A 57671-nucleotide genomic window follows, 5' to 3' on the forward strand; every position below is an offset into this window, starting at 1 on the left:
AGGTGTAAACAATGTCATGACCTTAAGCGTGCACACTGTCATGACTTTAAGCGTGCAAAAGGTAGTGACACATAACACCGGATACTCACTACGCCGCTACCATTTCAGTCTTCTAAACATACTCTGCCCGTTTCTTGTCGAACAGACACCCTGGCCAACCAACTGATGGTTCCACGCCATGATTGTCGGATAGCACAGCACGCGTGGAGTTTCTTTGAAGACTTGCACCTAGCAGATGCACTCGTTTGACGACTTCTCAACGACGCCGATTGATACTGCCACAGCACACCAACTGCTCAATATTCTTGCTGAGCGTGAACACCGGAGATCAACGATTGTCACCTCCCAATTCACGCCCTATGAGTGATACGAGTCCATCCCGTATGCTGTCGTCGCTGAGTCGGTACTGAATCGGCTTGTCGTGGGGCTGGGATCGTCACGCTGGAAGGCTCGAACATGCGCCTCGAAGCCAATACGAAGTAGCAGCTCATAGTTGACGTCTAAGTGTTACTCGATACTCACCACAGTGTTGCTAAGTCCATGGGCCTAACAAAGCTTAGATTATATACCCAGAAAGAACCCCTGCAAGTTTAAGGAAAAAGAGAAACTGGTCCATCGGGGCATAGAGACGGTCCGGTTGGAATCTTGCCCACTGCAACGGCGCTACGAGAAGATCGGCGAGTTCCTACTCGTGTCACGACAGCGCCAAAGTATGGGAGCGAGGCCACAGCGTGACTAGATGCCGAAACATAAAAATAAGAGCTCAAGCTTCTGTACACCGAAGACCACGGACCGCAACGAGCAAACGAGATACTCAAGACCACTTCGGCTTTTCGCAGCAAAACTCCACCACTCTTAAGACCAAATAGTCTCCAATATCGACGTGCAAAGATCGGTATAGTATCGATACCATCTGCTACGTCCTTCAACAAGCAGATCGTGGATTCATCGCCTCACGCGGCCGCCGCAAAAGCCGCTACGCGCCTCCCCGATTACGGGGGAATACGAGTGGTGGACGGCTTATGCCTGCCGCCCACCACCTCGAGGCTCCGCTTATATTTACTTTCACTTGGGTTTTAATTCCGGTCTGCATTAAAAACCAAGTCGTACACCTCTTTAGCTGTGCTCTCAGAGTCATTTGGCGCAAACTTTGCTCTATAACTGTGATATGCAGTTGCGTATCGAGCCTTCACATCGTCGAGATTGCTTAAAGCATCGATGAGTTGAGACGTGGATTCACATAACGGTCCAGGAGCTGAGTCTACAAAATTAAAATAAAAACCTCGCGTTTTGCTGCTGTATTGTTCCAAGTCGGGAACCAGGAACAATATAGGTTTACCAGTGTTGACATAATCGAACATAACAGACGAGTAATCGCCGACCATCAAGTCTGATGCGTTAATCAAGTCATTGAGATCCGGATACTTCGTCACGTCAATAACATTAGAGCCAGCCAACACCTTATTGGATTTGCTCGTGTTGACGTGGCCTCTCGCCAAGACGACCACGTCGGAGCCAAACCTTTTTTGTAATGCACCAAAATCCAAATATGACACCTTTTCGTAATGGCCAGACGAGGTTTTTTTGTTATCTCGCCATGTCGGAGCATATAAGATGACAGTTTGGTTTTCCTCTATCTCAAAAAACTCACGAGTAATCTGTCGAGATTCTTTGGCAACCTTGCCGAACAACGAGGAATTCCGAGGATATCCGATATCAATCACGTCACCCTCGTAACCGAACGCCTTACTCATCGTACGCCCGGCCCAAGGGGATTGAGCCAGGAAATAGTCCCAATACGCCGCCTCTCGTACCATTAACTGCCTATACACAAGACTAAGGTTTTGTGACGGCACGTCATTTCCGATGCGTTTCAGCGGCGTACCATGCCAGGTTTGCAGATAAACCTGGTTCGAAGCCTTACGGAATGCAGAAGGGAAATTATTATTATTTACCAGGTACTTTGCAGTCGAAAGTATTTCCCACCACTTACTGCTATATTGGACCAAAGGAACTGCTCCCTTTGGCACCGCAATGGATTGATCCTTTACCGTCCAGTATCGAACGAGATCAGGGCGATTTCGTCCTATCTCACGGTCTAAAGCTAAGCACGAGTCTGTGACGGCCGACCCTCCAAAGCTCTCGAATAAGACAGCCTCAACAAGGTTTCGGCTCCCCTCAGTCATGTACTTACTTTGCAAGCGATATTGCTTGATCCTGCCTTGACTATCAGGAAGTAACAGTGGTGCGATACGCACGTTCATGCCATGCGCAGAAGGCGTAGGAGATACGATGACGCGACTTAATTCGCCATAAATGGTTACCTCTCGAAGGATTTCTTCCTTAACAATTCGGGGCCAAACACTCGCAGGCAATTTCTTGCCAGTCGGTTGGAGGATTTGGAAAACATACGATCCAGACGGGACGGCTACGCGGGCCCCACGTGCATCCGTGCGGTCGAGCCGAAAACTTACAGTGAACGCGCCAGTCTCGCCGTTAAACGTGAAATTGCTCGGGTAGATGTTACCTGCAGCAGAATTTACCAAGGCGAAAGACGGCGATGACTGCCGGACTAACCCCAAATCGAAAAATGCCCTCCCCTCAACAGTCAGGGAGTTTCTTCCTTCATCAAACGAATACCCCTCCACAATGCCGAACTGCGAGTATTTTTCGAGTGAAGCATATCCCCAGAGCGACGCGGTCAATCCGAAGAATGGCTTAGCGTATTGATTCTTTAGACGGTTAGGCAGCGACAGGTGGGATACATACATGTCGTGGCTGACTATTTTGAGGTCGAAAGCGGTGATGTTTTTAGCTTTGTCTCCCCCTTTCCACGGAAGTGGAAGGTTTGTAACCCATTTTTCGCCTTCCATGTCCAGTTCAGCCTGGGTTAAGACAGTCCCACCCCGAGACGCTTCAATGCGAAGGCCATATTCCTCAATGGATCGTCTCCAATGCTTATCGTCTTGCTTCAGATTGTCAATCTCCAGCTTCAACCGCCCATCAACGAATTTTGCGTCAGCGACCATAAATCGGGCTTCCTCGACTTTGACGCTGATTCCGTTCGAGTTCGAACCAAAGACCACTCGGTCTCCACTCCCAGTGAGCTCACCTGGTTGCAGGGCGGTCAACCCCATCCATCGCGAAAACTTCGTTCTCTCACTTTCCACATAAAAGGCGTCAGTATTAACACGACATTTCAGCATCATCTCCTGTCCGACCTGATGTCCAATTTTTGACTTTAAATAGTCCGGATCGAGATTGATGCGGATTACTGACGCGGACTGGTCCACAAACCAATTTGGGAGAAAAGGAATTAACTCTTCGCGAGTAATCTGCTCTGGGTCAAGTGAAATCAATTCGTCCCCGTCGCTCGATGCAAGGTACGGTTCCAACACCAGGGAGGCACCCCAGACTGTCGGCAGACAATTCAGTGCACACCAAACGTCCAGCGATACCGTTCCATCTTCATTCATTTTCTGGTCGAAGACCCGAAAATCTAGTTTCAACAGCGACGGACTGATGATCCGTTCCTCGTTGGTTAATTCAAACGATAAGCCGTCCTCAATCTTGGAGTAAGCAACTACATTGCCATTTTCGTCGATTTCATCTTCCCAGTAGGGTCCAAATTCTTGAAAATGAAGTAGCACTGCACGAAAGTCATCAATGGTCCCCTTTGCCAGTGCTAGCGCCATCAAACGACGGTCGTAAGGCATTGCCTGGACCGCACCGAGGTCTGCCTTTGGGTAAAAGTATTGCACGGCGGCTTGAAGAGAGCGACCAAATTGCGAATCGGTACGTGGCTCTTCTCGGTAGTAATAATACAAGTCCTCTGAAAGGAGCTTTGTGAACCAGTAGTTCTTAAGCGATTCATCCGGGCTCACCTCAACTATTTTTTCCACCGACTTTGCGACATGCACCCTCTGCTCAAGGTCGTAGAGATTCGCTTTATTTTGGGTAATAGAGCTATTGTCATCCCGCTGTCGCCACCTATAGACGACCTCGGCCAAGAGATCGAACTTGATACCACCAGCGTAAAGCTTCGCTGTCGCCTCTTGGTCCTCGTATAGGACCCCTTCAGGAAACTTGCCTACAAGTTCGTCCCACTGATCAGCCCTAAACAACTTGTTACAGGCGAATACGTCATACAGAGCTGGAGGAAGTTCCGATGCTGTAACGCCCTGCTGGTCTTTGAAATGAACTTCTTCCACCCATGCTGGTGTCCATGAGCGAGTCGAGTTAAACCGTTCAATCGAACCTGCTACAAAAAACGAACCCGATCTCTCCAATGACTTAACCATCATAGAGATGCCGCTTGGAGTAACGATGTCATCTGAATCAACAAATGTGAGATACTTGCCGTTTGCCCTCTCGATACCAGTATTTCTGGCGGCTCCCAAACCCGCATTCTCTTTATGAATAACCGTTATTCGGTCATCCATATCTTTGAGCTGCTCACAGATCATCGGCGAGTCATCATCCGATCCGTCATTCACCAGAATCACTTCAACGTTCGAATAGTCCTGGTTCAAGACGCTCAAAACCGCTTCTTCCAAATATTCCTGAACGTTATAGACCGGAATAATGACAGATACCAATGGTCCCGTTCTCAGCGGGCTCTTTGTTGAACGCTTTTCGGCAATCGCTGGCTTCTTCTCACCGGTACCACCAGCAGACGGTGCGCCGGAACGATGCTTGGCATAGAGCTCCGCCCCCAATATCTGACGAAGGCGCGGATTGTCTACCACGCGATCCAGTCCTGCGGAACGAGCGATTTGTGCGACTTTGGTACTATGTTTCATACAAGGTCCTCAAATATTCAACAGTTTTGCCACTGCATACCAAAACGTTAAGCGAACACGCTAATAGGCAACATTAAGCAAGACGTCAAGCCTCTTTTGCGTTCTCAATATCCGATTCGGATGCTTTCGTCTTTCATTACCTTAGCACTTTCGTCCTCATTTGAACTGTCGGGCTCCTGATTATTCCCAGTCCTTTCATCAAAACGACCTATCAGACGGTCAACAGCAAAACACAGACCATCACTGACACGCCAGTCACTTTCCATCCCTAACGACCAGTGTCAAATGGATGTCCGCCCGCTCAGAATCATGGTCGCCGAAGCGTCCTGGGAAACTTACCACCCCTGTTAACCGCTCAATCTGCTTAGCATCCGGCTGGATATGTAGTGCCTACGCATGGTTGTCTGCGTAATAATGACAACAGAGTCCCGATTAGTCGGAGTGAAGGGACACGAGCCCGTATACTGAGGACTGCGGAATCCACTCCACCAAGCTCTGAAGAGAACTGCAAATAGATACGCGGATGTTGATCGCGTACAACAGGTTTCGCCTAGTCGAACTGTTAGCCAGTAACTATGCAATTACATGTTTTTCGTGTAATCCAAATGTACGCACTTGCCCTTGTGCAATGAAATCTTCATCTGAAATTCGCCACGTATGGCCTGAGCTTCTGACCTGGATAAAATTAAATCGGTCACTGCAGTATATACTGCCACCTCGCCTCTTTACCGTGTTGATGAATGCTGTGTCTTCACCTGTATTTCTTGGTTGGAATGGCGTCTGCTTAAAGGTAGCTATTGGCCCAAATAGAGTAGGACCGGCTACAAAGTTGCCCCAGAGATGCTCACATTCTGGGTTGCGGAGAACCAAAGCATCATACTGTTGTATGTAGGCATAACAGGCTTGCTTTCCGATAAGATCTGCACCGCTGAATGCTGCTGTGTTCCTCATGTCTTCTAAATAATGAGGCAAGTAGATATCATCATCATCGAATTTAGCAATGTATTGGCCGCGTGCGTAGCTAACTGCTTTGTTGAGGCATGCACCCAATGTCTCATCCTTCGGAGATGAATCTATGATTACCTCCTTTGCAGAAATCCCATACGCTTCGAACAGTCGCTCGCGTTCTGAATCATCAAGTTCGTAGCCATGCGTGATTAAGACGAGTTCACGGTCAACGTTGATCTGACGCGAGTACTGCGAAAGTAGATGCTCAATGTTGTTTGGCCGATTTGAGGAGCAGATCACTGAAATTGTAGGTGAAAAAGTTGCCGAATCGTCTTGGAGTTTTATAGCGTCAAAGAGCAATTGCGCTCGGTGGTGGTAGCAGTGCCGATTCCAAATTGTGCGTTGTGCCTTGTGAACCATCCGGTCTCGAACTTCTGGAGAATTAACTAGAGTCTTTATTTTCGCAGCCGCATCCTCAGCCGATCGTGCTATAGAAATTTCATCTTCCGCAAAAAAGTTTGAAACTGCAGGGGAATACGCAGACACGACAGCTGCACCGCAGGCGGGAAGCTCGAACAGTTTCCTCGCACACATTGTTGCGCTATCGGTCACGGAATTTACATTTAAAAAAACTTTATGTTCCTTATTGGCACTAAGCATTCTGTCAGGACTTAGGGAACCTACGACATAACTTCTGAAGTGAGACGGAAATCTATAGCGTTTATCCAGCTCATTTTGCCTGGAAAATATCGTTAATGAAGCTCGATTGTCCTGCGCTACCTTTATGGCACCTTTTAGTAAGACGTCAAGTTGCCGACGTCGTTCAGCGTATTTTTCTGTGAAATAGGTCCCTGCAAAAGCGATATCACCCCGACGAATGCGAGGGTCTCGGATCCCTGGCATTGTCGGAGAATTGTTAGCGGGGTTGTGGATTTTAGGTTGAGCTGCAAAGGGCATAACCGCAACGGTGGCATTGTTGACGAAAGATTCATATTTCGGAATCATGTTCGCGTCGGTGGTGAAGATGACATCGAACAGTAGGGCTGTCTGGAGAAACTCGTCGAAATGGACGGGATCTTCTTTGTTCCAGAAGACCGTGGGGATACCTCGGTTCTTACACCAGTCTACGACACTCGCAAGCTCGGCGTCTGGTGATCCGGTACTTTTAATTTTTCCACGCCATTCTCCGTGGTTTCCAGAATGGGCTGACTCTACGAACAGAAAATCAACATTCGTTTGTTCTAGCTGATGTCTCCAATTATCGACGGTTATTACAATAGTATTAAACTCTTGTTGCCAGCAGTGTAGCGAGAAATCGTCCAGGATTACCGCCGCCCGAATTCTTGGAAAACTTAGTTTTGAAGTATTAAACATGTAGGCAGGTGCAGCCATGGGGTCGAAATTTTGCTGTACGCGCGAGCGTGGGTGGAGGTTAAAAGGTAATGTTAACCACGGGTGGTGGAAATACTTATTAAGATGTGTGACTGCTCTGGCGACTACATAATTGACATTACCTCGCTTCAGCTGGGTTAGCGCCGTATATACCTTCCGTCCGATAGCCTTTAGTGAATTCATAAGTCAATTTGGTCCGTTTGGTTTGTAATGTTCACCGAGCCGGAATGGTCAGCCTCGCGACTCGGTTATTGTTATTGGTAACTTATGATAGTCCGATCTCCTTGAGCAGGTGAATACCTGCCCTTGCTGGCATGCTGAGTGCAACCAGAAGCCACAAGGAGATTCACGTCGATGCCGCATACAGTATCCCCCGCTGATACGACCCCCACAACGAACGGAATGGGTGTACTACAACTGGCCCCGCAGCACACGCAAGCGTCGGCATGTAATCCTCCTATCTGTTCGCGCCGCGCTAAAGCACCCTGGGTTGAGTCGCTGCCTTAGGTAAGGAAGGATTTGGCACTATGCCCAGAAGTATTCCGTCGAGTTTAAAGTGAAGGCGGTCTATCAGATCATCGTAGTGGTCCGTTTGGAGTCCTACTCAATGCAGCGGGCCTACGAGCAGGTCGGCGAGCTCCTCGGTGTATCTCGCCACACATTGCGGGCGTGGTACCGCGACAGCGCCTCCACCCAAGATGGCCGCATAGGGCCGGATGGCGAAACAATGGAAGAAGAACTTAAACGTTTGCAGCGAGAGAACCGTGAACTGGATCGAGCAAACTGGGGTTGCCCGCGAATCGTGGACGCGCAATGTAACTATCTGGTGGTCAGGCAGCTGTTTCTTTCTTAGCCACCCTCTGAGCGCCGCGACCCTCCTGCTCACTTTTGACCCACTTACCTAACAGGCTTGCGCCGACGCCGATTTCTTTAGCCCCATGTAAGATCGGTCGGCCCGACTCGATGACGAGGTTGGCTGCTTCACATCGCTACTCCGGCGTGAATTGTCTACGTTGTTGACTCACAACGAGCATCCTCTTTTACGGACACATCATCCGTACTACTTGGATTTCCCTTAAAGCGTGGTAGCCTCAACCCTCCTTGGGCGCACTCCTTCCTGTCTATGCCAGCGCTCGGCTGGTGTGGATACCGGCAGTAGGGCTTGGGAAGGTTGCGGAGTGTTGCCAGAAGCCCACTTCGTTGTCGCATTGTCCACACAACGCCTTTACTAATCCATCAGTCGCAGTAAGCAGCAAGCAAGCTTGTGGCGCGCTTAACAGGCACAGTATCCGGTAGGCCATTATGCGCCTCAGGGTTGCTTGCTGAGATGTCGTGTCGACCAAAACATAAAGCGATGCGTCACTCTGCACATCAGATTAAATCGATAATTTTGACGTTGGGGTAATGTGTCTTCAACGTCGCTTCGTAAACTCCTAAAGATTCTCCATGATTCCCGATATAAAACCGTACATCCTTTCCCATCATCGCACCAGCAATTGCAATGTGCATGCGGTCTGTATAGATACATGAATACCGGCTTAAAATCTCGAAAAATGGTGTAATGGAATCCATATGATTACCAAATTTTGAGAGATCCAATGTATCTCTGTACAAGTCACCCAAAGCTGAGCTTCGCTCTTTATCTCCCCTGAAAAAGAAGCCCTCGCCCAAAGCTCCGTCAACCCTAGTTAGGCTTGGCAGTTGCAAAAAGAACGCCATATCGTGACAAAATGACGCTGACGGTACGTGTTCTAGGCTGCCGCTCCTATCGCGGGCAAAATAATCGATTTCACACCCTGACTGGTCGATCATCGAAGTAGCGTAGCTATGAGGGAGTTCGATTATGTTGCCAAACACCCCAGCCATCGCTTGAGCTCTGGACCTGTTCCCTGACGTGGAGGCTCTCCACGACCCGCCACCGCCATTTAAAACAGCCTTTTCTCCCACTCTTAAGCCTAGGCGTTCCGACTCTCTCAGGTAAGGTTGCAACTCTTTCCACTGAATCGTCTTAAAGTCAATACCAAAGTGCTTTAGGAACTGCTCTGTACCCTTGTGAATCAGAGCATCTTCCCAGTTCCCCATGTTTGGCACGTAGAGCACCCAATCCCCATTGGATCGTGTTTTAATTTTGTCAGCCAACTCCTTATACTCTGGCGCAGACCGCAAATTCTTCAAGGGGTAACGAGTACGTGGCCACTTGTTGAGCTTCCGCTGTAATGAAACAACGCCAGCCTGCAAAGGCTCCATTTCCATGACTTGCATGATAATTCTTTCGGCTAACGCGAGTGCGTCATCCCATCTCTCGCTACATCCTAGCTCTAAGACTTCATAACCTAACTGGGAGGGTTTTGGAGCGCCTAATTCAGCGCCAAATGTAGACTGTAAACTTTCCTTAAATCTGACGGCTTCCGCTTTATTCCTGACACCGTAGCTCATGACCAGCGTCGATTCCCGCTGTACGATATCAAATGCAATGTCACTTGATTCTCCTGGGTACTCAAGCACAAAAACCTTAGAGCGCCACAACCAGCATTTGTGCCATACGTTGTGGAGTTCGGAAGAAGTTCTTAAAGCGTTAAACAACCAACTAACCATAGGCGCATCCGAAGCGTCATACTTGATTCCAACCGTCGATAGCGAGCGTGTCAATGCAAGGTCCGATGCCTCTTGCACACCTACGTCCTCAAACGCGTAGCGGACAGCTTTTAATAGATGTGATTCGTCCCTTGTCAGCGGACTGCGTCTAACTTCCCGCGACACTTCCCTACGCGTCGGAATCTTCCACCCCGAATTCAAAGGCTTAAAATGCGCAAGCATGAAATCACTGCTCTTGCATTCTCCGACGCCGCGAACGTAATGAGCTGTGGGATGGGCTGACGGTTTCACGCGGTCACTGGCCATTACCCACTTAGCGTTGCATTCTTGCGCAGTAAAGTATGGAAAGTTCCAGTATCTCGGCAACTGGCCCTCTTGGAGGTCCACAGCAATGTTTGATATCCACCGCCCTCCAACACCGACAACTCCAGATGAGGAGTGTTCAAGTTCGTCAAAAATTGTTCGTTTCTTCAGCGGCACTATCAATTCGTCCACATCACAATTGATCCAACCTACCGCTTTCGTTGTCCATTTGTATCGACAGTTTTGAAAAGCGCCTATCTGACAGAAGTCGGAATCCCAAGCCACGCCCGGCCCTACCCAAGGACTACCTTGCGGACCGTATTTAAAACCCCAATCAACAACAACGACATGTCCAATTCCATCAATACTCGCAACGGCTTTCGCAATATCTTGAGGGGAATACCTATCGGACCCGTTGTCGTAAATTATAACTGCATTAACGCCGTGATTTTTAACATAGAACTGGGCCCAATCTCGTATCCACGCCAGCTCTTCATTCTTTTGCAGCGTCATGAGAACTTTCGAATCTTTAAGAATCTCATAGCTCGAGATGTCTATTTCTGATTCTACGAAGAGCCCTAAAGATTCAATACGAAGCGTAAAACTAACTGTGGAGTTTTCGGGCGGCGAAGGAAGCGAAAAGATTGTAATCTGTGACCGCTCGAGGGCTTCGGTCTTTTCGAAGATTGCAACCTCTCCGTCAATAGTAACAGTTGCTGATCGTACATGCTCTTCCAAATTTAAAAGCGGTGGCCCTGACAACACAACGTCTTCTCCCACTAAAACTATGTCATAGAAGAGGGTGCTATCGTCGTATTTTTCCGCATAAGTAGGGTCTTGGAGGTGCTGAGGGCGGGCGGCGGCTCGCCTAATCGCTCCTTCAGGAAGACTGACTGAATTTGGAGTAGCTAGAGTGATTTTAGGCACACTTTCACCCTTCAAGTTGCCTAAAGCCGTCGCATCTATGCTCGATCCTTGATTCATGAGTTACCTTTTTCATTAGTTATTAAATTAAAACCTGGTCCCCACCATCAGTTTTAAACCTTAAGTCTTCGTGAAGGTCGTTTGCACCGCGGACACATAATGAACGCCTAGACTTCGATTATCTTTACTTCCACAAGTATTCCCAGTACTGTCCTCTTCAATAGAGTGCCTAACCCAGCACGTTGGACTATAGCGACTAAGTTAACTTACTAGTCGATAGCACCCCTTCGATTATCCCCATCCACTCTTACGTTGCAAATAGCTTGCTTGTACGGAAGGGGCATCGCCCCTCTGCACACCAAATTTTTAACCACTAGCAATTAGCTACTGCAGTGGCATGCACCGCGGCGCCAGGGGTTTCAAACTACTACCTCAATTTATCCATCGCGGTTCAATTCTCTCTTAATCTGAGTAGTTGAAATATCAGGAGTACGAGGCAGGTAAATTACCTCGCACTTCCCCTCAAGCTCAGCATCAAATTTGCCTGACCAGTCATCTCCCATAACGAAAACGTCAACTTTAAGGTTCTCTACATCACGAGCTTTTTGCCCCCATGTTTGTTCTGGTACAACTAGGTCAACATACCGTATAGCTTCCAGCATTCGGCGTCGCCTTTCGTAGGAAAAGTACGAGTGCTTACCTTTAAGTTTATTGAACTCATCAGTAGATAACGCAACTATCAAATAGTCACCAAGTGCTTTCGCACGGTGCAGCAGCTCAACGTGGCCATAATGCAATAGATCAAACGTTCCGTAGGTTATAACACGCCGCATGGGTATCCGAGCATTCTTCCTTCAACGATTAAGTCGATCACTAAATCATCTCGCATGATATCACGCCAGAAGGTTCTTCGTTACAATGCAGCCGCTTCACTCCTAAGTTCCTAAGTTGTTTTCTCTGGCGCTCCGAAAGGGATAGTTGCTCATCGCGATCTTCTTATATGTAGAAGTGAGTGCCGAATCCGCAACCACGTCCTAACTACCGGCTTGTTTCAAGGCAGATACTAGGAGATTGATAGTCGGTCTCTATTTGCTTTATTAAATTCTCAGCATCCTTTCGCTTATTGGCCCCTTTCAGGTTTGCCCACTGCCGGTAATTTGTCGCAATTTTACCCACTTCCCCATCCGCGATGATCCTACCTTCATGAATCCAAACTCCCCGGTCACACATTGTCTCCAATTGTTTTGGCGAATGCGAGACAAGCAACACAGTGCCAGCACTATTGATAAGCGATTTCATCTTGGCTTCCGCTCGCTGAGCAAATGCTGCGTCACCGGTAGAAAGCGTCTCATCCACGATTAGGATTTCCGGATTCGTTGCTAGCCCAATCGAGAATCCCAATCGTGCTCCCTGCCCTGAAGAATATGTGTTCATTGGGCGATCAATGGCGTCACCGATATCGGCGAGTTCAACAATCCCGGGGAACGCAGCCTTAGATTCTTCAGGCGTCATTCCCATAGCGAGGCAACCTATACGGATGTTTTTTGCACCAGAAAGACGTGGCTGCAACGCGGCATGCACTCCCATCAGCGTCGGCTGGGATTTTACTAGCACATCACCAGTTGTCGGCCTCTCGGCACCGGCAATGATCCGCATCATCGTTGACTTCCCCGACCCATTTTGTCCGAAGAAACCAACTGACTGGCCTTCATACAGCACAAGGTTGATGTCATCGAGCGCACGGACTGTGTCCCAGCCGAAACGCTTTTCCTCAGACTTCACCGGGTAGTCCATAGTGATGTTCCGAAGCACGATCGAAGGAACCATCTCGCTGTCATTGCTATTTGACTGTGGCATAGCGCTCTTCCGCCCTCCAGAAGAAAAGGAATCCGACCGCAAAGGTAGCAAAAGACCAAATGATGATCGGTCCCCAGAGGTCCATTGCTGGTACTTGACCGTACATGACGCAGTTACGGGCTGCCATAAGGAACTGGTACCCCGGGTTGTTTTCCATAACCTCTTTCAGCACTGGTTGGTGGACAAAGCGTTCAACGGAGAAGAACACGCCCGAGCAGTAGAACCAAAAACGCTGCCCCAAGCGGAAAATGATCTCTGCGTCTGGGTAAAAGGCTGTGACGCGCGCAACGATGAACATGATGCCTGTGCCGAAAATATGCGCCAGGAAGAAAAGCGGAACGAGAAAGATAATCGTCCAATGCAGCGGCTCATTGAGTTGTGTTAACAACGTGAAAACCGTCGCGACCCCGACAGGTAGCATCGTCGAATAGAACAGACGCAAGCTCTGCGAAAGCACCAGCGCTGCACGCGGGAACATGAACGACTTGATCAAGTTCTGCTGCTTCTTCACCAAGTCATTACCGTCGGTGATGTACTTCTGAAAGATCTGAAATACCGTTACCCCAAGCACCACGTATCCGGGGAAGTTCTGAATACCGTTACTCGTACGGATAATGAAGCCGAAAATTACGGCGTACATCATCGCGTCAATCAACGGTGAAATGACAAGCCAGACTTTGCCCATCCAGACGTCACGCGGCGTGCGAAACGCCTTCGCGGTTGCATCTGCGTGCAGGAAGTAGCGGCGCTGCCAGATCTCGGTGATGTACTGGCTGATAGGCGGCCGTGCAGATACTCTCTTTAGCGACGACGTGTCAACTACGATTGTACTCGAATCCTGGCACTCCAGCTCCTGGCTGTCTGCATCTCGACTCATCAACAATCCTTCCACTGGCGGTGCGACAACTCTCCGTCATTCAAAGCCTAACTGTTACAGCTTAGTAAGCACGCAGTAGCAACGCTATTTTGCTCACTGCCTGTATAGCGCGGCGTATTCCTGCGCTACAGCGGACCACGCCCTCGTTCGCGCCCATAATGTACGCCTTTCGTCATGCTCGAGGCTTGCCGCGACGCAGATTCCCTCCGCCAACGACAAAGCATTTCCCGGTTCCACGTACGTTTCTATACCACCGGTCACTTCGCGAAGCGCCGGCAGATCAGAAGCAACAACAGGGATGTCGAGTGCCTGTGCCATCACCGACTTAATAGGAGTCACGTTCCTACACACGACAGTGTCCTTGCGCGGCACTACGAAGACGTCGAGCGCCCCGTACCATTTGTGGATGCTGCTCGCAGGCTGTCGGCCGACGAAACGTACTCGCTGTTCAATGCCTAGCGATTGAGCCTGTTCCTTCAGCCCCTCCAGCGCTACCCCATCTCCCACTACGACACCCAAGAAAGACTCATCGAGCTTTGTGAGTGCCTCGAGGAAGTACTCCAGACCTTCGTAGTCGACAACTGCGGTGATGGCTCCCACAAGCGTCTTGCCCTCGGGAAGGCGTAGCTCCCGGCGTAGTTCAAGCTTCGAATCGCGGCGCTGGAACACGTCATCGGGCACGCCGTTCGGCGCAACCACAATCTTTTCAGCACTAATTCCGCGTTCAATCAGAGACCGTTTTGTAATCTCGCTCAGCACCACCACTGCAGCTGCCTGACGAGCCGCCTCGAGTTCCTGGCGGTGTGCCGCTTGATAGTACTCAGATTGCTTTGCAGTCTCGCGTTTGTCCGTTGGTTGCTTTGAAAGCCATGTTTGTTCCGGTGCGCCCCGCATCTCGTACACCCACGGGATGCCGAGCCGTTTTGCTGCTCGGCTAACGATCAAGGCATTTTCGAACCCTGTAGTCGTATGTAGTGCTTCAGCACCGAACTTCGCAGCGTAACGCACCAGCTGTTTTACAACTTGGTCCTGCTGCTCTGAAAAGGAGCCCGATGGCCACAAAGGCAGGATTCGAAAATAATCAATGCCATCAACGCACTCACGTTCATCTGTAGCAAGCTTGCCGACAACATTTGGATAGCCATACCGCGTCGCAGCTGCTACCTGAAGTCCAACGGACTGCATGCATTGAAGTACTGCATGGCTTCGCAGCGAGTATCCCGCGCTTGTGTGTGGCAACGAGTTGGTCAGGTAGTGAAACACGCGTTCCGCACCGCGCAGCGGCAAGGACGACTCAATGCCTTGATGCAGTTTCGCCCGCTCAAACTCATAACGTTGGTGTGTCAGCCGGTGACGCCGACTGCCTGCGAGCAAGTCAATGGCTTCCGAAAAATTACCAGATTCGAAAGCATGACGAGCAGCCTTCGCGATGTCCTGTCGATCGGCGTCTTTATCCGAAAGCACACGACGCTGCAGTACCGGCCCCACGATCTGAACGTACTTGAGCCGCTGCGCTACGTTGCGTGCAAACGCATCAGCGTCAGTTCTGCACTGCTGCGCGATAAATCCGGCAGTAAAAACGGCTTGGCGCAGATACGCAACTTTGAGCAACGATTTCACGGTACTGCCTTAGTTCGAGAGGGCGTCGAGAAACTTCTGTAACGCGGCTGGACTCGCAACGTCTCGTTCGTGAACGACCCACTGAGCCGCATTACTCGGGACTTCCAATTGCTCCCGGTTATGTGCCAGCCGTACCCAGAGCTGTGCCAGCGCCTGTGGATCCTCGGCCGGCACAGTATGTCCCGCGTGCAGTTGTTCGATTAGACGAGCAGGCTCGCCCTCCACTGCCCCACTGATATGAATCCCGGCTTCCATGAGCTCGTACGTTTTCGAAGGCACTGCGCGCTGTAGTGGTGCCCAATCCGCAAGATGTACCAAAGCGGTATCAGCCCAGGCGTAGTACTGCTCGAGCGCATCTGCTGAGGTCCTAGGCAGAATTTCGATATCCGCGTCGAGTTCCCGTGCTTGGTTTTGCAGAGCTTCTTTGGTCACTCCAGCACCGATAAGCTTCAAGTGCACATCAACACCTTGTCGGTGGGCTATCTCTGCTGCCTCGATCGCATTGCCAAGTTTCTGGGCTCGACCTAACGTGCCGGCGTACAACACATTGAGATACGGGCGTTCACTCCCCACGTGGTGCACAGGGGTTGCACGTTCCATTGAATATGCACTCTTTACTGGAAACACATTTCGCACGGTACAAACGTTCACCGGAACGCCTGCGCCTCTGCGAGCTAGCTTTGTCTGAAGCTGTTCCCCCAAATCATCGGCGGTAACAATCACACCGGCAGCGTTGCGCAACGACTTCTTCAACAAGTGCGAAACAATGGCGATCACAACCTGCTTTGGCCCCTTACCAAAGATTCGTTCCCGCCACGAAGATTCACCCAGTCCAGAGTTCCAGTCATTCGAGTACTTCAACAAATCCGGCCAGGCATCCCGCAAATCAATCACGTACGGCACCCCAAGCAGCTTCGCAGCGAGCGGAGTAATAAAAGCAGTAGGCAGCGCCGGAACCGTGCCGATGACGAGATCAGGCGTCGCCTCCTCCGCCTTATAGCGCTGTTTAGCGACTTTCAGCAGCGTCGAGAGCGCAACAAATCCTTGGTTCAAAGCCTTCGCTGTCAGCCCGGAGCCACCAGTTAAATACTGCGTCCGAAAGATCCGCTCCCCCGATGGACCCCACTCGACTTTGTTCACCCCCCGAATGCGGCGCCGAGTGCGCACTCTTGCGTCCTTGGCGCGTTCCGCCCAATCATTCACGCGATTGTAATGCGGCGGTGGCGCGATGACACTGACGGAATGCCCCTGCTCGTGCAGCATCTCAGTGAGCCACGTCCACCTCCGCTGTGGGACCCCATTTTCTGGCGCCCAATAATGCGATAGCACCAAAATACGAGCCAACTTCATTCCCTTCTCACAGAGTGCACCAACAGTCATCGCAATATCGGCGTGTGCCTTGGCTTCCAGGATAACGGTTAGCTTTCTTAAAACCTTAATTGTGGCAGTACTGAAGCAAGATCGTAATCCTCTGTACTATGGCACCCATGATTCAATTCGTTGTCGGAGCAGCCGCCGGGTACGTGTTCGGCACGAAAGCCGGGCGCAAGCGCTATCACCAGATTGTCAACGCCACGCAGAAGGCAGTGAACTCGCCGGTGGCTAAACAAGTGGTGACCTCCACCCGCAAGGCCATCGCGAACAAGATCGATCCGGAACCCCGCATGCGTGAGATCAAGGATCTACGAGGCAGGCGGGGACACCAGGATCAAATCTTGGAACCAGACGAGGACTAGCCCCGGCATGAGTTAAGGTAACTATTCGTGGCTTGCCAACGAGGCCACGATGCCGTCGAGGATGTCTTTCTCACTGATCACAATCGAGTCAAGACCAGTGAGATCCTCGGCGGCTTTCAATATTTCCTCGACGACGGCAGCGCCGGCGGGGATGACGTCGGCACGCCCGGGGTGGATCACCGGGTGGTCCTTGCGCTCCTGCACGCTCAACGCCTGGATCTCCGCGATGGTGGCACGCAGATCCTCGAAGGAGAGGCGTGAGAGGTGGATGCGGGTTGGATCGTACTCGGGAAGGCGCTGGGTGAGCGCGGAGAGCGTCGTAAAGGTGCCGGCACAGCCGACCACCATGCGTGCCTTCGCCATGTTGACCACCGCTGCCGCGTGCTGGACCTGCTCGCGCGCGTAATCGCGGGCCGCGCGCAGCTCCTCGGGCGCTGGCGGATCCGAGCGCAAGAAACGCTCCGTGAGGCGCACACACCCCATCTGGGTGGAGATGCGGCCCTCGATGGTGTCGCCGCTGCCCACTACGAACTCGGTAGAGCCGCCGCCTAAGTCGATCACGCAGAAGGGGCCGTCGCCTGTGGGAAGGTCCATCGTGGCGCCGATGAAGGAAAGCTGGGCTTCCTCCTCCCCCGTGATCACCTCCGCCTGCGCGCCGGGCTGGATCTGGCTGAGCAGCTCGCGGGTCATGTCGAAGAAGACGTCACGGTTGGAAGCGTCGCGAGTCGCGGAGGTGGCGACCATGCGCACACGCTGCGCACCCTCGGCGAGCATGCGCTCAGTGTAGGTGGCGAGCGCCTTGCGGGTGCGCTCAATCGCCTCCGGGTTAAACGCGCCCGTCTCGTCCACGCCCTGCCCCAAGCGCACGATGATGTTGTCGCGGCAGACCTCCTCGAACGTGTTCGTCTCGGGGCCGAAACGGGTGATCAGGAGGCGAATGGAGTTCGTGCCGCAGTCGACCGCGGCGAGTGTTACCGGCTGGCTCATGCGAGGCGCTCCCCCGCCTCCGCGAGCGTGATGCCGAGGTCTTCGAGCGTCGGCCAGTCGGCAGGGATCGCGGTGCCGCGCAGGTTGCCGTGCTCAGCAGCGAGCGCCACAGCCTCCGTACCGAAACGGAAGTGCTCCGGGCCCTCCGCCAACGCGTACGCAATCAGCACGTGCAGGCACTTCACGCGATCCGGCATGCCGCCGCCAGAGAAGTCCGTACCCAAATCCTCAATCTCGTTGCGCTTCGCCAAAAAGTACTCGTGGGCACGGCGGTAATCCTTCTGCAAGTCCTCGTCCTCGGCCAGGCGGGCCTCCATCCACTTCATCACCTGAGCGCCCTCCAAACGCGAAGCCTCGGCCGTGAGACGGCGGTCCGTCAGATAGTAGAGCGTGGGGAACGGAGTGCCGTCGTCAAGCTTGGGTGCAGTCTTGACCACCGCAGGCTGGCCATCCGGCGTGCGGTAGGAAATTTCCAGCACACCGCGAGGCGCGCGGCCGAGCTGCTCCTGAATGATATTGAGATCCTCTTGAGTCGGTTGCATGAGCAACATTGTTCCACACGAGGTGGGCGGTGGTGGAACGGTGCGGTGGGATGGGTTAAGGCTTCAGCTGCTTCTTGCACAATCAGTCATGGAGCATTGCCTAACTGGCTAAGGTTGCGTAGAATGTGGATCACAGCACCAACCCGAGAAGGATACAGCTGGGTTCCCGAATGGGAGTAGGGTCAAACGACCTGAGAATTCCTTTGCTCCAAGGGTTGGTGTTTTACTTTTCGAAGGCGATTTGCGGCTCAGTTATTTTGTATTAATTTTCCTTCTTAACTGATCAAGACAGTGACCAGGGTCTTTTTCAACTTGATGCGCGATAAATTCGACTGCTGCCTCGGAATATATCCAATTGCTCGTTTTCTCTCCCGCAGTCTTACGGTCGTAGGAGAAGCGCTCATCGCCTTTCATCTCGTACGCTTTGGTAAAGAGCTGGAAAGCATACGTAGTAAACTTCTCTTTCACTGAACCATTGAAGCAAAAAGTAATGCCTCTTTTCTTTAACAAAGAATCGATCTTTTTAGTCGCGTTACCAGCAGTATAAGGATAAAAGCTAACGGCATCTTTCACATCCTTGACGATGGCGATGCCATGCTCCGATCCGTTTTGAATGTAAACATTCAAATCTGCATCATTCTTCTTTTTAACCAGCCTCAACGAGGTCTCGTAAGTCGCCGCGATCCTCTGATTTCCTTCAGCCCCGATAGCATCCGCAACATCTTTCCGCCGGGCAAGTAGTTCCTGCGCAACTGCAGCGTCATACTTTGTCCGAATAACGTCAGGAACGATTGCACCTCTTCTCATTGCCAAGGCCAACCGATTGTCTGGGATGAGCTCGCTTACCGAACGGTTATGCAATTCCCAAAGCTTGTCCGCATAGTTTTCCACGCACGACTGCAAGAAGGGCCCATAAAACAAGTCGTACTCGTCTGTAATGAAGTGCGTGTTCGTATTACGAAACTCCATCACATTCTTCATGTTTACCCGAAGAGGATCCTTCTCATTCGTAAAAACCCTCTTCAAACAATCGGAAAGAGCAAGAGTCCTACTAGGATCATCTTTGAAGTAAATTGAATCAATGCCCCACTTTCTGATCATGTGAGCTTTCAGCATCAGCTCCCAAGCATTGCACAACAAAATCGAACAACTTTCCGCACCGTATTTTAAGCTCGGTCGATTGTACAGTTCGACAGCAAGAACAAACGCCTCCTCACTCTTATCCAGCAAGCGGGTAATTGTCTGCTCGTTTCCTTCATCGATACACATATCACCAAAGTTTACTCGAATCGATGCGCAAAGACGTTCTAATATCGATCCCTTTGGTTTCGCTGCGCACCCTGTCCTGCCTGCGCTTTCTAAAACCTAATCCCCGATCAGCTGAAATTTGCTTCCTAAGTACTCTGCCTCCCTGCTAGCCCAATCGCTTTTCTTCACCAAGTTCTCAAAGGACTTATACGAGGCAGCACCAAGAAGCCGCGCAGCATCTCTCTCAGGAATTTGTCCGGACTTTGCGGCAAAGGTGATCGTCTCAAAGAATCGTCCGCCGACTCGAGACCGAACGAGAACATGGAACGAAGGACCGCCGCCGCCCTCTTGTGTGGCTTTCTTTTCTTTCCTGACACGGACCAATCGCATAACTTCGTCGAACTCTTGTTGCTCGATCAGGAAAATATCTTTCAAGCGCAACAGCATCGCTTCCCTACTGATGCCAAACACGCTTGCCAGAGACGTGACGTTGTCGAGCAAAGAACACTTCTTGTTGTACCGTTCCTTCACTGCAGTCTCTGGGGCGATGAATGCCGCTGCAAACTCGTTACACCAGCGCTCTACCCGCAGGTGGTCGCTGTGGTCAGAAATACCAGCCTTCGCCAAAGCAACATGACCCAACTCGTGGGCGAGACTGAAGAGCTGCGCAGTTTTAGCGTCACTTGTATTCACAAACACCAGGCAGTATTCCCCATCAATCAGGGTGAATCCACGGAACTCATCAATACTCAGATGACGTTGAGTAGAGTTTCCAACAATGGCATTCCGGGATACTAGAATCCCTGTATCTTCCATGTGGTGCGTTAGTGTCGTAACTTTTTCTGGCCCAGCAATAGGAGAAGTCTCATCAAGATCCAGAGCGATGCGAGCCTGGCGAGCGGCCAGGACGGGACTGGTGGAATCTTGGGCAGAGCGCAGAATTTCAGGACCGGGAATTCCAACTTCCTCTGCGTAATCCGCGTACCACCCCAAGCGCGCCTCGGCGGAGTGAATAACTTCCTGCAGGTCAGGACTCAACCCATCGAGACGCTCATTTCTGACAGTACGAAAATCAGGTAAATCAGTCTCTTCGCCAGAAGGCGCCTGTAGAAGGAGCCGTCCAAATGGGATACGAGCTTTCTTCGCTAGCTCTTCCGCTTGGTTGAGCGTCGGACGCTCCTCCCCTGAGCGCCAATCGTTTACCTTGGGAAACGTGGCACGGAGCTTTTCGTCACTGAGTCCCGTACGTCGCAGTGCCCAGTCCAATACGGACGGCTCAATATCAATACGCAGAACCCCCATCGCTTCCCTCCTTTCAACCTTGGTAATGCAAACGGCACAACAGAATTGAGAATACTTTAACTTGCCTGGTTAAACGTTAAAACCCAAGGACCCAGCCGAAGAACTCAGTGAGCTTCGAGCGCTTCTTTCTCTTCGGAAGCGTGAGGTAATCAACCAGCCACTGCTCCTCTCGTTGTCGCAAGCCGTTGGGTTGGTTTCAGGCTACACAGTTCTGGTTCTTGATTGCGCTTGTTGGACCCCAGCGTGGGCGTAAAAAGCGTGTGCTAGATGTCGTGCGATGCAGGTCGCGCTGTTTGGGCCGGGCTTGGCGGTTTTCGGCGACCAGCGTCGAACTCCTTTAATCGCACGCTGTGAATAACACGCTGTTAGTCGGTCAACGGGAGCGCTCGGGGTGGCGTGGGGCTGGCAGCCTGGCCATTCTCCAAATGGGAGTATAAGGATTGGAATAATCCAGGTGGGAGCGTGCAAAAAGTGGATTGCAGTGATCCTGTTGCTACCTTTTAGGCTCGGTTTACTGCGCTTCAGGCGCGTCAGGCGCCTCAGGCGCCGCAGGTGCTTCCGCGGGCGCTTCGGGAGCAGGCGATTCTGCCGGGGCGGGCGATTCTTCAGGAGCGTCAGCGGGGACGTCATCGGGGACCTCGCGCAGGGAATCCCAGAGGAATACGGCCCAGCCGCGGTCGTCGGGGGTTTCGTCGGAGGTGATGGTGGTGCCGTGGGTCATGCGGGGGTCGATGACTCGCCAGGCGGACTCGCCGGGCTCCATCACGCCGAGGCGGCGGCGGGCGACCTGGTTGAGATACTCGGGGTCCTCATACTTCGCGATTTCACGTTCAAGGTCCGCCTGGCGGCGCTCCAAATGCTCGATGTTTGCCTGGGCGCGCGCGATCTCGTTGCGGCCCTCGTAGAAGTTACGAAGTGGGGCTGCCACTGCCACAAGTACGGCGATGAGCACGATGATGAGCAGGGCGAGCGTCGCTAAGTTGGGGGCGGCGAAGCGCGACTCCCTGTTTGCCTTCTGCTCGGCGAGCTGCTGCTTGCGCTGCTCGCGGGACGCCACGGGCACAGTGCGAGCCAGCCGCTTCCTGCGGCGCTTCGCTGTGTGCTTGTCTCGGGGCGTGCCAGTGCTCATAGTGCTCATTAGTGTACAGCAGGGAAAAACGCGACACCCCCTGCCACGCGCGAGCGCGCGATGGGCAGGGGGTGCGTACGAATCAAGCGATTACTTGAAGCGTGGGAATGCGGAACGACCAGCGTAAACAGCGGCGTCGCCGAGCTCCTGCTCGATGCGCAGCAGCTGGTTGTACTTAGCAACGCGCTCGGAACGAGCCGGTGCACCAGTCTTGATCTGGCCGCAGCCCAGAGCCACTGCGAGGTCCGCAATGGTGGTGTCCTCGGTCTCGCCGGAGCGGTGGGACATCATGGTGCGGTAGCCAGCGCGGTGAGCCATGTCCACAGCATCGAAGGTCTCGGTCAGGGTACCGATCTGGTTGACCTTCACCAGCAGTGCGTTCGCAGCGTGCTCCTTGATGCCGCGTGCGAGGCGCTCAGGGTTGGTGACGAAGAAGTCGTCGCCAACAATCTGGACCTTGTCGCCGATGGTCTTGGTCAGGTTTGCGTAGCCCTCCCAGTCATCTTCCTGCAGTGGGTCCTCGATGGAGACGATTGGGTACTCAGCGATGAGCTCCTCGTAGACCTTGGCCATCTCCTCAGCGGAGTGCTCGCCGCCCTCGAACTTGTACACGCCATCCTCGAAGAACTCGGAGGAAGCAACGTCGAGAGCCAGTGCAACGTCCTCGCCCGGCTTGAAGCCAGCCTTCTCGATTGCCTCAACGATCAGGTCAAGCGCTGCACGGGTGGAGTCGACGGAAGGAGCGAAGCCGCCCTCGTCACCAAGGCCGGTGGACAGGCCCTTTGCATTAATGACGGACTTCAGGGAGTGGTAGACCTCTGCACCCATGCGCAGAGCCTCAGCGAAGGACTCAGCGCTCAGCGGAGCAATCATGAACTCCTGGACGTCAACGCCGGAGTCAGCGTGTTCGCCACCGTTGACGATGTTCATCATCGGAACAGGCAGGATGTGAGCGTTCGGGCCACCGATGTAGCGGTACAGCGGCAGACCAGCGGACTCAGCAGCAGCCTTCGCTGCAGCAATGGACACGCCCAGGATTGCGTTCGCGCCGAGGCGGGACTTGTTGTCCGTGCCGTCAAGCTCGATCATCGCCTTGTCGAGCAGACGCTGATCGTCAGCCTCGATGCCAGCCAGTGCGTCAGCGATCTCCTCGTTGACGTTCTTGACAGCCTTCTGGACACCCTTGCCGCCGTAGCGATCGCCACCGTCACGCAGCTCGTGCGCCTCGTGTGCGCCAGTGGACGCACCGGAAGGAACACCCGCAATGCCGTGCGCACCATCGTCGAGGAAAGCCTCAGCCTCAACGGTTGGGTTACCGCGAGAGTCCAAAATTTCACGAGCAAAGACGTGCATAATATCAGCCACTACAGTTCATCTCCTTGAGATTGGCCAAACCAAATTTCCGTTACCGATTGTTCCAGATCGCAGCAAAAAATGCTTGTTGGCGTTCGTCACACTCGAGCTTTCCCTGCGTTTCCGTGCAGAGATAGGCCCACAACCACGCCATTTAAGGTCACACCATTCAGAATGTGATCTTCGTCAAACCTTTTGCCCATGCCCGGTTTCGCCCACTTTTGTGGCTTTCTCGGCATGGCCGCGGCACGCCTACCGGGTGGCGCGCTGGGTGAGCGCGTAGTTCGCAGCGGCATCGCGGACGTTGTGGAGGTACTCGCGCGAGTGGTTATACGTCAGCACCGCATCCGACCACCCCTCCGCAGTGGACAGGTCGCGCCCGTTCGCACAGAGGAGGTTCGCGGCACTCAGGGCGGCGTCGTCAATTTGCTGCGGGTTTGCTACCCCATCGCCGTCGGCGTCGCGGCCATAGATCGCCCACGAGCCGGGGATGAACTGCATCGGCCCCACCGCGCGGTCGAACTCGGTATCACTATCGAGGGCGCCGCCGTCCGTGTCCGAAATGAGTGCGAAGTTGCCCGTGCCGTCGAGCGCCGGGCCGACGATCGGCGGCTGCGCCACCCCGTTTTCGTCGAGGCGACCAGCGTCGAACCTCTTACCCGTATAGGTGCCGTGGCGGGTCTCCACCCAACCGATGCCAGCGAGCGTATTCCACTGCAGATTGCAGGCCGGCCAGGCCTCCGCCGCGATCAGCGCGGCGTTACCGTAGGCACGCACAGCCTGCGGGTCCACCCCGATTTCCTTCGCGATGGGGGCGGCCCACGCGTGGAGCTCGTTGGCGGTTCGGCCGGGCGCGTGGACGTCGATAGCAGGTGGTGGCGTGGCCGCAGCCGGGGGTACGTCTTCCGGGACGGGTTGGCGCTGCACGAACTGCTCGGGGCCACCAAGCGCGCTGAGCAGGAAGGCCACCAACGCAACAACCATCACCACCGCGCCGACAACGACAAGCAGCGCCACACACCCACACCCGCGCGCACGCCTGCCGGGACGGCCAGAAAACGTCATGGCAGAAGATCCTACACTACCCCCGTAATCCCCAATTTTCACTTGCGTCACACCAGTAACAGGTATGGTGTATCCCGTTCTGTTTTTCAAGCACCTATTTACAACCTGAAAGTGAGCACCCTATGCGCATTTCCACCCGTATCGCAGCCATCGGCGTCGCAGCCCTGACCGGCCTTGCAGGCCTCGCAGCACCAGCAGCACAGGCACAGGACGCCACCTCGCTCCTGCAGCTGGTCAACGGCAACGTCAAAACTATGAACTGCAGCACCCTGCGCGTCACCCTCAACGGCACCGGCGTCGCAAGCAAGGACACCACCCGTCAGCAGCTGGTCAACAACCTCAACGGCAAGATCGGCGACTCCATCGCCCTTCGCGTCATGTCCGGCGGCACCGTCCAGGCGGTTGCGGACCGTGCGCTGGAGTGCGGCATCGTGAAGCCGGACCCAGTACAGGACTGGGCGAAGCTCCTTGGCAGCTCCCAGACCAACATCCCGCCGCAGCTGCAGCAGCTGTCCTCCAACCTGGACCTGGGCCAGCTCCTGGCACGCTAGGTATTAGGCGCTCGCCCCGTTGCTTGCGCACCAAATTCCCGTTTTTCTTCGCCGACTTTTGCGTTTCCCCAGGTCACGTAAAGCACGGGAGGGAATGTGGTGTCAGTCCAAGCAGCACGCGCACCACATTCCACGATTCCGATCGGCGAGCGCGGCAAAAGCCCAGTTCGGGCGAAACCTGTGAGGGAATGTGGTGCGCCCCCGCTAGCGCGCAATCCCCAAAGAAGCTCCTACTCCACTACCAACTTGATCACGTCGGTCGGGCCTTCGTCGCCCGCGAACTCAACGGGCTCGACGGTGGGGGCAATCGCGGCGTGCACATCAAGCTCATCGCCGGTGGTGGCGCTGGGGCAGGCGTCGATAATTGAGGGGTCGAACCACTCGATGGCGGGTGTGCGATCATCGCTGAAGATGACGCCGATGCCGCTCCAGGTCTCCCAGCGCTGTGAGTTGTCGTTGATGCTGTAGACATCGTCGGGGTCGAAGCCCAGGGCTTCAGCCTGCGCCTTGTCCGTGTACGGGCAGAAGAAATAGGCGCGCTCGGCGTGCTCGCCGGCAACCTGCGACACCGTAAACGGCGTGCCGTCCTGCGCGGCGGCTGCGAAGCCCAGGTCCGTCGACTTCCCTGTCGAACACCCGGCTAGCGCCACGCAGCTCAGTGTAAGTCCAGCAAGAACCGTTGTACGCGCCTTCATGATGGTCTCCTATCCTTGGCGGGCGTGCTCACGTAACGCGAATTCTACCGCGTCGAGTGGCAGCTCGGGGGCGTGCTCATCGCGCCCGGCCTTGATGGCTGCCAGGTAGGTGCCGTATTCGTCGGCGGACCAGTCGCTGGTTACGTCCAGGCCGGCGCCCTTCGCGCGGTTGGAGCAGATGATGAGCGGCTTCTCGTCGGCGGCCTCCTGCGGGCCGGCCAGGAAATAGATCAGGCCGGAGGCGAACTTCGCAGGCAGGCCCGTGGCAACGACGGCCTCGTACTGCTGGACCGGCGTGAGCTCACCGGAGCCGACCTTGCGCAGCGCCTGCAGCAGCGCGTTCGCCTTGCCCTTGTTGCGCAGGAACTGCTGCAGCTTCAGCTGCGCCTGCGCGTTCTTGCCGCCCTGGAACGCGAAGGACGCACCCAGAAAGTCGATGATCTGGTCGCGGGCGAACTCGGAATCCACGACGTCCTGCGCGAAGGCGAAGACTTCGCGGCGGGTCAGGGTCGCGGTGGCGTCGTCGCGGAAGGGTGGGACGCGGCGCAGGTTATGCGGCCAGCCGGTCTTCCAGCGGATCGGGGAAAAGCTGACGGTTTCTTGCGCGACGGCCTCCGCGGTTGGGGAAACGGCCTTGATGGCTTCTGCAATCTGGTTTGTCATGCGGACTATTGTTACACACTATGACCATCCTCGTGCTTGACCCTCGTTGGCCCGACATGCTGCCCGTTTCAGTTGCGCAGCGCATCCGCGGACCAGTGGAGTTCACCATGGAAGTGCCCGTCTCCGTGCGTTGGGACCTTGCCGACGCCCCCGACGGCCCCTCCCCCTGGCTGCTCACCACGAACGAGGAGGACGAGCTCGTGCGGGAGCGCATTGCGAAGGGTGAGCACGTCGAGCGGGTACCCTCGCTCGAGGACCCCGTCCACCAGGCAGTATCCGTCATGCACGCGGCGCGCACGCGCGGGCAGTGGGAGCGCTCCATGACGCACGAAACGCTGCTGCCCTACCTCCACGAGGAAACCGAGGAGCTCGCCGCCGCCATCACCGACAACGAGGGCGACGAAGCCTTGCGCAAAGAACTTTCCGACGTCCTGTTGCAAGTCCTTTTCCACGCCGAAATCGCGGCAGAGCGCGGCGCGTTCGGGTTCGCGGAGGTGGCGCAGGGGTTCGTCGACAAGATGAAGGCGCGCTCCCCCTACCTTTTCGACGGCAGCTCCGGCCCCATCGACGCCGAAACCCAGGACCGGCTGTGGCAGGAGGCCAAAGCCAAAGGCAACTAGCTTTGCGGCCCGTACGCCCCGCCGCGCAGGGCGCGGTCGTTGAGCTCGCGGCGCGCCTGCTCCAACGCCACCAAGTCGGAAAACAGCGCGTTGTAGGCTGCCTCGTCGTCAGAGGGGCGCATGCGCTGCAGCTGCGCCTTCAATAGCGCAATCTGATCCCCCACGCGGGTCTCCTGCAGGCGTGAAAGCACCGAATCCACGTAACGGTCAATGTCGTCCGGGTGCATCGGCTCCACCGCCAACTCTGAAACGAAATTGCGGCCCACCAGGTCCAGCATCTCCTGCGCCACCTGCGCCAAAAACTGCGGTCCCACGTGCGCGCCCGTCACCCCGCCAGCCTTCTCAATCGCGTCACGTACCTGGCGATACGCCGGGTTCGTAAACGCCTCCGGCGAAATACCCTCAAAGTAACTGCCGGCCTTCTCCGGGTACTGCAGCGCAATCTTGAGCGCCTCGCGCTGCGGCCACAACAGCGGATCCTGCGGGTTCGGCGGCACCAACGCGGGCGGCTGGCCCGGCGCGACCTGCTGCTGGTTACGCGGCGGCTTCTGCCAGGTACGCTGCTGCTTCTTCGGCCGACGCGCCTCCTCGCGGACCTGCTGGAGCACCTCGTCCGGGTTCGGCCAGCCCACCCAGCCGGCAAGCCTGCGCGCGTACTCCGTCTGCAGCACCTTGTCGCTGATACCGGCGACGACGGGGACGGTGCGTCGCAACGCCTGCAAGCGCCCCTCCGCCGTGTCCAGCGAATAGTCCTTCAGCAGGGACTCAATCACGAACTCAAAAATCGGGATTCTCGACGCCACCAAGTCCCGCAACGCGGAATCCCCACGCTCAAGGCGCAGGTCACAAGGGTCCAGGCCGTCGGGGGCGACCGCCACAAACGACTGCCCCGAAAACTGCTGGTCCCCCTGGAACGCACGCATCGCCGCCTTCTGGCCGGCCTCGTCGCCGTCGAAGGTGTAAATCAGCTCGCCGCGGAAGTAATTGTCATCCAGCATGAGGCGGCGAATCACCGCCATGTGGTCCTTACCGAACGCCGTACCACACGACGCCACCGCCGTCTTCACCCCCGCGGCGTGCATCGCCATCACGTCCGTGTAGCCCTCCACCACCACCGTCTGGTGATCCGTAGCAATGTGCTTCTTGGCCAAATCCAGCCCAAAGAGCACCTTCGACTTGTGGTACAACATCGTGTCCGCGGTATTCATGTACTTACCCATCGGGTCATCATCAAACAGCTTGCGCGCCCCGAACCCGATCACGTTGCCGGCCACATCCTTAATCGGCCAAATCAGGCGGCGCCGAAACTTATCAATCGGCCCACGACGCCCCATACTCGAAATCCCAGCATCCTGGAGCTCTTGGGCGTCGAAACCCTTGCGAAGCAAGTGCTTCGTCAACGTATCCCAACCATCCGGGGCGTACCCGCACTCGAAGTGATAAATCAGCTCCTTCGAAAACCCGCGCTCCAGCAAGAAATTCCTACCGACTTCCGCCTCCGGGGTCTCCAACTGCTCACGGTAAAACTCGTGCGCCGCCTTATTCACCGCCAACAAGCGCGCGCGAGTCCCCGGCTTCACATCACGCCCACCAGTGGTTCCGCCCTGGTAGTTAATGTGGTAGCCGATCTCCTGAGCAACCGCCTCCACGGCCTCCGGGAAGGACATCTGCTCCATCTCCATCAGGAAGGAAAAGACGTCCCCGCCCTTGCCCGTAGAAAAGCAGTGGTAGTAACCACGCGCCGGACGCACATGGAAAGACGGCGTCTTCTCATCCTTAAACGGGCTCAAGCCCTTCAGCGAGTCATACCCAGCCGGTTTGAGCTGCACATACTCGCCAACGATGTCCTCGATCGCCGCCCGCTCACGAATAGCCTCAATGTCACTATCCGGAATTCTGCCCCTAGCCATACGCACATCGTAGCGCCTGTGCCACAATGACTCAGCGTGAGCCGAAAATCGAAGAACACCGCCGTCGGTGCCGTCGTTGTCGCCGCGGCGCTCCTGATTAACACGTTCCTGCCCAACAAGGACGAGGGCGCCGCGTCGGGAGACCCCACTTCCTGCCCGAACCTCCCTGCAGAGGCCTGGGACACCATCAACCTCATCGAATCCGGCGGACCCTACCCACACCCGGAGGACGACTCGCGCTTCGGCAATTACGAGCGCACCCTCCCCGAGGAGCCACTCGGCTACTACCGCGAATACACCGTGGACACACCAGGCGTCCACCACCGCGGGCTGCGGCGCATCGTGACCGGCGGCGGAGCCGACGGCGTCGTCGACGAGTGGTACTACACCGACAACCATTACGACACCTTCTGCGAGGTGCAACCGAGGTAACCAACTGGGGGAAGGTGGCGTCTCGAGCACACTCGGGAAATTGTGAACAAAATTGCTACACTTCCAACGCATGGGGGAATTCGCAGCGCTGCGCGCACACATTCACAGCCTTCGGGGGCGCACAGTACAAGCTCAGCGGCTCAAACGAGCCGTCGCGAGCGGGACTATGGTGCAGATTGGGAGGTATGGGGCCGTCGAAAAGCAGTGGTGGGGCACGCTAGACCCCGACACCCGCCGCATCGCACGAGCCCTCATCCACGGCCGCGAAAACCGCAAAGCCGCCATCGTTGGGCGCACCGCCGCGCGCCTCCACCGCCTCCCCGTGCCGCACCTCGGCCAACAGCCCGAACTCACCGAAGTCGCACTGCCCAACGGCACCTCCATCACCCGCAGCAAATGGCGCCCCGGCCTCCACTATCGACGCCAAATCCTCCACACCACCGACACCATCGCCGGAATCCGCGTCGCGCCCCTGCCCGAAACCATCGCGGGCATCTTCAAATGGGAGCCACGCGCGCAGCTCTACCCCGTCCTCAACCACCTCAAACACATCGGCGGCCACGAGGACACCATCACCGCAGCCATCTGGGCCCTGCCCCGCCAACGCGACCGCAACACCCTCCAACTCTGCTGGGAGCGCGCCACCCACCACCCAATCGCGCCCGAGCTCAGCTACCTCGCCACCGCCCTCCTCTCCCACCACGCACTCCCCGCACACTACTGGCACACCCAACCGCACCGCGTCATGTACGGCACCCACTTCGCCCTCACACTCACCGACGCCCCACTTTTCGACGACCACTGCGCCCCCACCGAAACCAGCTGGGTCCGCACATTGCACGTCCCCGTGGAAGCACTCCACCGCGACCTCCGCGGCACGATCAACCTCATCGCCGACACCGTGCGCGCCACCTACCGCGGCCGCCCGCATTGCGACATCTGCCGGGGCCCGCGCGAACCACTGCAATATGTTGACAGCTCCCCACGCGACGCAACCATTGAAGCCTACATCGCACGGATTAGCAGATTCCCCGACGATGAGCGGCCCGAAGGCCTTCTTCCCGCGTGGTGATTTTGGGGTGGCATGTGTGCTCTCGAGCGGAGTCGGGAAATTGTGAACAAAATTGCGTGTGGTTGGAGTCACAAAATACGCAATTCTATTCACGATTTTCCGAACAATCTCTCGAGGCATATCCCCACCCCACACGAGCCGTCGCCGACGAGAACCTCCGGGAGAGTTTAGAAAACACCGGAAATGGGCTGTGAGGTGTGGCATACTTTCCGCAGTTGTGACTCAAGACACTGACAGAAAGGCGACCGCATGAACTCGCTCTTCCTCGTACTCATCGGGCTGGCGATGCTGCTCACCGGGTACCTGCTCTATTCAAAGTTCCTGGGCCAGCGGGTCTATAAGCTCTCTGAGAGCTATGAGACCCCGGCGCACACCATGGAGGACGGCGTGGACTACGTGCCCACCAACAAGTACGTGCTGTGGGGCCACCACTTCACTTCCGTGGCGGGCGCCGCGCCGATTATCGGCCCGGCAGTCGCTGTGATTTGGGGTTGGCTGCCCGCATTCCTGTGGGTGACCTTGGGAACGGTGTTCTTTGCGGGGATGCACGATTTGGGGGCGTTGTGGGCGTCGCAAAGGCATAGGGGCCAGTCGATTGGCACGTTGTCGGGGCGCTACATCGGCGCGCGGGGACGAAACCTCTTCCTTGTGGTCATTTTCTTGCTGCTGCTGATGGTGAATACTGCGTTCGCGGTGGTGATTTCGAACCTGCTGATCGCGACGCCGTCGGCGGTGATTCCGACGTGGGGCGCGATCCTGGTGGCGGTGCTGATTGGGCAGGCGATTTACCGCCTGAAGTGGAATCTGCCGCTGGTGTCGGTGGTTGGTGTTGTGGCGCTGTACGCGCTGATGGTGATTGGTGACCGCGTGCCGCTCGCGCTGCCGGAGACGGTGATGGGTATTCCGGATCGCGGTATCTGGATCATTTTGCTGTTCGTGTACGCGTTCATTGCGTCGATGCTGCCGGTGTGGGTGCTGTTGCAGCCGCGTGATTACATCAATGGTCTGCAGCTGTTTGTTGGTCTGATTATTTTGTACGCTTCGTTCTTTATTGTGCGTCCGGAGATTGTGGCGCCGTCGATTAATGAGGCGGTGCCGGAGGGCACGCCGAGTATCTTCCCGCTGCTCTTCGTGACGATTGCGTGTGGTGCGGTGTCTGGCTTCCACGGCATTGTTGCTTCGGGTACGTCGGCGAAGCAGTTGGATAAGGAGACGGACGCGCGCTTCGTTGGGTACTTCGGTGCGGTTGGTGAGGGCCTGCTGGCACTCGGCACGATTGTGGCGACGACGGGCGGCTACAAGACGATCGCGGATTGGGAGAACGTGTACAACGAGTGGAACGCCGGCGGAGTCAACGCCTTCGTCGAAGGCGGCGGTGCGTTGATGAACCAGGGCCTGGGCATACCGACGTCCCTGTCGGCCACGATTCTGGCCACCATGGCTGTCCTCTTCGCTGCGACCACGATGGACTCTGGTGTGCGTCTGCAGCGCATGGTGGTCGGCGAGATCGGCCAGATTATGGGTGTGAAGCTCTCCGGCCTGGCAGCCACGATCATCGCGGTGGGAGCGGCGCTGGGCTTGACGTTCTCCACGGGCCTCGACGGCTCCGGCGGCATGATCATCTGGCCGCTGTTCGGCACCACGAACCAGCTGATGGCCGGGCTGACCCTGGCAGTCCTGGTGGTCATCCTGACCAGGCTGCGTCGCCCGACGCTGCCACTGCTGATCCCGCTGGCGTTCGTCACGCTGATGTCGCTGTGGGCGGCGGTGCTGCAGCTGCGCACCCTCTTCGAGGCGGGCAACTGGCTGCTGCTCGCCATCGACGTCGTCATTATTATCTGCGCGATCTGGGTCATCGTTGAGGCGATCACCGCGATCAGCAAGGCGCGCCGCGAGCCAGCCGTCGACTGGGAGGACACGCCGGTCCATGAGCCTGCGCAGTAAGCTGGCCGCGCTCGGCGCGGGCCTCAGCGAGTTCTACCAGGCGCCCTACCGCCGCGAATTCGCCCGCGCCGCACGCGAGGAGGACGACCTGTTCACCATGCTCGTCGCCTCCGAAATGCTCGGCATCCCGAACCCCGCCAGCTACTACACGCTCGAACTCCTCCCCCTGCTTTACGACGACTTCCACGCCTGGCACACCCGCATGGGCATGGAACGCTCACCACTCGACGGAATCTCATGTTGCTAGACGCCCCAGTCATGTTCTTCGGCGGGAAAGGTGGCGTCGGCAAGACGACCATCTCCGCCGCCACAGCCGTGCGCCTCGCCGCGCGCGGCCGCCGCGTCCTCTTAGTTTCGACGGACCCCGCACACAACCTCGGGCACATTTGGGGCACCACGCTTGACGACGCCCCCACCGCCCTCGAACCGAACCTCCACGCCATCGAGCTCGACCCGGCAACTATCACGGAGCAGCACCTGCGCGCGGTTGGCGAATCAATGCGCGCCATGATGCCCGAGCGTCTCCATCGCGAAGTGGACCGCCACCTGGAGATGTCGCGGCACTCCCCCGGCATGTACGAAGCCGCACTCCTCGAACGCGTCGCCGACCTCGTCGCAGAGCGCGGCGACTACGACCACATCATCTTCGACACCGCCCCCTCCGGCCACACCTCCCGCCTCATGGCACTCCCCGAGGTCATGGCCGCCTACACCGACGGCCTCTTGGCCCGGCGCGACAAGTCAGACAAGTTCAGCGAGCTCGTCCGCGGGATGGGCGGCACTTCCGGGGACAGCGGCTCCCCCGTCGACCGCCGCAATCAGCAGATCCGCTCCACGCTACTGAAGCGCCGCCGCAAGTTCGAGCGCCTGCGCACTGTCCTCACCGATCCCGCCCAGTGCGTCTTCCACATCGTGCTGACCGCGGAGCGCCTGCCGGTCATGGAGTCGATGGAGTTCTACGAGGAGCTCACCTCCCACGGCGTGCACGTCGGCGGGGCCGTCGTCAATCGACGCACACCCGATGAGGCCGGCTCTTTTTTGGCGGGAAGGCGCGAGGTGGAAACGCGAGCGCTGGAGCTGCTGGACCTGCCGGTGCCGATCCTTGAGCTTCCGTGGCTTCCGGGCGAAATTGGCACGCGGGGTGCGCTCGAGCAGATCGCTGGATTCCTCTCCTCGTGATGGTGGGAGTACTGCTCTCAAGTTGAGTCGGGATTTTGTGAACAGATTTGCTTGTGTGCCGAGTCACAAAAACTGCAATTTTGTTCACGATTTCCCGAATAATCTCGCGAGGCATACCTCTAGTAAAATCCGTCGAACGCGGCGGCCTTCTTCGCGGTGCGCTCAAGGCGCGACTCCGTCATCGAAGCGATCTGGTCCACGATGACGCGCTCGCGCTCCAGATCTGTCTCGGCGGCCTCGAACCACTGCTGGAACATCGTGTCCAGGGTGCCCGGCGCGCCCGCGCGCAGGTATTCATGGACGTGGAAGATGCGGTCGCGCTGCCGATCCTGGCGAGCGAGGTGCGCGGGCTCGTCCATCACGTAGAGCACGGCGACGGTCTTGAGAAGACGGACCTCTGCCTCCACGTCGCGCGGGACCACGAGGTTGCCGTGCTGTCTGCCCAGCACGTTGTTTGCTTCGTCGGTGAGCGTGGCCTGCGTGACCCCGCCGACGTAGCGCCCGACCAGCTGGGAGGTCAGCGCTTTGAGTTGGGTCCAGGACTGGAGGGTGAAGTCGAAGTCGGCGGCTGCGGCGATGGCGGGCAGGGCGCGGAGGCGGTCGGCGGCGTCGATGAGGGAGTCGGCGGTGCCGCCAAACGCGGCGGCACCTTTCTCGGCGAGGGCGGCGAGCTCGACGAAGTCCCAAAGGACCTGCAGTGACACGCGCGAGGAGACGATGCCGTCTTCGACGTCGTGGACGGAGTAGGCGATGTCGTCGGAAAAGTCCATGACTTGGGCTTCCATGGGTGGGCGCGAATCGGTGTGTCCGGCGCGCGCCCAGGCGAGGACGTCGGCGTCTTCGTCGTAGGCGGAGTATTTGCGGTTGACTGTGCCGTCGGGGTTGGTGCGGGTCCACGGGTATTTGGTGGCGGCGTCGAGGCTGGCGCGGGTGAGGTTGAGGCCGTAGGTGGTGGCGTCGATAATTATTTTTGGTTCGAGGCGCGCGAGAATGCGCAGGGTTTGTGCGTTGCCTTCGAAGCCGCAGGGGGCGGCTTCGTTGAGGGCGTTTTCGCCGTTGTGGCCGTAGGGCGGGTGGCCGATATCGTGGGTGAGGCCGGCCATTTCGCATAGGTCGGGGTGGAGGCCGAGTCCGGTGCCGATGCCGCGCGCGATCTGTGCGACTTCCAGCGAGTGGGTCAGGCGTGTGCGGGGCGTGTCTCCGTCGCGGGGGCCGACGACTTGGGTTTTGTCGGCGAGGCGGCGCAGTGCCGCGGAGTGGAGGACGCGGGCACGGTCGCGGGCAAACGCGTCGCGGGTGTCCGCCTGGGGCGCGGTTTGGGCGCCTTTTGCGGCTTCGGGGGCGCGGCGTTCGACGTCTGCGGCGTTATAGGTGTACACGTCTACTGAGCGTAAACGTTTCCGGCACGTTTCTGTGTGAGCGACTACCCTCATTGGCATGACTAAGCGCAATTACCGTCTCTTGGCCGCTGCCCCGCTGTTTGTTGGGGGCGCGTTGCTGGCCGTCGCTCCGGTGGCGCAGGCTGCAGCGCCGTCCGTGTCTGTGCTGGCACTTCAGCCCAGCTTATTGACGACGCCAGTCACCGACGAAGCTGGCGTCCTGACCGCTGGGGAGGTCTCCCAGGTTGAGGACGCTATCGCGCAGGTCAGCGCGCAGAAGGGTCGCTCGGTGCGGGTGGTGTTCCTAGATTCCTTTGAGGGAACGCCGCCGTCGGAGTGGACGGAGGACGCGGTGCGGGCCAACGGGCCGAACACGGCAGTCATCGCGATTTCGCCGAATGAGCGCGCCTACAGCGTGACTACTGGCGAGCAGTGGTCGTCAGCGGAGGCGGACGCGATTGACCAGGCTGCGTACGCGAGGTTGGTGCAGTCTGACTGGGCGGGTGCCGCGCTGGCCGCGGTTGAGGCGGCCGGCAGCGCTAGTGCTGGTTCGGGCGGCACGGGTTCGGGCTCAGGTGGCGGCGAGGCGACCGGCCTGATTGCTGGCGGTGCCGGGCTCGCCGCGGTTGCTGGTGGCGGGTACTGGGCTGTGTCGCGTCGTAAGAACAAGCAGCACCGGGAGGCGCAGGTGGCGTCGGCACGCGAGCTGGCACCCGGCGATGCGGATTCGTTGAACCGCCTGCCTACCGCCACCCTGGACGCGGTGGCGCAGGAGACGCTCGTCGCCGCTGACGAATCCGTACAGCAGGGTCAGGAGGAGCTGCGCCTGGCTACCTCCGAGTTCGGCGCGGACCGCGTGCGGCCGTTTACTGCCGCGATGAACTCGGCGACCACCGCCTTGCAGCGCGCGTTTCGCACCCAGCAGGCGCTGCACGACGCCATCCCGGAGACCGAGCCGGAGCGGCGCGCCATGCTCATCGACATCATTACGTCTGCCCGCACGGCTGAGGCGTCGCTGCGCGCGAAGACGGAGGAGTTCAACTCGATGCGCGGTGTGCTGATGCGCGCGCCGGAGGAGATCGAGAAGGTGATGCAGCGCACCGTGGATCTGCGCTCGCGGCTGGAGCCTGCGAAGCAGCAGCTGGTGGCGCTGCGGGAGCAGTACCCCGCCCAGATGCTGCACTCCATCGACGGCAACGTGGAGCTCGCCGCCGAGTCTCTCGACGAGGCCGAGGCGCAGTTGGACAAGGCCCGCGGTCTTGCCGCGCGTCCGGCCGGTGAGCAGGGCCCGCTTCTCGACGTCCTCTCCGCCGCCACCCGCGCCGTCGAACTTTCCGACCATAACTTGTCCGCCATCGAACACGCCGACGCGAACATCCGGACAGCGAAGGAGAACCTGTCCTCGCTCATCCAGGAAATCCGCGACGAGATCGAGCAGATCGCGCAGCTCAAGGGGGCACGCGAACAGGGTGCCGACATTGACGTGACCGCCCTCGACCGCGTCACCGCGACCGCCCGCGAGGCCATCGCCAACATCGGCGACCGCAACACCACCGACCCACTGAGCCTGTACGCCGACTTGAGCGACGTGGACGCCCAGCTCGACGCAGAAATCGAACGCGCCGAGGGCGCCGCCCACGACCAGTCGCGGGCGCTGACCATGTTCGACCAGCAGATGCAGGTGGCCACCACCCAGATCCAGTCCGCCGAGGACATGATTCGTTCCCGCGGCCGCATCATCAGCTCGCAGCCGCGCACCCTGCTGGCCCAGGCACAGCGCGAGTACGCGGAGGCCCAGCAGCGCCGCACCAGCAACACCCGCGAGGCCATCGAGTACGCCCGCCAGGCAACCACCACCGCGCGTCGCGCGATCCAGGCCGCCAAGGACGACTTGGATCAGTACCGCCGCGCCCAAGCCCGCGATACCGCGAACTCCATGGCGCAGGCCGTGCTGTGGGGCTCGATCCTGTCCGGCGGCGGCAACCGCGGGGGCGGCTTCGGGGGCGGAGGATTCGGTGGAGGCGGCGGCTTCTCCGGTGGCGGCGGTGGCGGCGGCGGGATGAACACCCGCGGCGGCACTTTCTAACCGGCTAGTAGCGCAGCCTACGCGTGGGCGTATCCACGTACGTGAGCGCCCACGTTATAAACAGCAGGTCCCCCACGAGCGCCTCGGAGGCGCAGTCCCCTAGAACGGTCACCTCCAACTCACCGTTGAGGTGGCCGTTTGTCGTTGCGACGGTGGTGCCGCGGGCGTCGATAATGTCGCGGCGGCGCCCCCGGGTCCTGCGCACCGTGTAAGGCCTGCCGCCGCATTCGGCGGTGTAGCGCGCCACGGTCAGGCTGGTCTTGCGCAGCTGGTAGCGCTGGCCGCGCTCGTCGACTGCACGCAGGGACGCGGGGGACGTCGACACCATGGTGATGCGGTGGCCGTCCGCGGTGATCGTGGCGCCCTCCAGGGTTGCCACCGTCGCATCGGTTCCTTCGAGCGCCGCACCGCGCCACCACACCGTGGTCATTAGAGGAACATCACCAGCACGATGATTCCCGAGAACAGCAACAGCGTGCCGATCAGAGCGTTCGAAATCCCGAGCTTCTTCGCCTCCAGGACCTCGCGGCTTACCCACGCCAACCCCGCCACATCAGTGGCAGGCAGGGTGGTCTCGCCCTCAAACTCGAGGATTGCTTTGCGCACCCCGTTGTGGTCCTGGGTGAACTGCGCGACCTTCTCGCCGGCGGCGTCGTTGACCACCCAGTTCTTGCCCCACTCGTTGACCAGCACGTAGGAGCGCTCCCCGATGTGTACAGGGATCTCCTTCGCGCGCGCCAAGGACGCGGTGGCTTCCACCACTGTCTCACCGTTACACTTCGCCACCGCGCCGGACTCAGGGGCGACCAGCAGGTCCCACTGCTGCCCGCCCACCGTTGCGGACTCGTGCGTGAACTCGCCGAGTACCTCCGGGCCGGCCTCAGCCAACAGCTTCGGGGCGTCGCGCTGCGTGCGGTCCCAGCTTACGTAATGCATGGCGAGTGCCCCCTAGCAGCCGATCAGGCGGGTAGCCAGGTATGCCTCGAGCTCGTCGATCTTGACGCGCTCCTGCTCCATCGTGTCACGCTCGCGGACGGTCACGGCGCCATCCTCAAGCGAGTCGAAGTCGAAGGTCACGCAGAACGGCGTACCGGTCTCGTCCTGGCGGCGGTAGCGGCGGCCGATCGCGCCCGAGGTATCGAAGTCGACGTTCCAGTGCTGGCGCAGCTTCGCGGCGAGCTCCTCAGCGGGCTCGGCAAGCTCGGACTTCTTGGACAGCGGCAGCACAGCAACCTTCACCGGCGCCAGGCGGCGATCCAGCTTCAGCACCACGCGGGTATCCGTGCCACCCTTGGCGTTCGGGGCTTCTTCCTCATGGTAGGCGTCGACAAGGAAGGCCATCATCGCACGGCCAAGGCCAGCGGCTGGCTCGATGCAGTACGGCGTCCAGCGCTCGTTTGCTGCCTGGTCGAAGTAGGACAGGTCCTCGCCGGACTTCTCGGAGTGCGTGCGCAGGTCGTAGTCCGTGCGGTTCGCGATGCCCTCGAGCTCGCCCCACTTGGAGCCGGTGAAGTTGTAGGCGTACTCGATGTCGACAGTGCGCTTCGAGTAGTGCGACAGCTTCTCCTTCGGGTGCTCGTACAAGCGCAGATTATCCGGGTTAACGCCCAGGTCGATGTACCACTGCAGGCGGTTATCAATCCAGTACTGGTGCCATTCTTCGTCCTCACCCGGCTTGACGAAGAACTCCATCTCCATCTGCTCAAACTCGCGGGTACGGAAAATGAAGTTGCCCGGCGTGATCTCGTTGCGGAAGGACTTACCAATGTTGGCGATGCCGAACGGCGGCTTCAGACGCGCGGACGTCATCACATTCTTAAAGTTCACGAAGATGCCCTGCGCCGTCTCCGGGCGCATGTAGTGCAGGCCCTCCTTGTCGTCGACCGGGCCGAGGTACGTCTTCATCAGGCCCGAGAACTCACGCGGCTCAGTCCAGTTGCCCGGCTGGCCCGTCTCCGGGTCCTTGATGTCAGCCAAGCCGTTTACTGGCGGGTGGCCGTGCTTCTCCTCGTAGGCCTCCAGCAGGTGGTCCGCACGGTAGCGCTTGTTGGTGTACAGCGACTCCACCAGCGGGTCCGTGAACACCTCCACGTGGCCCGAAGCCTCCCACACCTGACGCGGCAGAATAATCGACGTATCCACGCCGACCGTATCCTTCCGGGACTGCACCATGTGCTTCCACCACTGGCGCTTAATGTTTTCCTTCAGCTCGACACCGAGCGGACCGTAGTCCCATGCAGAACGCGTACCGCCGTAAATTTCACCGGCCGGGTACACAAGGCCACGGCGCTTGCAAAGGTTAACAACGGTATCGATCTTGCTGGCTGACATGAACACTCCTCATATATGGGTGATGCAAAAACTACCCGCTTAGTGTAGCCAATCCCCCAGACACTTAGCATCTACCCCACCACATTGGCGCCGTCCGCTACTCTGGGACGCACTATGCCAAGCTCGAATAACCCCGTCAGGAAACTCGGCCCGCGCATGACACGCCAGCGTCAGGCCGTCGTGGATACGCTGCAGGCCATCGACAAGTTCAGCACCGCCAAGGACATCCACGCGGCGCTACTCGCGCGCAACGAGCAAGTCGGGCTCACCACCGTCTACCGCACGTTGCAGGGGCTCGCGGAAATCGGCGCCGTCGACGTCATCCAAAGCCCAGAGGGCGAAACCCTCTACCGGCACTGCCTCACCGAGCACCACCACCATCACCTCGTGTGCGTCAAGTGCGGCACCAGCGAGGAGATCGAAGGCGGCCCCGTCGAGTCCTGGGCCGAAGCCACGGCCAAAGAGCACGGCTTCACGCTCGTCGCCCACGAGGCCGAAATCTACGGCATCTGCAGCAACTGCCAGGCCTAATCAAACTTATCGACGGCCCCTCCGAACCTCCTGTCCCGCTTCGCATACTCGTAGACGGCGTCGAACATGTCGTCCTTGGTGAAGTCCGGGAAGAGCTTGTCCTGGTAGACCATTTCCGCGTACGCTGACTGCCACAGCAAAAAGTTCGACGTCCGCTTCTCCCCACTCGGCCGCAAAAACAGGTCCACGTCCGGCATATCCGGGCGGTACATGTACTTCGCGAACGTCTTCTCCGTAATATCCCCAGGCGCAATCTTGCCGTCCCGAGCGTCCTTGGCAAGCTGGCGGGCGCCGTCGATAATCTCGGCGCGACCACCGTAATTGATGCACATCGCGAGTGTGAGCCCCGTGTTGTCCTGCGTGAGCTCCTCGGCGGCCTCGAGCTCGCGAAGCACCGAGCGCCACAGCCGCGGGCGGCGCCCCGCCCACACGATGCGCACGTTCTTCTCGTGCAGCTCCTCGCGCTGGCGGTGCAACACATCGCGCGAAAAGCCCATGATGAACCGCACCTCGGACGCCGCGCGGCGCCAGTTCTCCGTCGAGAACGCGTACGCCGACAGCCACTCCACCGACCCCATCTCAATGCAGGCATCCACGCAGTCCAGCAGCACCGCCTCACCGCGCTTGTGGCCCTCGGTGCGCTTCATGCCGCGCTCCTGCGCCCACCTGCCGTTACCGTCCATCACCAACGCGATATGACGAGGAATAAACTCCGGGGAAATCTGCGGTCTGCTCATGGGAAACATTATGCCTGCTTCATCACCCGCAGACTCGTTAACCCCGCCCCCAAATAAAACTGCAGGTGAGCAGACGTCGCCCGGTGCACCTGCTCCGCGAACTCCTCCGAACACACATGGTCATGCTCCAACAGCCACATCGAATGCAGCACCTCCGGGTCCACATCCATCGCCCCCGGCGGCCTGCACAGCGTGCACACCGCGCCGCCCGTCCCCGCGTGAAACGCCTTATGCGGCCCCGGCGCCTGACAGTTCGCGCAGTTGAACAGGCTCATCTTCCAGCCAGCGTGCGCCGCCGCCTTCAACAAAAACGCGTCCAGCACCAAGGTCGGGTGCGTCGGCGACTGCAGACGCTCAAAGCCCTCCTGTAGCAGCGCAAATAACTCCGGATCCTCCTGGTCAAAGGACAGCTTCTCCGCAGCCTCCAACATCGCGCAACCCGCCGCATACCTATCGAAGTCATCAATGATCGCGTGACCATAAAACGCGACGGTATCGGCGCTAGTGATCGTCGATAAGCCTCTGCCCGGATAAACCTGCACATCCACCTCGACGAACGGCTGCAAGCGCGACCCGAACCGCGACCGCGCCTTGCGCACCCCCTTCGCCACCCCCCGCACCAAGCCATGATCGCGCGTCAACAACACAACAACGCGATCCGCCTCCCCGAAATCGTACGTGCGCACCACAAACGCGCGATCCCGCCACGACGGCCTCCCCGCGCCGCGACCTCTCCTAGAAGCCAAGACGCCCCAACGCCTTCGGGTCCTCCTGCCAATTCTTCAACACCTTCAAACGCACATCCAGGTACACGTTCTGACCCACAAGCTCCATAATCTGCTTCCGCGAACGGTGCACAATCCCGCTCAAACGACGCCCGCCAGGCCCCTCGATAATCCGCTTCTGACCAGGGCGCTCCAAAAACATCACCGCGTAAATCATCATCCGATCCGGGCGCTCCGGATCCGGATGCATCTCATCAATCTGCACCGCCACCGAGTGCGGCAGCTCCTCACGCAGCCCACTCAGCGCCTCCTCACGGATCAACTCCTCAATCCGCGCCTCGACGCCCTCATCCGTCACCTGATCAACCGGATAAAACCGCGGCCCCTCCGGAAGCTTGCTCACCAGCACATCCAACAGCACGTCCAGCTGCACCCGGTCCTTCGCAGACACCGGCACCAACTCCACGTCCTTACCCAAGTACTCGTGCATCTCCAGCAGACGCTCCCCCACCACGTCCTTCGGCACCTTGTCCAACTTCGTCACGATGCCCACAATCGGCGTCTTCGGCTTCGCCGCCCGAATCTCCTCCAAAATGTAGCGATCCCCCGGCCCCAACTTCTCATCCGCAGGCACCGTAAACCCAATCACGTCCACATCCTGGTACGTATCCTTCACGATCTCATTCAGCCGCTGCCCCAACAACGTCCGCGGCCGGTGCACCCCCGGCGTATCCACCACAATCACCTGCGCATCCTCCCGATTCACCACCCCACGAATCGGCCGACGCGTCGTCTCCGGCTGATCCGCCATAATCGCGATCTTCTCGCCCACCAACGCATTCATCAGCGTCGACTTGCCCGTATTCGGCCTGCCCACAAAACTCACAAAGCCCGACCGAAACCCCTCCGGGGTCTGCGTGAAGCCGGCGTAGTCGGGAGTGCTCGCGTTTGCGTCTGCTGGTGCGTTGGACAGATCTGGGAACTCCGGGAAGTTTTCGCTCATGGTGCAGAAGTCTACCCTGCGCGGTTGGCAGTACGGTGTTGTCGCTGTTTTAGCTCGGGCCGTTTTCGTTTCGTTTTAGCTCCGGTGGAGGTGTTAAAGGAGTGAGCGACGCTGGTCGCTGAAAATCAGCCCGGCAGGGTGAAAAAGCGCGACCTGCATCGCACGCTTCTAAGCGCACGCTTTTAGCAATTTGGGGTGCGCTGGAGGCAAGTTGTAGCGCTGCTGGGTGTCTACGACGGTGCGGAAATGGCGTGCTGCCATCTGAATTCGCGTGACTCTCGTGCCGCTTTCACTCCGGTGGAGGTGTTAAAGGAGTGCGACGCTGGTCGCTGAAAATCGGCCCGGCAGGGTGAAAACACGCGACCTGCATCGCACGCTTCTAAGCGCACGCTTTTAGCAAAATGAGCGGGAAAACGGGCGCAATTTGAGCGCGAAAGCGGCGCGAAACAGGTTGCGAAAGCGGCGCAAAACGGGCGCGAAACACGTGGCAAAAACCAGAGCGAAACGTGGAACGAAACGGACGCGAGCTACCGGCGGGCGCGGTTCAGGGCGGAGTGGACCGTCGATAAGAAGGAGGCGGGGTTGCTTTCCACATCGTGGGGAGAAAAACGGATCAGCTCATAGCCGAGATTGCGCAGAGTATCGGCGCGGCGCTTCTCCTTCAGCAGCACATCTGCCGTATCCACGTCGGGGCCAATGTACTTCATGTTCCCATCGATTTCGATGATCAGTGCGTTTTCCACGAGAAGGTCTACACGGTAGCGCGTCGAGTCTATCCATACGTTGGACAACACATTCCTGAAGCCCGCGTCTAATAGCACTGCTCTGGTATAGGACTCCGGCGCAGACTCCGGACCGAGCACCGCATACTGAACAGCCTTCCGAGCTGCCCCAATCCCATGAAACCGGGGAGTCGTGCGCATTAAATACTGCAGCTGTGGCGCGATGAGCGTGCGCGAATAGAGCAGCCAGTCCGCGGCTACGAGTGCGTGCTTGAACCCTGCCTCGCGGGCAATCTCCAAAAAGGTCCGGTACGGAGTTGTTGTGCTCAGATGCTGGCCTTGCACCACCTCATCCGGCCGAAACCGCGACCGCACGTAGCGTACATCCGACTGCCGAGTCGGCTTCGGCGGCGGGTTGTGCGTCAGCATCGAGACCTGTGGCATCGGCTGATTGACCGTCCACATCCCCAGGAGGTGCGCGGCCGCCCGGCCCGTCACCACCGCAGTCTGCGCAACCGCACCGACAGCGAAGCTCCGCGCCCAGTCACGCTGGTACTGCGGGACCTCCTCAATTATCGACGCCGGCACCGCCACCCCCGACGACAACCTCACTAACTCGCCAGAGTCCAAGCGCTCCCGCACCTCTCTACTCACATTCACGCAGCTCCGAACGTCAACGAACTCTGAGCGCAACCGTGTTTTCCAGTCCCCCGTATCCATGCGCCTCATTGTGGCAGGTATGTGGTCACCGGCGCCAGGGTTTTTCGGCTTTGCACACCATGGTGTGCATCCGGGGGCACCCGACCTGGCCGCGAGCGCTGCCTCGAAAACGCCTCAAATACCACCTCGAAAACGTTCCGGTGGAGGTGTTAAAGGAGTGCGACGCTGGTCGCCGAGAATCGGCCCGGCAGGGTGAAAACACGCGACCTGCATCGCACGCTTCTAAGCGCACGCTTTGAGCAAAACGGGCGCGAAAAGGCACGAAAACGGCGCGAAAAGAGCGCGAAAACGCAGGCGGAACAGCCGGCGCCAAAGGCTACAGCGCCTCGACCTCGAACTGCAGCTGAGGGTTGGCGTAGGCGTCCTGGGACTCGACGAGTAGGAGCTCGGCGGAGTCGGCGTCGTAGGTGCGCTTGAGCAGGTCGTAGACGGAGCTGGCAGTCTTGGCCAAGGCGTCGGCGGCGTTGCCGCCGCGCAGGTAGTGGCCGGTGAAGAGGGCTGCGGTGACGTCGCCGGAGCCGTTGCGCTTGAATGGCAGGCGTGGGGTGCGCACGATCCACTTGCCGTGGTCGTCGACGGCGATCATTTCGATGGTGTCGGCGGGGGCGTCGGCGCGTTCGACGGAGGTGACGAGGACGGTGGAGGGGCCCATCTCGCGGGCGGCATCGACGGCGCAGAGGGTGGAGTCCAGGTCGGTGACGTCTTGTTCTACGAGGTAGCCGAGTTCGAACTGGTTGGGGGTGATGAGGTCGGCGACGGGGACGACGCGGTCGCGTAGGAGGGGCGGGATGTTGTCGGAGACGAAGCAGCCGGATTTGGCGCTGCCCATGACTGGGTCGCAGGCGTAGATGGCGTCGGGGTTGACGGCTTTGACGCGGGCGACGGTGTCGATGATGACGTCGGCGATGTCGTCGCCGCCTTGGTAGCCGGAGAGGATGGCGTCGACACGCGGGAGGGCCCCGCGCTCCTCGATGCCGTCGATGATGGCCGCAACCTCCGTGGCTGGGATCATTGGGCCTTTCCAGGAGCCGTACCCGGTGTGGTTGGAGTAGTTGACGGTGTAGACGGGCCACACTTCGTGGCCGATGCGCTGCAGTGGGAAGACTGCGGCGGAGTTGCCTACGTGGCCGTAGGAGACGGCGGACTGGATCGACAAGATATTGCTCATGGGGATAAGCGTACAAACCTGACGGCTACTTGTCTTCAGAACCCCCGTCTGAATCTTCCATGGGTGCTTCGGCGGGTTCGGGGACCTCGATGAGCACGCTACGGGTCTTAATGCGTCCGCGCCGGTCGCGGCCGCCTTCCGCGGTATAGCGTAGGCCGTCGTGGACGATGGCGGACCCCGGCAGCGGCACGCGGCCCAGCTCGTAGGACAGCAGGCCTGCCACGGTGTCGACGGAGTCGGTGACGTCCTCCTCGAAGGCGAGCTCGTAGTCGAGGTTGTCGGCGAGGAAGTCGACGAGGTCGTCGAGAGGCAGGCGTGCCTGGGCGCGCAGGGTGCGCGCGGCGACGAACTCGATTGGGGCGTCTTCGTCGTCGTCGTATTCGTCGGTGATTTCGCCGACGATTTCCTCCAGGAGGTCCTCCATCGTGAGCAGGCCGGCGACGTTGCCGAACTCGTCGATCACGATGGCGATGTGCGTGTTCACCCGCTGCATGTCTTGCAGCAGCACGTCGAGCGGCTTGGAGTCCGGGATGAACAGCGGCTCGCGCATCAGGGTGGACAGCACGGTGTCCGGTGCGACCGGGGTACCGCTGGGCCCGAACATGTCCTTCAAGTATGCGACGCCCACAATCTCATCGACGTTCTCCCCGATCACGGGCACGCGGGAATGTCCGGAGCGCACCATCAGCGTGGTTGCCTGGCGGGCCGTCTTCTCCCCTTCAATCCAAATCATTTCGGGGCGCGGCACCATGATTTGGCGGGCGTGGGTGGAGGCGAGGTCGAAGATGTTTTGGATCATGCGCCCCTCGGTGGTTTCCACCACGCCTTTCTCCTGGGCGATGTCGACCATCTCGCGCAGCTCGACTTCGGTGGAGTACGGGCCGTCGCGGAAGTCCTCGCCGGGGTGGAACAGGTTGCCCACCCAGATAAGCAGGCGCGAAACTGGACCGAGGACCCGGTTGACAATGATCAGCCACGGCGCGGCCTTCAGCGAGATCGTGTAGGGGTTGCGGCGCCCCGCGGTGCGCGCAAATACGCCGATGATGCTGAACTGCAACAGTGTCACCGACGCGACGGCGGCGATGATCGCCCACGCGTCGGAGGGGATCAGATCCATCGCCAGCATGGCGGCGAAGACGGCTGCAACGGCGTCGAGGACGGTGCGCAGCATAACCAGCATGTTGATTTGGTTGGCGCGGGCGTCGACAACTCGGGAGAGCGCCTTGGCACCGGAGACGTCGTCCTTGACCATGGTTTCTACGCGGGCGCGCGAAATCGGGGTCAGCGCCGATTCGACCGATCCGAACAGGCCGGAAAGCAGCAGCGCGAGCACAGCGACGAGGCCGTAGGCAACGGTGAACTCCATTTAGTCGCGGCCCTTCATCATGCGATCGAGCTCCTCGCGGTCGGCGGCTGAGGGAAATGCATGGGCGCCGGTCGGCTTGGGCTGGTACTCGATGCCGCGTGCCGCCAGCGAGTCGTACCAGTCCGCGAGCAGCTCGTTTTGCAGCGAGAACATCTCGCGTTCCTCGTCCGGCATGACGTGGTCGTAGCCGAGCAGGTGCAACACGCCGTGGACGGTGAGCAGGGCGAGCTCGTGGCCGAGGTCGTGGCCTGCCATCTCCGCCTGCTTGCGGTCGAAGGCCGGGCACAGGATGATGTCGCCGAGCATCGCCGCGCCGAACGGGGACGCGTCCGGGCGTCCGCCGCCTGGGGTGAGCTCGTCCATCGGGAAGCTCATGACGTCCGTGGGCCCTTCCAGATCCATCCACCGGACGTGGAGGTCAGCCATGGTGGCTTCGTCGACAAGCGTGATGGTTGCCTCCGTGTCTGGGTGCACATCCATGGCTTGCAGGGCGAAGGAGCAGACATCGACGAGCATTTCCTCGTTGACGTCCGCCTCCCCCGATTCGTTGAGGACTTCAATACTCACTGTCTTGCCTCTTCTTCGCGTTGTTTTCGTTCGTAGCGTGCGGCGTTGCGCGCGTCGTGCTCGTCGTAGGCCGCGACGATCCGGGAGATCAGGTGGTGGCGCACGACGTCTTCTGCGCGCAGGTCCTGGAAGGAAATGCCCTCGATGTCGCCGAGGATGCGGCGGGCGACGCGCAGGCCGGAGACCGTGCCTCGTGGAAGGTCAACCTGGGAAATATCGCCAGTGACCACCATCTTCGAGCCGAAGCCCAAGCGGGTGAGGAACATCTTCATCTGGGAGCCAGAGGTGTTCTGGGCCTCGTCGAGGATGACGAACGCGTCCGAGAGTGTGCGCCCGCGCATGTACGCCAGCGGGGCGACCTCAATGATGCCGGCCTCGATGAGCTTCGGGATGGCTTCCGGGTCCATCATGTCGCGCAGCGCGTCGTAGAGCGGGCGCAGGTAAGGGTCGATCTTGTCGCTCAGGGTGCCCGGCAGGAAGCCGAGCTTCTCCCCTGCCTCGACGGCGGGGCGGGTCAAAATGATGCGCTTGACCTCTTTATTGTGCAGTGCTTGTACGGCCTTCGCCACGGCCAGGTACGTCTTGCCGGAGCCCGCAGGCCCGATGCCGAACGTGATGGTGTTGTCGTCGATCGCGTCGACGTAGGCCCGCTGGCCTGCCGTCTTCGGACGGATGACCTTGCCTCGGCGCGAGATGATCTCCGCGCCGAGCAGCTCCGCCACCGACTCCGGCGACTCCACCTCCATCAGCGAAATCGCGTGCGTGACGGTATCCGCGGTAATGGGGACGCCGCGTCGCGCCATCGACTCGAGCTCGTCGAGCACCCGCAGCGCGTGCGCGACCATCACGGCCGGGCCCCGCACGGTCACCGCGTTGCCGCGCGCGTGCACGTCGGCGCCGAGGTGTTGGTTGAGCACCCGCAGGTTCGTGTCATTAATACCGAGCACGTCCTGGGTGTATACAGAGTCAAGCTCAATGTTGCGCGTGACCAAAGGTTCCATGTCGCCTAACCCTACCAGCGCGTCGTCAGCGCGCCGATTGCGCATAGTGCAGCAAAACCGGCGCTGGCGGTGCGTAACACTTCCGGCCCGAGGGTGACAGCGCGGGCGCCGATGAGCTCGAGCTCATCCTCGCCGATGCCGCCTTCCGGCCCCACGATGAGCCAGATGTCCCGCCCGAACTCGACGGTGGTTAGCGGCACGGCCGCGTCTTCGTGAAGCACCAACGCCTGCTTTTCGACGCCCCCTTCGCCCACCTCGGCAAGCAGGTCCTTCAGCTGGTTCGTGGTCACCGGATCTGCGACCTGCGGCACCCAGGCCCGGCGCGCCTGCTTCGCGGACGCGATCGCCTGGTGCTGCCACTTCTCCACCTGCTTGGCCTGCTTGGCGGCGGGCCAGCGCGCGATGGTGCGGTGCGAGATCCAGGGGACGATGGCGTCGACACCTCCTTGCACGGCGAGGTCGACGGCGAGCTCCGCGCGTTCCGACTTCGGCACTGCCTGCACCAGGGTGACGCGCTGCTCGGGCGCGGGCACGGTGCGTACCTCAGTGACGTCGCCGCGCAGCTGCTGCTTGTCGCTGTGGCGGACAATGACGTCCGCGACGGTGCCGGCGCCGTCGGTCAGCGCGATGCGCTCACCGGGCTCGATGCGTTTGACGAAGGCGTGCTTCGCCTCGTCGCCGTCGAGGGTGCCGCTGGCGGGGTTCGGGGTGAGGAAGTACGGAACGCTCATTTAGCGGCGGAACCTGTCGCGCATGCGGGAGAAGAAGCCTTCGTCGCGCTCGTCGTCGTGGTGGACGCCGGTGGCGTCGCCGCGGGCGTCGCGAAGCTGCTCGAGGCTGCGGCGCTCCTCGCCACTCAAGTGCGTCGGCACGACGACCTGGATGTGGGCGATCATGTCGCCGTGGCCCTCGGCGCGCAGGCGTGGCATGCCCTCGCCCTCGAGGCGGACCTCGTCGCCGGGCTGGGTGCCGGCCGGGATCTCGATGGTGGTCGTGTCACCGGCAAGGTTTTCGACATCGATGCTGGTGCCCAGCGCGGCGTCGTACATCGGCACGTTCAGGCGCAGGTGCAAGTCGTTGCCGTCGCGCACGAACGTCGAGTGCGGCGCGGTCTGCACCTCCACGTAGAGGTCGCCGGCGGGGCCGCCACCGTGGCCGACCTCGCCCTGCCCCGCCATGCGGATGCGCATCCCGTTGGCGATACCCGCCGGGATCTTTACCTTCAGGTCGCGGGTGGCGCGCACCCGACCGTCGCCGGCGCACTGGCGGCACGGATCCTGGATCACTTCGCCGTAGCCGTGGCACTTCGGGCAGTCGTGCGTGGTCATCACGTTGCCCAGGAAGGACTGCTGCACTTCCTGCACCACGCCCTGGCCCGCGCAGTAGTCACACTGCACGGCCTTCGCCTCAGACTCGGAGCCGGTGCCGTGGCACTTCTGGCACAGCACCGCGGTATCCACGGTGACCTCCTTGGTCACGCCCGCATAGGCGTCCTCCAGGGTGATCTGGGTGCGCAGCAGGGCGTCGTTGCCCGGCTGGACGCGCGAGCGCGGCTCGTGGCTGCGCCCGCCGCCGAAGAAGGCGTCGAAAATGTCGCCGAAGCCCCCGAAGCCACCGCCACCGGCGCCGCCCATGCCGCCTTGCTCCATCGGGTCGCCGCCGCGATCCACGATGCTGCGCTTCGCTGGGTCCAGCAGCACCTCCTGCGCCAGCGAGATCTCGGCGAACTTCTCAGCCGCCTCATCAGACGGGTTCACATCCGGGTGGTACTTGCGGGCGAGCTTCCGGTACGCCCTCTTGATTTCCTGCTCGGTCGCCTCTCGGTCAACGCCGAGGATGCCGTAATAATCACGAGCCACTAGTTAGTTCCCTTTCAACACTTCGAAGTTATTCGCCCCGCAAAATGCGACTGATGTACTGAGCCACGGTGGCAACCTTTTGCATGGTACCCGGATAGTCCATATGTGTCGGACCGACCACCCCAAGGCCGCCGAGCGCCTCGTCGCCAGCTCCATATGCAGTACTAACAATGGAGGCCTGAGAAAATTCCTTTTCCTCATTCTCGTTGCCAATACTGACCGAGACGTGCTCCAGCTGCTGCGCGTTCGCCAACAGCTTCAGCACGATCACCTGCTGCTCCAGCGCCTCAATCACGCTGTGCAGATCCACCATCTGGTTCACGCTCAAGTTCCCGGCGCCCGCGATGAGCAGCCGGTCGGTCGTGGTCTCCACCAGCGTCTCGATGAGCACCGCCGTCGCCCGCTCCACCGCATCCGCGATGACCGGCGGCGCCTGCGCGTGCAGCATCTTCAGCGCGGCGGAGGCATCACGCATCGTCTTGCCCACCAGCACCGTATTGAGCAGGTCCCGCAGCAGGAACACCCCGTCGGTACCTAGCGGCGCGGCGAGCTCCACGTTGCGCTGGTCCACGCGCCCGGTATCCGTGATCAGCACGAGCAGCAGCCGCGTTGGGGCCAGCGCCACCACCTCGCAGTGCTTCACGCGAGACACGTTCAGCGTCGGCAGCTGCACCACCGCCGCCTGGTTCGTCAGCTGGGCCAGCAGCTGCACGCTGCGGCGCAGCACGTCCTCCATGTCCACGCCGTGCTCAAGGAAGTCCAAAATGGCGTGGCGCTCCGCGGTGGAAAGCGGCTTGACGTCGTGGAGGGCGTCGACAAACGCGCGGTACCCGGCCTCGGTCGGGATGCGCCCCGAAGAGGCGTGCGTCTGCGTGATGTAGCCCTCGCGCTCCAGCACGCTCATGTCGTTGCGGATGGTCGCCGAGCTGACCTTCAGCCCGTGGCGCTCCACCAGCATCTTCGATCCGACGGGTTCCTGCCGCGCAATATAGTCGGCGACGATTGCGCGCAGCACCCGCTGTCTGCGATCATTCGCTGCACTCATTAGCACTCTCCTTCGTCGACTGCTAACTCATACTACTCTGCCTCCTCGGCAGCCAAAATGTCCGTCACGATCCCGTCCGCCAGCAAGCGCCCAGCATCAGTCACGGCCACGCGCTCGCCCGCAGTCAAAAGGCCCGCCGCCACATACTTCTCGACGACCCCTTCCGCCCCCTCACCAATCAGCCCCCGAGGCACACCCTCCTTCAGCCGCAGCCCCAGCATCACCTGCTCCTCGTGCTGCTCCTGTGGTGTGAGCGTCTCCCCACTGTCAATCGGCAGCGTGCTGTCGGCGAGCAACTGGTTGTAGCGCTCCGGCCGCTTCACGTTCCAGAACCGGCGGTCCCCAATAAACGAGTGCGCCCCCGGGCCCGCGCCCCACCAGTGCGCGCCACGCCAGTACAGCAGGTTGTGCTGGCACTCCCCGCCTGGCCGCGCCCAGTTGGACACCTCGTACCAGCCGAACCCGGCCGCCTCCAAGGTGTCGGCGATCATCTCGTAGCGGTCCGCGTACACATCCTCCTGCGGCGCGGGCAGCTCACCGCGGCGGATCTTGCGCGCCATGGCGGTGCCGTCCTCCACGATCAGCGAGTAGGCGCTCACATGGTCGACGCCCGTCGACAGGATGGCGTCGAGGGTGCGGCGTACGTCGTCGTCCGTTTCCGTCGGCGTGCCGTAAATCATGTCCAGATTCACGTGCTCGAAGCCGGCGTCGAGGGCCTCCTTGGCCGCCGCGACCGCCCTGCCCGGCGTGTGCTTCCGGTCCAACACCTTAAGCACCGACGCCGACGCCGACTGCATCCCCAACGACACCCTCGTAAAGCCGTGCTCCAGCAGCTCCGCGAAGTACGCCGGATCCGTCGACTCCGGGTTCGACTCCGTCGTCACCTCCGCCCCCGCCTGGATGCCGAAGGTGTCCCGCACCATCGACAACACCCTGCCCAGTCCATCCGCCCCCAACAGCGAGGGCGTCCCTCCCCCAATAAACACCGTGCTCGCCTCAGCCACGCCTGGCTGCTGCGCCGCCAGCCGCAGCTCCTTTTGCAGCGCGTGGAGGTACTCCTGATGGGAGCTTTCCACCTCCGTCGGCGTATAGGTATTGAAGTCACAGTACCCACACCGCGTTGCGCAAAACGGCACGTGGATATAGACGCCAAAGTCGGGCTGTGATTGCTGCGCTGTGTTCATACCTCGCAATTGCAGCAGACCGGGGCCGAGTTTGCGAATTGTGTTCGAGGCGCGCTCCCTGACCGGCCAGTGCCAAAAGACGCAACCCCTTTTTCACGACCTGGGCTTTTGCCTCCTCCCCAACAAGAAGTGCGTCCTTTGGCACTGCTACATGAGGACAAGCACCAAATTCCCACTTTCGCCAGCGGCGAACTGGGAAAACGCAAACCCCCGCCCTCAAATGAAGGAATTTGGTGCGCACCCCCTCATGCCACAGACCTACGCCCCGCGTCGACGGCGCTTAGCGGCCACCTTCGCCACGATGGCATCCACCCGGGCGCGCTCCTCGAGGAACTGCGGCGGGGCGACACCGCGCATCGTGCGCACGAACGCGGGGTGGTCGATGCAGACGGTTTCCATCCAGCCGTCGACGGCGGCCTCGACCAGCTCCCCGACCCGTGCATAAAGGTGCGGCAGGCTCACGGCGCCCAGTTCCCGGGCGACCATCTCGGTCTGCTCGAGCGTGTACTGCACGATCTCACCGAGGTGCTGCACGGTCAGGTCGGTGCGACCGGCAAGCGCATCCTGCATGGTCTGCACGGAGAACGGCGCTTGGAGTGGAAAGAGGTCTTCGAGGCCGGCGGCGTCGAGAAGCTCGGGCTCGGGGATCTTTTCCTCCGGCCGGTAGGAGGCGGAGAGTACCCCGGCGCGCATCCCGGTGGTCAACGCCTGGCGAAGCCCGATGAGTTCGCCGACGATGCGGCGGGCGTCGTTGCGGGCGTCGTCGACGATTTCGACGAATTCGGCGAGGCAGTCGTCGGTAAGTTCGCCGTCGTAGTCTGCGACTGCTTCGGCGAGGTGTTCGGTGTATTCAGCGACCTCGTCGCCGATGTTGTAGATCTCCTGTGTCAGTTCACGGTGGCGCAACATCGCGGCAGTTTTGTGCACGAATAGCCCCCTTCTGGCTCACAGGAAGTACGGATCAAAAGTCGATGGAAATGTTAAGCCATGGGCGCGCCCCACGGGTCGAGGCGCGCCGGGGGCTTAGCGCTCGTAGAGCTTGTCGATGTCCTCACGGAAGCGCTCGAACACCACGTTGCGCTTCACTTTGAGGGTTGGCGTCATCTCGTTTTCCTGCTCGCTAAGGTCGCGGTCGAGGATGCGGAACTTCTTGATCGCCTCGGCGTGCGAAACGGTGCCGTTGGCAACGTTGATGGCGTCTTGCACCTCTGCGCGCAGGACGGGGTCGCCGGCAAGGTCGCTGAGCTTGCGGTTCTCCGGGATGTTGTGGGTGGACTTCCAGCGCTGCAGCTCTTCCTCGTCGAGAGTCACGAGCACGCCGACGAACGGCTTGCCGTCGCCGACGACGAGCGCGTTGGAGATCAGCGGGTCCTGGCGGATGATGTCCTCCATCGGCCCCGGTGAGATGTTCTTGCCGCCGGCGGTGACGATGAGGTCTTTCTTGCGGCCGGTAATGCGCACGTAGCCTTCGTCGTCAACCTCACCGAGGTCGCCGGTGTTGAACCAGCCTTCGGTGAAGGCTTCTTCGGTGGCGGCTTTGTTGTTCCAGTAGCGGTCGAAGACACCGGGGCCCTTGAACTCGATTTCGCCGTCGTCGTTGGTGCGGACTTGGTAGCCGTTGACCGGGCGCCCGACGGTGCCAATCTTGTTGGCATTCTTGTTATTGACACAGGATGCGGCGCAGGTTTCGGTGAGCCCGTAGCCCTCGTAGATTGGGATGCCGATGCCGCGGAAGAAGTGCAGCAAGTCGGCGCTCATGGCGGAGCCGCCGGTGATGCCGTACTTCACGGAGCCACCGATGGCCTCCTTGATCTTGGAGTAGACGACGCGATCGAAGACGCGGCGCTTCGCCTTGAGTATCCGGCTCGGCCCCTCGGGGGTGTCCATGGCCTTGGAGTACTCGATGGCGGTCTTCTCCGCCTCAAGGAACGCAGCCTTGCCGATGGCGGAGCCGTCCGCGGCCTTGTTATAGGCCGCATTGCGGACCTTCTCGAAGACTCGGGGCACGCCAAGCACCATGTTCGGCTGGGCGCGCTGCAGCTCCACGGTCAGGGTGTGGGTATCGGCCCAGTGGGACTGGGTGGCGCCCGCCATCGTCAGCGCGAGGCTGACTGCGCGCTGCAGCACGTGCGCCAGCGGCAAGAACGTGACGACGCGCTTGCCGGGGCGGGCCACCTCACCGATGTCGTTCTTGATCAGCGCCCAGGTCTGGTGCGCCCAGTTGCCGTGGGTTAAGGCCACGCCCTTCGGGCGGCCGGTGGTACCGGAGGTGTACACGATGGACCCGAGGTCGTCGTGGGTGAGGGAGGCGGAGCGGGCGTCGACAAGCGACTGCTCGACATCCCTGCCCTCGAACTTGACGGTTTCGACCCCGGCGGCGTTGAATTCGTAGATCTTGCGCAGCTTCGAGCTCGAGTCCTTCAGGCGCGGCTTGCCGTCTTCCTGGAGGAGGAAGGCGCTCATCAGCTGGGTGTGGTCGCGCGACTCGGTGAAGGCGATCTCGGCGCCGGAGTCCTCGAGGATCCACTGGATCTGGTGCATGGAGCTCGACGGGTAGATCGGGACGCTGACCGCCCCGGCTGCCCAGATGGCGAAGTCAACGAGGGACCACTCATAACGGGTGGAGGAAAGCACCGCGATGCGGTCGCCCGGCTCGACGCCGTTTGCGATGAGCCCCTTGGCCGTTTCGTAGACCTCTTCGAGGAACTCCCCCGCGGTCACATTGACCCAGTCGTAATTACGTGGGCGGGAAAACAGCACGATGTGAGGCTTTTTCGTGCAGATATCCACGAGCGCCGACAGGCAAGTGTCAGTGGGACTCAGCTTGAATCCGAGCGGAGTTGTGTACGTTTCTGAAGCCATGGTTGGCAAGGTTACCTGACAGAAACTACCTTTTGCGTGAGCTCCACTCTGCAAAACATCAGTTCTTTGGCACAATGGGTTGATGTGACCAACGTAGAACTGCTCCATTCATTAGCTTCCGCGTACGGGTTCGGCACGAGCTACCGCGCTTCCAACGGTGCGATGACCACCCCGCCGCCGGAATCATTCATCTCCCTGCTGCAGGCCCTGGGCGTCAACATTAGCGACGCCCCCTCCGACGAGGAGCTGCACCACCTGATTCACGCCAGGCACCAGTACTGGGCAACCCGCCCGCTGCCGCCCTGCGTTGTGGCCACGGCCGGGCAGGAGCGCCACTTCAACGTCCACGTGCACGACGGACACCCGGCCCACACCTGGATCCAGCTTGAGGACGGCACCCCGCGCGAGACCTACCAGGACGAAAACTGGGCGCCACCAACTGCCGACGTCGCCGGCGTGGTCTGGGGCGAGGCCACCTTCCACGTGCCGGGCAACCTGCCCCCGGGCTACCACACGCTGCACCTGGAGTCCGACAACTTTAAGGACTCCTGCCCGCTGCTGGTGGTCCCGGCGCGTCTGGAGAGCAACCAGCGCTACATCGATAACCCGGTCTTCGGTGTGATGGCGCAGCTGTACTCGGTGCGCTCCGAGCAGTCCTGGGGCATCGGCGACTTCGAGGATCTCGGCACGCTCGCGGTGCTGCTGGCTGAGCAGGGCGCTGATTACCTGCTGATCAACCCGGTGCACGCGGCACAGCCAATCCCGCCGGTGGAGGACTCGCCGTACCTGCCGACGTCGCGCCGCTTCGTCAACCCGATCTACATCTCTGTCGAGGCGGTTGATGAGTACTACAAGCTGGACAAGGACGCGAAGGCCCAGATTGAGCGCATGGTCGCTCCGCTGAAGGCACTCAACCGCAGTGCGGAGCCGCTGCGTCGCAACGAAATCTTCGAGACGAAGCTCGCCGTACTTCGCGAGCTGTTCTTCATCGCCTGCGCCGACGAGCGCCGCACCCACGACTTCGAGCTCTTCTGCCTCGACGAGGGCGAAGGCCTCGAGGAGTTCGCCCGCTGGTGCGCAGTGGAGGCAATGGAGACCGCGCCGTCGCGCCACGAGCTCGACGAGGAACTCGAGGAACTCACACGCTTCTACATGTGGCTGCAGTTCATCGCCGACGAGCAGCGCCGCCGCGCCCAGGACAAAGCGCTGGCAGCGGGCATGAAGGTCGGCATCATGACCGACCTCGCCGTGGGTATCCACCCCGATGGTGCCGACGCCAACACGCTTGCCAACGTGCTCGTCCCCGAGGCGTCCGTCGGTGCCCCGCCGGACCAGTACTCCCAGCAGGGCCAGGACTGGTCGCAGCCGCCATGGCACCCGCAGGCGCTCGCCGAGGCCGGCTACGAGCCGTGGCGTGAGCTGCTGCGCACCGTGCTGCGCCACTCCGGCGGTATCCGCGTCGACCACATCCTTGGTCTCTTCCGCCTGTTCTGGATGCCACGAAACGTCTCCCCGATGTTCGGCACCTACATGAATTACGACCACGAGGCCATGGTGGGCACCCTGGTGCTCGAGGCGCAGCGTGCGAACGCCGTGGTGGTAGGCGAAGACCTGGGCACGTTTGAGCCGTGGGTCCAGGACGTCCTGCAGGACAAGGGCATCCTTGGCACGACGGTGCTGTGGTTCGAGTCGTACGACGACGGCTCCCCGCTCCACACCTGGGATTACCGCCGCTTGGCGTTGTCGGCCGTCGGCACGCATGACCTGCCGCCGACCGCTGGCTACCTGCGGTTCGCGCACAACATCCTGCGCGACGAGCTCGGCCTGATCGAGGAGCCGCTCGAGGAGCTCAACGAGCAGGACCACCAGTGGCAGGCCCGCGTGCTTGACCGCGTGCGCGAGGACGGCCACTTCCACGGCACTTCCCTTGAGCACACCGAGTTCACGCAGCTGAGCGCCGAGGAGTTCGCCCGCGACGTCGACGTGGAGGACCTGCTCGTCGGCCTTACCCGCTTCATCGCCGCCACCCCATCGGCGATGACGGTGACGAACCTGGTGGACATGGTCGGCGATACCCGCATCCAGAACCAGCCGGGTACCAACGCGGAGCAGTACTCCAACTGGTGCATCCCGCTGACGGACAACAACGGCAAGGCGGTCCTCATCGAGGACCTGCCGAGTATCGAGCTGTTCGGTCGGGTCGCGGAGGCGTCGAAACGCTAGCGCGCTAGAGCAGCCCGGCCAGGGCCGCGACGACGACCAGCGCAATCATCACCCACAGTGCCTGTGTAACGCGGGACTGTGGGTATTTGCGTTTCTGCTTCGGCAGCTGCTGATCGCGCTTGCGGAGTTCTTCAGGGTTGGCCATAGTTGACCACCTTACTTCTTCGAAATTTTGTACGCGATCCAGTCACTCAAACGCAGCATCGCCCACGACGCCACCCCCGCGAGCGGCAGCGCCACCAGCAGGATCAGTGGCGTCTGCAGCCACGGCGACAGATCAAACATCGCTGCCCTCGAGCCCGCGGCGGACCAGCAGAGCACGCGTGTCCTTGTCGCGGCCGCGGAAGGCGCGGTAGGCCTCGGCGTAGTCGCGCGCGGCACCAACCGAGAGCACCGTGTCCCGGAACCGCTGGCCG

At 59.4% G+C, this 57671-nt stretch carries 50 protein-coding genes and 1 pseudogene (1 of these 51 running past the window's edge); 12 read left to right on the forward strand and 39 right to left on the reverse strand.

From position 1 onward, the window contains the following. Nucleotides 1–1076: 1076 nt before the first annotated feature. Nucleotides 1077–4802 (reverse strand): CDP-glycerol glycerophosphotransferase family protein, encoded by a 3726-nt coding sequence (locus QP752_RS09555; protein ID WP_284805364.1) that lies wholly within the window; start codon nucleotides 4800–4802, stop codon nucleotides 1077–1079. 573 nt (nucleotides 4803–5375) lie between these two features. Then, nucleotides 5376–7142 carry a glycosyltransferase gene (locus tag QP752_RS09560; RefSeq protein WP_284805365.1) on the reverse strand — a complete coding sequence of 589 codons (1767 nt, stop codon included), beginning with the start codon at nucleotides 7140–7142 and terminating at the stop codon, nucleotides 5376–5378. A gap of 517 nt (nucleotides 7143–7659) precedes the next feature. Here QP752_RS09560 and QP752_RS09565 point away from each other — a divergent pair. Further along, nucleotides 7660–7926 (forward strand): annotated as a pseudogene (locus QP752_RS09565) (transposase); the annotation flags it as partial. A 587-nt stretch (nucleotides 7927–8513) separates the two neighbouring features. On the opposite strand, the gene QP752_RS09570 reads toward QP752_RS09565, so the two are convergent. The 6 genes from QP752_RS09570 to QP752_RS09595 form a co-directional block, all read right to left on the reverse strand. Then, on the reverse strand, nucleotides 8514–11024 hold the full coding sequence (locus QP752_RS09570) for a hypothetical protein (protein ID WP_284805366.1): 2511 nt from the start codon (nucleotides 11022–11024) through the stop codon (nucleotides 8514–8516). A 377-nt stretch (nucleotides 11025–11401) separates the two neighbouring features. Further along, complete coding sequence (gene tagD / locus QP752_RS09575) at nucleotides 11402–11797, reverse strand: glycerol-3-phosphate cytidylyltransferase (RefSeq protein ID WP_256001322.1); 396 nt, start codon at nucleotides 11795–11797, stop codon at nucleotides 11402–11404. A 205-nt stretch (nucleotides 11798–12002) separates the two neighbouring features. After that, a complete protein-coding gene (locus tag QP752_RS09580) occupies nucleotides 12003–12821 on the reverse strand; it encodes an ABC transporter ATP-binding protein (protein ID WP_256001323.1) in 819 nt (272 codons plus the stop codon). After that, nucleotides 12805–13698, reverse strand: coding sequence for an ABC transporter permease (locus QP752_RS09585; protein ID WP_070975303.1), 894 nt, complete (start codon nucleotides 13696–13698; stop codon nucleotides 12805–12807). The genes QP752_RS09580 and QP752_RS09585 overlap by 17 nt, the downstream gene beginning before the upstream one ends. 93 nt (nucleotides 13699–13791) lie before the next feature. Further along, on the reverse strand, nucleotides 13792–15318 hold the full coding sequence (locus tag QP752_RS09590) for a glycosyltransferase (RefSeq protein WP_284805367.1): 1527 nt from the start codon (nucleotides 15316–15318) through the stop codon (nucleotides 13792–13794). A gap of 9 nt (nucleotides 15319–15327) precedes the next feature. Continuing rightward, entirely contained in the window at nucleotides 15328–16698 is a 1371-nt protein-coding gene (locus QP752_RS09595) for a glycosyltransferase family 4 protein (RefSeq protein WP_336621665.1), read from the reverse strand. Nucleotides 16699–16805: 107 nt separating this feature from the next. On the opposite strand from QP752_RS09595, the gene QP752_RS09600 reads away from it, so the two are divergent. After that, nucleotides 16806–17054: a hypothetical protein gene (locus QP752_RS09600; protein ID WP_284805369.1), complete on the forward strand. Its 249-nt coding sequence runs from the start codon at nucleotides 16806–16808 to the stop codon at nucleotides 17052–17054. A 21-nt stretch (nucleotides 17055–17075) separates the two neighbouring features. On the opposite strand, the gene QP752_RS09605 is transcribed toward QP752_RS09600, so the two are convergent. The 7 genes from QP752_RS09605 to QP752_RS09635 form a co-directional block, all read right to left on the reverse strand. Beyond that, nucleotides 17076–18041 carry a Ppx/GppA phosphatase family protein gene (locus QP752_RS09605; RefSeq protein ID WP_284805370.1) on the reverse strand — a complete coding sequence of 322 codons (966 nt, stop codon included), beginning with the start codon at nucleotides 18039–18041 and terminating at the stop codon, nucleotides 17076–17078. Further along, nucleotides 18038–18583, reverse strand: a complete 546-nt coding sequence (locus QP752_RS09610) for a DUF501 domain-containing protein (protein ID WP_070363454.1) — start codon at nucleotides 18581–18583, stop codon at nucleotides 18038–18040. Before QP752_RS09610 ends, QP752_RS09605 begins: the two co-directional genes overlap by 4 nt. Before the next feature lie 252 nt (nucleotides 18584–18835). Beyond that, nucleotides 18836–19852 carry a DUF3644 domain-containing protein gene (locus tag QP752_RS09615; protein WP_070362111.1) on the reverse strand — a complete coding sequence of 339 codons (1017 nt, stop codon included), beginning with the start codon at nucleotides 19850–19852 and terminating at the stop codon, nucleotides 18836–18838. Nucleotides 19853–19948: 96 nt separating this feature from the next. Continuing rightward, nucleotides 19949–21133, reverse strand: coding sequence for an ImmA/IrrE family metallo-endopeptidase (locus QP752_RS09620; RefSeq protein ID WP_070362110.1), 1185 nt, complete (start codon nucleotides 21131–21133; stop codon nucleotides 19949–19951). Between the two features lie 511 nt (nucleotides 21134–21644). Next, nucleotides 21645–22262 (reverse strand): septum formation initiator family protein, encoded by a 618-nt coding sequence (locus QP752_RS09625; protein WP_284805371.1) that lies wholly within the window; start codon nucleotides 22260–22262, stop codon nucleotides 21645–21647. A 90-nt stretch (nucleotides 22263–22352) separates the two neighbouring features. After that, a complete protein-coding gene (gene eno / locus QP752_RS09630) occupies nucleotides 22353–23627 on the reverse strand; it encodes a phosphopyruvate hydratase (RefSeq protein WP_284805372.1) in 1275 nt (424 codons plus the stop codon). A 240-nt stretch (nucleotides 23628–23867) separates the two neighbouring features. Then, complete coding sequence (locus QP752_RS09635) at nucleotides 23868–24680, reverse strand: lytic transglycosylase domain-containing protein (protein ID WP_284805373.1); 813 nt, start codon at nucleotides 24678–24680, stop codon at nucleotides 23868–23870. A 122-nt stretch (nucleotides 24681–24802) separates the two neighbouring features. Here QP752_RS09635 and QP752_RS09640 point away from each other — a divergent pair, with 122 nt between their 5' ends. Beyond that, nucleotides 24803–25231 (forward strand): hypothetical protein, encoded by a 429-nt coding sequence (locus QP752_RS09640; protein ID WP_284805374.1) that lies wholly within the window; start codon nucleotides 24803–24805, stop codon nucleotides 25229–25231. A 230-nt stretch (nucleotides 25232–25461) separates the two neighbouring features. Here QP752_RS09640 and QP752_RS09645 read toward each other — a convergent pair whose 3' ends face one another. Beyond that, nucleotides 25462–25926 carry a hypothetical protein gene (locus QP752_RS09645; protein WP_284805375.1) on the reverse strand — a complete coding sequence of 155 codons (465 nt, stop codon included), beginning with the start codon at nucleotides 25924–25926 and terminating at the stop codon, nucleotides 25462–25464. Between the two features lie 9 nt (nucleotides 25927–25935). After that, nucleotides 25936–26589, reverse strand: coding sequence for a hypothetical protein (locus QP752_RS09650; RefSeq protein WP_256042250.1), 654 nt, complete (start codon nucleotides 26587–26589; stop codon nucleotides 25936–25938). Nucleotides 26590–26609: 20 nt separating this feature from the next. Between QP752_RS09650 and QP752_RS09655 the strand changes: the two genes are divergently transcribed. Next, nucleotides 26610–27209 carry a MazG nucleotide pyrophosphohydrolase domain-containing protein gene (locus tag QP752_RS09655; RefSeq protein ID WP_284805376.1) on the forward strand — a complete coding sequence of 200 codons (600 nt, stop codon included), beginning with the start codon at nucleotides 26610–26612 and terminating at the stop codon, nucleotides 27207–27209. Here QP752_RS09655 and dnaG read toward each other — a convergent pair. Continuing rightward, entirely contained in the window at nucleotides 27206–29119 is a 1914-nt protein-coding gene (gene dnaG / locus QP752_RS09660) for a DNA primase (RefSeq protein WP_284805377.1), read from the reverse strand. The two genes, QP752_RS09655 and dnaG, sit on opposite strands and share 4 nt — an antisense overlap. Before the next feature lie 36 nt (nucleotides 29120–29155). Here dnaG and QP752_RS09665 point away from each other — a divergent pair, with 36 nt between their 5' ends. The 5 genes from QP752_RS09665 to QP752_RS09685 all read left to right on the forward strand — a co-directional run bounded on the left by QP752_RS09665 (nucleotide 29156) and on the right by QP752_RS09685 (nucleotide 33746). Next, nucleotides 29156–29551 carry a ribonuclease domain-containing protein gene (locus tag QP752_RS09665; protein ID WP_083329387.1) on the forward strand — a complete coding sequence of 132 codons (396 nt, stop codon included), beginning with the start codon at nucleotides 29156–29158 and terminating at the stop codon, nucleotides 29549–29551. Nucleotides 29552–29621: 70 nt separating this feature from the next. Further along, nucleotides 29622–30623: a hypothetical protein gene (locus tag QP752_RS09670; RefSeq protein WP_284805378.1), complete on the forward strand. Its 1002-nt coding sequence runs from the start codon at nucleotides 29622–29624 to the stop codon at nucleotides 30621–30623. A 249-nt stretch (nucleotides 30624–30872) separates the two neighbouring features. Continuing rightward, a complete protein-coding gene (locus QP752_RS09675) occupies nucleotides 30873–32567 on the forward strand; it encodes a carbon starvation protein A (protein ID WP_256042244.1) in 1695 nt (564 codons plus the stop codon). Beyond that, complete coding sequence (locus tag QP752_RS09680; RefSeq protein WP_284805379.1) at nucleotides 32551–32814, forward strand: cory-CC-star protein; 264 nt, start codon at nucleotides 32551–32553, stop codon at nucleotides 32812–32814. The genes QP752_RS09675 and QP752_RS09680 overlap by 17 nt, the downstream gene beginning before the upstream one ends. Then, nucleotides 32805–33746 carry an ArsA family ATPase gene (locus tag QP752_RS09685; RefSeq protein ID WP_284805380.1) on the forward strand — a complete coding sequence of 314 codons (942 nt, stop codon included), beginning with the start codon at nucleotides 32805–32807 and terminating at the stop codon, nucleotides 33744–33746. The genes QP752_RS09680 and QP752_RS09685 overlap by 10 nt, the downstream gene beginning before the upstream one ends. A gap of 119 nt (nucleotides 33747–33865) precedes the next feature. Here the strand turns inward: QP752_RS09685 and QP752_RS09690 are convergent, their stop codons facing one another. After that, on the reverse strand, nucleotides 33866–35179 hold the full coding sequence (locus tag QP752_RS09690) for a deoxyguanosinetriphosphate triphosphohydrolase (RefSeq protein ID WP_284805381.1): 1314 nt from the start codon (nucleotides 35177–35179) through the stop codon (nucleotides 33866–33868). 4 nt (nucleotides 35180–35183) lie between these two features. Here QP752_RS09690 and QP752_RS09695 point away from each other — a divergent pair, with 4 nt between their 5' ends. After that, the gene (locus QP752_RS09695) at nucleotides 35184–37211 is read left to right on the forward strand and encodes a TPM domain-containing protein (RefSeq protein WP_256005343.1); all 2028 of its coding nucleotides are present in this window, start codon (nucleotides 35184–35186) and stop codon (nucleotides 37209–37211) included. 4 nt (nucleotides 37212–37215) lie between these two features. Here the strand turns inward: QP752_RS09695 and QP752_RS09700 are convergent, their stop codons facing one another. The 3 genes from QP752_RS09700 to QP752_RS09710 are packed head-to-tail and all read right to left on the reverse strand — an operon-like array spanning nucleotide 37216 to nucleotide 39542. Then, complete coding sequence (locus QP752_RS09700; protein ID WP_256005345.1) at nucleotides 37216–37641, reverse strand: hypothetical protein; 426 nt, start codon at nucleotides 37639–37641, stop codon at nucleotides 37216–37218. Continuing rightward, nucleotides 37641–38147, reverse strand: coding sequence for a hypothetical protein (locus QP752_RS09705; RefSeq protein WP_070362095.1), 507 nt, complete (start codon nucleotides 38145–38147; stop codon nucleotides 37641–37643). Before QP752_RS09705 ends, QP752_RS09700 begins: the two co-directional genes overlap by 1 nt. Nucleotides 38148–38159: 12 nt before the next feature. Beyond that, on the reverse strand, nucleotides 38160–39542 hold the full coding sequence (locus QP752_RS09710) for a glycine--tRNA ligase (protein WP_256005347.1): 1383 nt from the start codon (nucleotides 39540–39542) through the stop codon (nucleotides 38160–38162). Between the two features lie 114 nt (nucleotides 39543–39656). Here QP752_RS09710 and QP752_RS09715 point away from each other — a divergent pair, with 114 nt between their 5' ends. Next, entirely contained in the window at nucleotides 39657–40073 is a 417-nt protein-coding gene (locus QP752_RS09715) for a Fur family transcriptional regulator (RefSeq protein ID WP_070975320.1), read from the forward strand. Here the strand turns inward: QP752_RS09715 and QP752_RS09720 are convergent. The 14 genes from QP752_RS09720 to QP752_RS09785 form a co-directional block, all read right to left on the reverse strand. Further along, nucleotides 40070–40810, reverse strand: a complete 741-nt coding sequence (locus tag QP752_RS09720) for an isoprenyl transferase (RefSeq protein ID WP_240492792.1) — start codon at nucleotides 40808–40810, stop codon at nucleotides 40070–40072. The genes QP752_RS09715 and QP752_RS09720 overlap by 4 nt on opposite strands. 8 nt (nucleotides 40811–40818) lie before the next feature. Next, nucleotides 40819–41556: a DNA repair protein RecO gene (gene recO, locus QP752_RS09725; protein ID WP_284805382.1), complete on the reverse strand. Its 738-nt coding sequence runs from the start codon at nucleotides 41554–41556 to the stop codon at nucleotides 40819–40821. Further along, complete coding sequence (gene era / locus QP752_RS09730; RefSeq protein ID WP_284805383.1) at nucleotides 41546–42538, reverse strand: GTPase Era; 993 nt, start codon at nucleotides 42536–42538, stop codon at nucleotides 41546–41548. The genes recO and era overlap by 11 nt, the downstream gene beginning before the upstream one ends. A gap of 527 nt (nucleotides 42539–43065) precedes the next feature. Continuing rightward, nucleotides 43066–43980, reverse strand: a complete 915-nt coding sequence (locus QP752_RS09735; RefSeq protein WP_284805384.1) for a DUF559 domain-containing protein — start codon at nucleotides 43978–43980, stop codon at nucleotides 43066–43068. 316 nt (nucleotides 43981–44296) lie between these two features. Beyond that, nucleotides 44297–45148, reverse strand: a complete 852-nt coding sequence (gene pdxY / locus QP752_RS09740) for a pyridoxal kinase PdxY (protein WP_070362089.1) — start codon at nucleotides 45146–45148, stop codon at nucleotides 44297–44299. A gap of 25 nt (nucleotides 45149–45173) precedes the next feature. Beyond that, complete coding sequence (locus QP752_RS09745) at nucleotides 45174–46514, reverse strand: hemolysin family protein (RefSeq protein ID WP_284805385.1); 1341 nt, start codon at nucleotides 46512–46514, stop codon at nucleotides 45174–45176. Next, a complete protein-coding gene (gene ybeY / locus QP752_RS09750; protein WP_070478011.1) occupies nucleotides 46515–47081 on the reverse strand; it encodes an rRNA maturation RNase YbeY in 567 nt (188 codons plus the stop codon). It abuts the gene before it with no gap. Further along, nucleotides 47078–48082 carry a PhoH family protein gene (locus tag QP752_RS09755; RefSeq protein ID WP_256000950.1) on the reverse strand — a complete coding sequence of 335 codons (1005 nt, stop codon included), beginning with the start codon at nucleotides 48080–48082 and terminating at the stop codon, nucleotides 47078–47080. The genes ybeY and QP752_RS09755 overlap by 4 nt, the downstream gene beginning before the upstream one ends. Before the next feature lie 11 nt (nucleotides 48083–48093). Continuing rightward, a complete protein-coding gene (locus QP752_RS09760) occupies nucleotides 48094–48813 on the reverse strand; it encodes a 16S rRNA (uracil(1498)-N(3))-methyltransferase (protein WP_070362085.1) in 720 nt (239 codons plus the stop codon). Then, nucleotides 48814–49941: a molecular chaperone DnaJ gene (gene dnaJ / locus QP752_RS09765; protein WP_284805386.1), complete on the reverse strand. Its 1128-nt coding sequence runs from the start codon at nucleotides 49939–49941 to the stop codon at nucleotides 48814–48816. 28 nt (nucleotides 49942–49969) lie between these two features. After that, nucleotides 49970–50986: a heat-inducible transcriptional repressor HrcA gene (hrcA, locus tag QP752_RS09770; protein ID WP_284805387.1), complete on the reverse strand. Its 1017-nt coding sequence runs from the start codon at nucleotides 50984–50986 to the stop codon at nucleotides 49970–49972. Nucleotides 50987–51018: 32 nt separating this feature from the next. Next, a complete protein-coding gene (gene hemW, locus QP752_RS09775) occupies nucleotides 51019–52170 on the reverse strand; it encodes a radical SAM family heme chaperone HemW (RefSeq protein ID WP_284805388.1) in 1152 nt (383 codons plus the stop codon). 258 nt (nucleotides 52171–52428) lie between these two features. Then, nucleotides 52429–53097: a hypothetical protein gene (locus tag QP752_RS09780; protein WP_083290858.1), complete on the reverse strand. Its 669-nt coding sequence runs from the start codon at nucleotides 53095–53097 to the stop codon at nucleotides 52429–52431. Between the two features lie 96 nt (nucleotides 53098–53193). After that, nucleotides 53194–55032: a long-chain fatty acid--CoA ligase gene (locus QP752_RS09785; protein WP_284805389.1), complete on the reverse strand. Its 1839-nt coding sequence runs from the start codon at nucleotides 55030–55032 to the stop codon at nucleotides 53194–53196. Nucleotides 55033–55116: 84 nt separating this feature from the next. On the opposite strand from QP752_RS09785, the gene malQ reads away from it, so the two are divergent. After that, complete coding sequence (gene malQ / locus QP752_RS09790; protein ID WP_210385493.1) at nucleotides 55117–57255, forward strand: 4-alpha-glucanotransferase; 2139 nt, start codon at nucleotides 55117–55119, stop codon at nucleotides 57253–57255. 4 nt (nucleotides 57256–57259) lie between these two features. Here the strand turns inward: malQ and QP752_RS09795 are convergent, their stop codons facing one another. The 3 genes in view from QP752_RS09795 to QP752_RS09805 are tightly spaced (at most 11 nt apart) and all read right to left on the reverse strand, a layout consistent with a single transcriptional unit that may run on beyond the window. Next, the gene (locus tag QP752_RS09795; protein WP_252931274.1) at nucleotides 57260–57400 is read right to left on the reverse strand and encodes a hypothetical protein; all 141 of its coding nucleotides are present in this window, start codon (nucleotides 57398–57400) and stop codon (nucleotides 57260–57262) included. 11 nt (nucleotides 57401–57411) lie between these two features. Then, nucleotides 57412–57540 (reverse strand): hypothetical protein, encoded by a 129-nt coding sequence (locus QP752_RS09800; protein WP_255364707.1) that lies wholly within the window; start codon nucleotides 57538–57540, stop codon nucleotides 57412–57414. Then, nucleotides 57533–57671: the final stretch of a M3 family metallopeptidase gene (locus QP752_RS09805; protein WP_284805390.1), read on the reverse strand. 1838 nt of this gene lie beyond the right edge of the window; only the last 139 of its 1977 coding nucleotides appear in the window; its start codon lies off the right edge, out of view; its stop codon occupies nucleotides 57533–57535. The genes QP752_RS09800 and QP752_RS09805 overlap by 8 nt, the downstream gene beginning before the upstream one ends.

It is taken from the genome of Corynebacterium sp. UMB10321, assembly GCF_030228725.1.
GTDB classification, from domain to species: domain Bacteria; phylum Actinomycetota; class Actinomycetes; order Mycobacteriales; family Mycobacteriaceae; genus Corynebacterium; species Corynebacterium pseudogenitalium.

Bases quoted from the DNA above. Each gene is read 5' to 3' on its own strand.
- QP752_RS09555 (WP_284805364.1), bottom strand. From the start codon at position 4,802: ATGAAACATAGTACCAAAGTCGCACAAATCGCTCGTTCCGCAGGACTG.
- QP752_RS09560 (WP_284805365.1), bottom strand. From the start codon at position 7,142: ATGGCTGCACCTGCCTACATGTTTAATACTTCAAAACTAAGTTTTCCA.
- QP752_RS09570 (WP_284805366.1), bottom strand. From the start codon at position 11,024: ATGAATCAAGGATCGAGCATAGATGCGACGGCTTTAGGCAACTTGAAG.
- tagD (WP_256001322.1), bottom strand. From the start codon at position 11,797: ATGCGGCGTGTTATAACCTACGGAACGTTTGATCTATTGCATTATGGC.
- QP752_RS09580 (WP_256001323.1), bottom strand. From the start codon at position 12,821: ATGCCACAGTCAAATAGCAATGACAGCGAGATGGTTCCTTCGATCGTG.
- QP752_RS09585 (WP_070975303.1), bottom strand. From the start codon at position 13,698: ATGAGTCGAGATGCAGACAGCCAGGAGCTGGAGTGCCAGGATTCGAGT.
- QP752_RS09595 (WP_336621665.1), bottom strand. From the start codon at position 16,698: ATGACTGTTGGTGCACTCTGTGAGAAGGGAATGAAGTTGGCTCGTATT.
- QP752_RS09600 (WP_284805369.1), top strand. From the start codon at position 16,806: ATGATTCAATTCGTTGTCGGAGCAGCCGCCGGGTACGTGTTCGGCACG.
- QP752_RS09605 (WP_284805370.1), bottom strand. From the start codon at position 18,041: ATGAGCCAGCCGGTAACACTCGCCGCGGTCGACTGCGGCACGAACTCC.
- QP752_RS09610 (WP_070363454.1), bottom strand. From the start codon at position 18,583: ATGCAACCGACTCAAGAGGATCTCAATATCATTCAGGAGCAGCTCGGC.
- QP752_RS09615 (WP_070362111.1), bottom strand. From the start codon at position 19,852: ATGTGTATCGATGAAGGAAACGAGCAGACAATTACCCGCTTGCTGGAT.
- QP752_RS09620 (WP_070362110.1), bottom strand. From the start codon at position 21,133: ATGGGGGTTCTGCGTATTGATATTGAGCCGTCCGTATTGGACTGGGCA.
- QP752_RS09625 (WP_284805371.1), bottom strand. From the start codon at position 22,262: ATGAGCACTGGCACGCCCCGAGACAAGCACACAGCGAAGCGCCGCAGG.
- QP752_RS09635 (WP_284805373.1), bottom strand. From the start codon at position 24,680: ATGACGTTTTCTGGCCGTCCCGGCAGGCGTGCGCGCGGGTGTGGGTGT.
- QP752_RS09640 (WP_284805374.1), top strand. From the start codon at position 24,803: ATGCGCATTTCCACCCGTATCGCAGCCATCGGCGTCGCAGCCCTGACC.
- QP752_RS09645 (WP_284805375.1), bottom strand. From the start codon at position 25,926: ATGAAGGCGCGTACAACGGTTCTTGCTGGACTTACACTGAGCTGCGTG.
- QP752_RS09650 (WP_256042250.1), bottom strand. From the start codon at position 26,589: ATGACAAACCAGATTGCAGAAGCCATCAAGGCCGTTTCCCCAACCGCG.
- QP752_RS09655 (WP_284805376.1), top strand. From the start codon at position 26,610: ATGACCATCCTCGTGCTTGACCCTCGTTGGCCCGACATGCTGCCCGTT.
- dnaG (WP_284805377.1), bottom strand. From the start codon at position 29,119: ATGGCTAGGGGCAGAATTCCGGATAGTGACATTGAGGCTATTCGTGAG.
- QP752_RS09670 (WP_284805378.1), top strand. From the start codon at position 29,622: ATGGGGGAATTCGCAGCGCTGCGCGCACACATTCACAGCCTTCGGGGG.
- QP752_RS09675 (WP_256042244.1), top strand. From the start codon at position 30,873: ATGAACTCGCTCTTCCTCGTACTCATCGGGCTGGCGATGCTGCTCACC.
- QP752_RS09680 (WP_284805379.1), top strand. From the start codon at position 32,551: ATGAGCCTGCGCAGTAAGCTGGCCGCGCTCGGCGCGGGCCTCAGCGAG.
- QP752_RS09685 (WP_284805380.1), top strand. From the start codon at position 32,805: ATGTTGCTAGACGCCCCAGTCATGTTCTTCGGCGGGAAAGGTGGCGTC.
- QP752_RS09690 (WP_284805381.1), bottom strand. From the start codon at position 35,179: ATGAGGGTAGTCGCTCACACAGAAACGTGCCGGAAACGTTTACGCTCA.
- QP752_RS09695 (WP_256005343.1), top strand. From the start codon at position 35,184: ATGACTAAGCGCAATTACCGTCTCTTGGCCGCTGCCCCGCTGTTTGTT.
- QP752_RS09700 (WP_256005345.1), bottom strand. From the start codon at position 37,641: ATGACCACGGTGTGGTGGCGCGGTGCGGCGCTCGAAGGAACCGATGCG.
- QP752_RS09705 (WP_070362095.1), bottom strand. From the start codon at position 38,147: ATGCATTACGTAAGCTGGGACCGCACGCAGCGCGACGCCCCGAAGCTG.
- QP752_RS09710 (WP_256005347.1), bottom strand. From the start codon at position 39,542: ATGTCAGCCAGCAAGATCGATACCGTTGTTAACCTTTGCAAGCGCCGT.
- QP752_RS09715 (WP_070975320.1), top strand. From the start codon at position 39,657: ATGCCAAGCTCGAATAACCCCGTCAGGAAACTCGGCCCGCGCATGACA.
- QP752_RS09720 (WP_240492792.1), bottom strand. From the start codon at position 40,810: ATGAGCAGACCGCAGATTTCCCCGGAGTTTATTCCTCGTCATATCGCG.
- era (WP_284805383.1), bottom strand. From the start codon at position 42,538: ATGAGCGAAAACTTCCCGGAGTTCCCAGATCTGTCCAACGCACCAGCA.
- QP752_RS09735 (WP_284805384.1), bottom strand. From the start codon at position 43,980: ATGGATACGGGGGACTGGAAAACACGGTTGCGCTCAGAGTTCGTTGAC.
- pdxY (WP_070362089.1), bottom strand. From the start codon at position 45,148: ATGAGCAATATCTTGTCGATCCAGTCCGCCGTCTCCTACGGCCACGTA.
- QP752_RS09745 (WP_284805385.1), bottom strand. From the start codon at position 46,514: ATGGAGTTCACCGTTGCCTACGGCCTCGTCGCTGTGCTCGCGCTGCTG.
- QP752_RS09755 (WP_256000950.1), bottom strand. From the start codon at position 48,082: ATGGAACCTTTGGTCACGCGCAACATTGAGCTTGACTCTGTATACACC.
- QP752_RS09760 (WP_070362085.1), bottom strand. From the start codon at position 48,813: ATGAGCGTTCCGTACTTCCTCACCCCGAACCCCGCCAGCGGCACCCTC.
- hrcA (WP_284805387.1), bottom strand. From the start codon at position 50,986: ATGAGTGCAGCGAATGATCGCAGACAGCGGGTGCTGCGCGCAATCGTC.
- hemW (WP_284805388.1), bottom strand. From the start codon at position 52,170: ATGAACACAGCGCAGCAATCACAGCCCGACTTTGGCGTCTATATCCAC.
- QP752_RS09785 (WP_284805389.1), bottom strand. From the start codon at position 55,032: ATGGCTTCAGAAACGTACACAACTCCGCTCGGATTCAAGCTGAGTCCC.
- QP752_RS09795 (WP_252931274.1), bottom strand. From the start codon at position 57,400: ATGGCCAACCCTGAAGAACTCCGCAAGCGCGATCAGCAGCTGCCGAAG.
- QP752_RS09800 (WP_255364707.1), bottom strand. From the start codon at position 57,540: ATGTTTGATCTGTCGCCGTGGCTGCAGACGCCACTGATCCTGCTGGTG.